Below are 49,219 nucleotides of genomic sequence, written 5' to 3' on the forward strand. Positions count from 1 at the left end.
GGTAAGAACGACTCCACGCCAGTCCTTTCGCTGCTTGAGCGTGTCTGGAACTACACCCTCCTGGACAAAATAGAACGTAAGCAGAGGTGGCTTACTCATGCGCCAGCTCCTCGATGCGCTCCTGAATCTCATGGCTAAAATCGCCACCAAGCGGTCGCAGCCAGGGCTCAGGCAGCATGGTGCGGCCATTCCTGACGTATTCACCCGTAAGAAGCAGCGAGACCACGTCTCCGGTTACGATCCAGGCAGGGTGCGAAGTCGTGTTAAAGAACATGTCCCCATCAAAGGGATACATGTCTTCAGGCTCAACCCTCATAACACACTCGACACTCTTGCCGATGTTTTCAGAAAGGACATCGAACGCGATCCAGGCCGCATCGCCGGGTTTGAACTGGCTCATGACTCGGAGATCCTGGTCATCTGCCCGCAGTGAGTGCACTTGGTTCTGGTGCGCTCGTTCAATCGCTCGATTTCTACCTGATAGCGATCATGCTGGCGCATGAATTCGCCTTGCTTGCGACACAGCTGCAGCAGCGCAAACATGGGATCGATTTTCTCTGAGCAGTCCGCGCACCTGATGTAGGCAAGCCGCTCATCGATGACAAAGCGCTCATGCTTACAACTCTTGTGAGAAGGCATTACCCGGTTGAGGACCTGCTCTACCCGCCCGCCCCGGTACCGAATGGGCAGATCAAGCGGAAGTCGGATTACATTACCTTTGGATTCCTCGCTCATGACACTGCGGCCTCCTCTGCTGAAGCAGCCTCGGTCTTGGTGTCCGGAGCGTAAGCCCCATGAATGACCTGACGCCGGCCTGTCTCGCTTTGTGGAGTCACGACGCCCAGCGCTTCCAGACGGTCCAGGATTGCGGCTCCGCGGTTGTAGCCGATTCCAAACTGGCGCTGGACAGCACTGACCGACGCACGCCCTGATTCGATGACGTACTGTTTGGCTAACTCGAGAAGCGGGTCCTCATCGGAGGGATCTTTTGCCGCTGGAAAGACCTCCGCTTCTGCAGCAGGCTCCATAGGGATCTCCAGCTGGTCAGCATCACCCTTGATGAAATCAACACCTTCGTCGTAGTTATGGGGCGCCAGCACCAGCAGGCATAGCTTGTCAGCAGCGTCAGTAACGGCGTGGCGATGTGGGGTATCACCCTCAACATCTGCAATGATCCGAATGTTTTTCTTGACCTTGATTTCAGCCAGCTTGATAGGCACTGCTAGCGCACCTTTTCCGGCAATGATCCGCACGGCCATGGTTACACCTTGCTCTACTGCCTCTTCCAGGTTCGCAATAGCCTGGTTCTGCTGCGACTCGCTCAACCGCGGCCAAACGTCCGGGAGGTCATGGAACTGCTTGAGGCAGACCTTGATCAGGTCGTGCTGCAAGAGTTCGCTGGCGAGCTCAGATGGATGAAGGCCCATGTCGTGTGCGCGATCGATGATTTTTTTGTGTTCGGCTTTCATCTCTAGTCCTGATGTGAGGGGGGATGTGAGGGCATAAGCTCAGCCTGTTGAGCAATCTGCTCAGCCGTCATGCCTGGCCAATAGCGTTGCGCGATGTACTCGCACAGGCTTCTGTAAAACTGGTTGAAGGCGACCTCATCCATCTCGTCGAAGGCCAAGCTCTGGGGGACGACGCGCTGCAGCTGGCCTACGTTGGGAATGTTGAAGATTTCGGTCTCGCAGCAAGTACCACTCTCGAGCTGCAGGCGCTTGAGGGCTTCGTGATCGGTCAGCAGGACAAAGCCATCGATATGCTGGCGCACGAGCCAGGCCAGCAGATGCGCCTTGCGCCATTGCGCTAGGTTGCGAGGCTTGCTGATGTCTGCCCTGATCTCATCACCAGGTGCAAAGCCACGCTGTCTTAGGAGGTTGAGGTCACTGGCAAAGCGTGGAACTAGCGCCAGCTGGCGCCGGCCAGTCGCCTCATCGATCATGACCTTGGCTTGGGTATAAATCCGATTGCCAAGCTTCTTGCTCTTGCGCTTATGGTCAGTCAAAGCCGACCTCCCTACTGCTGAGACCAGCCTCAACCAACCGCCTCTGAATCGTTACGTTTCGAGCATGGATGAAGCCCTGGGTGTTCAGGTCGTCCGGGGTCAGCCCTATACCCAGCCGACACCCGTCTTCGAAGGTGCGGTAAAGCAGCTCCATCAGCGCTTCGCGCTCTACAGGTTCGGTCATGAGGATGACCTCCTGCCAAGCGCACTGCGGATTTTTTTGATCTCGGCCTTGGCCAACTCTGTGTTGACAGGCCCCCTGGGTCCGCTCAGCCGCTTTGGTCTTCGACTATCAGGCATATCCAAAAGGGGTTTGTCGTGAAGCAGAAGCTTGCAGGCTTCGCGGTAGTGCCGTTTGAAGGCCTCAAGCGTGATAGGAGGACTTCCGTTCTGGAGGGCATCAAAGCCAACCTGTACGGCTGCGTGGTAGATAGCCTTATGGGTCCAGTCCATATCGCTAAGCGGATGTGAGCATTGGATGGCCTGCTTGAAAGCCTGCTCGACACTGGGCAAACCCATTTGCTCAGGGCTTGGCTGGCACAGCGCCAGAAACGTGGCCACGCTGGGTATGTACCCGTTTCCCTTGGCTCTCAGGTTGTCCAGCCCAAAGCGGAGCTGCTCGCAGCTTGTGATGCCTTCCTTGATCAACGCGGCTGCCCACTCTCGACGACAAGTGTCAAAGGTTTCCTGATCCTTCCAGCTGAGCCGATAGTACGGACAGATAGCTCTGAGCTGGCGGAAAAGCTGGCGGATAACATTGGCGGTACCCGCATCGATCTCAACTACAGGAGTAAACAGATCACCTGATGTCGGAGCGGACTGACTTCTGGGCACTCTCTCGACCTGGCCATGAATAACCAGCGGTGCGGGGTAGCGATCCTCAGACTGTGCAGCCACGTCTCAGCCCTCAATGTGCCGCTGCTACTGCAGCAAGATCCTCTCGAGGCCTGGAAGGAGGTTTACAGCCAAGGGCGTCCTCCTCGCGTTCCTTGCTGTCCAGTACCCACCGAACAAACTCTTCTACCCAGGCAGCCCTGGTCTGCGGCACGCTCTGGTTTGTATGGCAGACCACAAATTTCATAAGCATCACTGGGGTGAACCGCTGCAGCTCTACATGCATGGCGGTCGCATAGTGCTTGAGCAGTTCCTGATCCGGCTTCCACTCCGAATACATGCTGATGACATCGCCCGGCTGCTCGCTTTCGACTTGACGAACTACAGCACTAGGACTATCGGGCGCACGCGCTTGCACGCGCACGCCTGCGGGCGCGCTCGAAGAGCTCTTTTCTTTCTCTTTCTCTTTCTCTAGTCCGCATGCAGTCCGCGATTTGTCCGCATCGTTTGCGGACACTTTGCGGACATCTTCGGGACGCACTACGGACTGGCGGACAAGACGCTTGCGCTTGCTGTCCTCTGCTCGGCGCTTTGCTGACTTGCCGTTATGTTCGTGAAACTCAGGCATGACAAGGCCTAGAGCCTCATCATGCATCAGCCAGCCAACATCAATCATGGCCTGGGCAATGCCCTCGTACCCGACAACATAGTCCATCATCTTGGGGGTATAGCCTGGTAGTACGCCGTCATCGGAATGGCGGTCGAACGTAGACCACACCTCATGTAGTCCCCCAATCACCCTGAACTTGTCGGAATCCGTTGCGGACATAATGCGGACAACTTTCGGATGGTCCTTCAGGTCCATTCGCATTTTTATCCAAGCCATTTCAGTTCAACCCTCAACACATCTGGGGCAGCGCCCAACTGGTAGGCCGCTGCTAGTTTTTATAAGTGACGTTCCACACACTTCTCAGCCTGCGCAACAGGCGTCTGGTCGGACGACCTGCCACTATTAATAGCAATCCGCTAGCATCCCCTTCCCTTTATGCGGCCGTGTCATCAGGTTCTCGTGGGGCTATCTGTTTTTTGCTCATGACTTGGTGATACTTCATGAACGCTTCCACAAGATCCGCAGCCACCTTGTCGAATTCGCTGACCTGGCCAGCTGTTGGCTCAGGTGTCTGCAAAGTTTCAAGGTTTAGGTCAGGGTCAATCTGGAGCGCTCCACCACTCAGCCGATGTAAGGCGAGCTGGCGCAGAATCGGGATCCGGTCCTCTTGCCACTGCCTCACGGCCGGAACGGATATGTTCAGCGCCAGCGCTACCCCCTTCACAGATTTGAAATAACGTACTGCTTCGGAGCGCTTCAATGTCCCCCTCCCCTGGTGAACGTAAACCTAATCAGCCTAGGAAGGAAAGCAGAGTTTCCCCTGCCGAGCAAGCTACGACTTCCAGCGAGCTTGTATTGTTCTCGGCTATGGAAATCACAAAACGTCTTCGTCTTCTTTTAGAACATCGAGGCGTACCGCCCGAAAGGCATACGAGGGTACTGGCTGACGCAGCCGGTGTAAGTCTCCCGGCAGTACGAAATTGGTTCTCAGGCGATATTGGAAATATTAGAAATGAAAACTTAATAGCCATCGCAAAAGAGTTCAAAACAACTACAGATTGGCTACTAATGGGTAAGGGTCTGATGAATGATCCTACAGTCCCAATTATTCGGTTTGAAGGTGGAGATCAAGCCGGAAAGAAACAAAAAAGATCAGAAGAAAAAATCCTCATACACATACAAAAATTCGATTTGTCGAACTGTGTCGATACCAAGAGCCGCTGGCTAGACAGTGACCCTGTATCGTTTGAAGGTGTAATAGTCACTCCAGAGTGGCTTAAAAAGAAATGCTCTTTTTATACATCAATTGACAATCTGGCTATCGTTAGTGCATTCGACGAGTCAATGACACCAACATTTACGTCAGGTGATGCACTTTTGATTGATCGTGGTATTACGTCAGTTGAAAGAGATGGGCTGTATTTATTTGTTTTCAATCAAAAGATATATATTAAAAGGCTTCAATTGTTGCCCGATAATAATATAAGAGTAATTAGTGATAACAGGCTGTATCACTATTTTGACGTTATAGAAAATGAGCAATATCGCCTCGAAATCAAGGGCCGCATTGTGCTGATCCTTGGCGTAGGTGAAGTGTGATCCAGTACCCCTAATGCGCAATTTATTGCACACGCTCAGGGGGTAAAACCCGCCTTCTGGCGGGTTTTTTTATGTTCAAACAGTTGTATCACTTGATACTTTCTCGCTAGACAAAAGCTTGCTTTCTCACTACAAACTCCCTCAGGCATTCATGAGTGCAGCAGATGAGAGAGTTTTTGCAGACCGACGCAGGCAAGGCCTGGCTGGATGACAGCCTTAGTCGCCTTCTAAACGGTTTACCCGTCCTACTGGCTCTAGGAGCACCCTCGCAAGATCAGGTCGTATCCAGGTTAACGATTGATCTTGAGATCGCAGCTCAGTTAAGTCCTTCTCGAAAGCTCACTGTTTCCAAGATGCGAGTTAGGGGAAAGCTTACTTTGCCCTTGCTCAAACACGACCAGATCAGGGCCAGAACATTAGCAGGCTATCTGCTCAAGGAACTAGCGCCCTTGGCAGGCTTGCAGGAACGCCCATGAGCAGGGTCAAAAGACGCCGCTGGCTTCTTGTCCGTCAATGCATGGCAGCAGTGTTCTTCTACCTGATCATCCTGGCGTCGATGGCACTCGCCGATCGCCTCACTCATGAGCCTACCAATCAAACGCTCAACCAAAATGGATGACGACATGGCCAGTGGAAGCCCATATCTGTCCTGCACCAGCAGTGACGCCTCAACCTTAATGTCTGGCCAGGCGCCAGACGATCCAATCGTTGCGGAAATCTGCCGCCGCTCCGCAGGCAGCCTCATGAATGTGCGCCGGCTTGAGGACGGCACTATCGTGGCTGTAGGTCCCCGTCTGTACAGCATGGCCATCTATATCGGCATTGATCTCTTTGGCTTTGATTACTGCTACAGCTTTGAGCGCGCCGCAGATGCAATCAAGGCCTACCGCACGCTCAGGACAGGCCGGGATATACCTGCTGGCCATCGCTCCGTTCTGCATCCAGCAAGGAGCCCTTCATGGCAAAGATCTACGGATTCATAAATGGCGGGAGCGCCGGAAACCTTTGGGCAATGGCCTTGGCAGAGGATGGCCATGTTCTGGCCGAGCACGTCAGCAGCACTGTGTACTGGGCTAAGCATGACCTAGGCATTGGCTCCACCTGGAAGCATGAGCTGTATGACCAGCATTACGGCGCCGGAAACTGGGAGCTGGAGTGGATTGAAGACACGAACGTTAATGATGGCTTTCAACAAGCTCTGCTTCGCAACGAGCGGCTGCCCAAGACCTGACATGAAGATTCATATCAAGGAATCACTATGAAAGACTCAAGCTTGATGTACGCAGTCTATAACTCACCCAATCTCTATCCGGGCCAGTATGTTGCAAAGCAGTGGATCTGCGATCTGAGTCCAGTACCCAAGGCTAGCGGCATTGTGCTCGTCGGCGAAAACCTTGAGCAGGTACGCCAGCAGCTGCCCGCAGGTATGAACCGCATAACACTGAGTCCAGGCAACGATCCCTGCTTTGTTGAGCTATGGGTATAGGAGCCGGCATGCCTACCTACTACCACGGCGGCCGTCCCGGCATGATCGTAGGCCAATTCATATTGCCTCCTTCCATCACAGGTGCTCGCTCCGCTGCTGAATGCGGTGCAGCTGAGGTCTGCAGGCGGGACCGCGTCTACATCACGACCAGCTTTGAAGCTGCCTGCCTTTACGCAGGCCTCTATCCAGATAAGCGCGGTGGCCACGTCTATGTAGTCACTCCCCTGACTGAACTTGAACCTGATCCTGACTACGAAGCCGAGGGTATGTCCTACGCCGTCGAACGGGCTCGAATCGATCGGGTACGCAAGCTTTCACCTAATGAGATTGGCCAGATACGGCTGATCATTACGGAGAAATTAGGATGAACGATGCTTCAGCGCTGCCCTGCCCTTTTTGTGGTGGAGAGGTGGATCCAACTGGATGGCTCAACGGCCATGGTGAAAGAGGTCCCGAATGTGATGGCTGCGGCGCGACGGCGCCGTCAATGGAGATCTGGCAGCAGCGCCAGCTCCAGCCAGTACAGCTGCAGTTTCCAACAGTGCTCCGCAAGATGTGGAGTGGTGGCGATGTCCAGGAATGGCTCGAGGCCCAAGGCAACATCTACAGACTAGCCTCCAAACCTGATGAGCCAATGGCGCCAGCACCGGACAGGGACCCGTTAGCCTTACCGTCTGACCTGAAAATGATCCTCTGTGACGATGATGTCCACGTAATCAATCTGGATCCTCGTGTGAGTCATTGCGGCTGGGTCATGCGTCGGCACCCCAATGGCGGACTTGTCTCTGTCAGACAGGCCACGGTTGCCGAGATCATACAGGCCAAGATGAGGCTCAAGTTGAATCTGAACCTATATCGAGAGGAGTTGAGTTGACTGACCTGTCAGTGAAAATGGGAGTGCTGGCGCCAAGTCTGGTTGAACAGCTCAAGCCATACGGGCTAAAGCTCGACCAAGTGCAAAGGCTGCAGGATCTAAATCAGGCCATCACCCGACTGTATCTTGCCGAGGTGCTGACCGAGACCGAAAAAACACGAGCACGCAAGCGACTCATGAAGCGCATCACCGATGCAGTGAAAGAGGTACAAGGCAATGACTTCTGAAGAACGCACCGCCCTGATCGATCGCCTGGACAGATCCTTTCGCGTGATGCCTCTCTGGGCTCAGGCAGCATGTAAACATTCGATGGCTGCGCCAGAGATCAATCCAAAAACAGGCAAGCCGTTCACTAGCTTTCGGGAAGTTATCAGCATGGCCGCGGACGAAACTCTGGAGACGCTAAGGGATGATTTCGAGAGCAATGGGGATTTGCTACCAGAGGAGCAAGGCCTTTCCAGCTGAGCCTGATCAGGCTTAGCACTTAAAGCATCAGCGGGGCTCCAACTGCAGTACATACGTCAGAACTCGATGGTAATGACCAAGAAGCCGAAGCATCCAATCACCCTGATGGAAGTCGTCGCCTGGTTCATTGCGGCTGGACTCATCTATATGTACTACCTGGTATATACCGGGCAGTACTAGGAGATCAGATGCATTTTAAGTGCAGGCTCAGTGTAAGCTATGCACTAGAAATGCATTAAATATACATCGACCATACATCTATCATGATGCTAGTATGCTTCCCACACATCAACCAGATGCCACGGGAGGCGTCCATGATTGTGCAAGTAGCCCACGTCAAAGGTGGGATTGGAAAGTCCACGCTTGCCCTCAACCTTGCGGTGAGTCGAGCGCGGCAAGGGCGCAAAGTCTGGCTGATCGATGCAGACCGACGCCCCTCCTCTATCAAAGCTTTAACCCTGCGTAATGATTCAGGCGTCGAGCCGGGAATCATCGTAGGCCATTACCCAGACGGGAAGGAACTGCGGACTCAGGTCAAGCTCCAGCGCGACATGTTTGATGACATCGTCATCGACTCAGGTGGCCAGGACTCCTCGAGCATTCGTGCAGCGCTCTTGCTTGCTGATGTTCTGCTGATCCCCAACTCGGTTGCTGCAGTCGAGACCTGGGCGCTTGAGGAAATGCATGCGCTGCTCGAGGAGGCTTTGAGTGTCCGTGATGAGGAGTTGCGCGTTCACTGCATCCTCAACAACGCAAAGCCCGGTTTCTCAAACGCTCGAAACCTGAGTGCTCAGCGAGTCGTACAGCATTTCCCACTTTTCCCCCAGGACGACCTGGTCATTGTGAAGCGCGATGCATTTGCTGATGCGTTCGGACTCGGCCTTTGCGTGGATGAGCTGGAGAAGCCTGACCCGAAGGCGAGCGCCGAGCTGAAAGCCCTTATGAATTTGATTTATGGAGATGAAGATGGCCAAACAGCTGCCTAACAACCTACCGCCGAGCATGCGTAACAAGCCAGCCCCAAGCGAGGCAGCTGCCGAAGCATTTGTTGAGGCTGCCCCAGACGCCATGACCAGGAAGCCGGCCAAGAAGAAGCAGCCGGTTACCATGCTCTATCCAATGGAGCTGCTCGAGCAGATCGACAGGTACGCAGAGCGTAGGGGTATGACCCGGACTACGTGGGTACAGCAGGTGCTGCGGGATGAAGTAGAGCGTCTGGCGAAGGCCGACTGAGCGAATCAAAGAAGCTGGCCAGCGCGGTGGTCGAAGACCGCGCTGGCCTGTAACACACAAAGACCCTGCGAGAGGTTTTTATATGTCACATGCGGATCATACCGTAGTACTTAGCACGTCCATAAAAAAAGTTTCTGATATGCCGTACTGGGCACTGACCAACTATCTGGCCAGCCTTTCGCCCAGGTTCAGGCTTGTACTACTGGCTCATTTGGCAAGAGGTCGAGCATGAGCCAGGAGACGATAGCGGAGATGACCCGGTTGCTTGGTGCGGCCAGAGTGTATGTTGAGCTGTATGCCTATCGTACTGACAGTTCAGCGGCTCAGGATCTTGCGGCCAGGATCGCTGCAGTGCTTGCTATAGAAGTCGATGCGGCATGCACTGCTAAAAGTTAGGATGTACCCATAACACATAGTTGATGTATATGTAATGCATGATGCATGCATGGTAGGTTCATTTTATACATTCATCATGCATCAAACATGCACTAAACAGGGGGAACGCATGTCAGAACATAATTCTAAAAATAAGCAGGTGATCCTTGCTGGATGGGAGACTTTCCGTAAGGCATGCATCCATCCCGATGCCTCAGCTGCTCAGGTGTCCGAGGTCCAGAACGCGTTTTATGCTGGATGTACTCTGCTGTTCAGTACCATTATGAATGTGCTTGATCCAGGTGAAGAGATCACAGAGAAGGATCTACAGGTGATGAGTAATATCCGCGAGGAGATTATGGCCTGGGGTCAAAGCTTCAAGCAGCAGGGCCGCCACTAGATGAAAGGATGTAATCATGCCATACGCCCATCGGTACGAAGCAGTTCTGGTAAAGAGGCGTGTCTGCAGTAACGAGTCATTCTGGCCATACCTAAGCGAAGCATTAGCGTTAAAGCTTTATAGAGCTTCCATGTATCAAGGCTTTAATGCTTCTCGTGTAATTGATGAGATTGCGCGTCTCGAGGGAGCTACTCTGTCAAGGCAAACGAACACTAAGCCAGCGTCTCCATTTACAGGCTCTCACCTTGGTAGGTTCTGGCACAAGCACTGGACTGATACAGCCTTTATCAACAAGAACCTAGATGTCCAGTGGTTTAGCCGTGATGCTAAAGAGAACAAAACCCTCAGGAATGAAATCAAAAAGGCCTGCAACGCTCTTGGCAAGAGTTCGTTGGATGATCTATCTGAAGCTGAGTGTTGGGAGATCGCCGGTAAGCTTTCGCATGCTGTTGTACGGGATGGATACGAGAGCCGCAGGAGTAGGAATGCCTTAACGGGTGAGTGGCTTATCTACTACATCCACAACGGTCAGAACTATTACCTGGACATCGCTGTGCATTGCAGACGAAAGGATGAGCCTGCACTTCTGGAGCGGCTGCGTGCCGCTTGTGAATGGGAGTTTCCATTTGCGTTTAGCTGATCTGCTCTATGTTTGTATGTGATACACAAACATCAGTTCTGTGTTTGTGTTTTTTAAGACAAACATCGGAGCCCTTATGCCTTGTTACATACTGTATGACCAGGACCGGAAGCCGGTAGGCCATATCTGCGGGAAGCTCGGTGAGCATTGCGCTGAGTGTGGCAGCGTCAGCACAAACCTCTGTGATTACGTAGTCGGCAAGCGGAGCAAGACCTGCGATAAGGCACTGTGTGATCACCATGCCAACGAGGTAGGCCATGACCGGCACTACTGCATGGAGCACTTTGCTTTGTTTAAGGAGGAAGGTGGCGAGCAGCTCAGGCTAGATGGGTTTTATACATCTGACTAATACATGATCGATATATGAAAGATGTATGTCTAATGCATGCCTTAGGTGTCTGGAAACCAGTAAACCTCGTCCTGGTCCGCATCGTATTGCAGTGAGTGTTGCCGTAAGGCGGGTGGTATTTCCAGGTCCTTGATGTGTAGAGCATTAAGGCCTAGCTTCCTGGCCTCATCCTTCATGTCCACATCATTAGTGAGCAGCAGTCGAGCATTGTTGACCTTGGCAATAGCAATGATCTGCCAGTCAACCTTGACAGCCTGCCGAGCCCTTTTCTGGGTGATTTGTTTCTTGCGCTCGCTTCGGCCTGAACGCGATACCTGCACTGTTTCGAAAGCTGCCCGCTGGTCATAGGGCAGAAACTTAAAAGCGGATGTCCTGAGAACAGCCTGGCTATGTTCAAGCTCCTGCTCGGAGGCTTCGTCCAGGAACTCGGCCCACACCTGAGCAGGTATCCCGATAGGCTCGCGTTTACGCTTGAGTTCGTCGACAAGGCCCTGCATACGAAGCTGATCATCCGGTGAGAGCCGCTGGCCGAAATACACTGCGAGGATATTGGTGTCCCAAATGACCAATTAGTGTCCCTTCCGAATCTCTGCACAGTGCTCCTCAATATCAGGAACCTCACGCCAGCCAGTTGCTAACTGGGTCATTTTCGCAAAGGCGTCATCCCAGTCATTAGAAAGTGTCGTCCAGGACTTCACCAGTAGCTGATCCAGCGTCCACTTACCATCAAAGGAGCGCCTCCACTTGGCTTTGCCGGAGACCGCGATAGGATCGCCAAGGTAGTGCAAGCCTATATCTCTGGCGAGTTCCTCACCTCTGATGGTGCAGTGATACTCAACGCCATCTGAATCGATAAGCAGCATGGGAATCGTGTCATCCTTGCCGCCGATCTTGATAACCCTCCCGGTGACGGTGGACTCATCATCAACAATAATGTCTTTGATCGCCTTGATCTTTTTCCCGCCATGGAATGGGTAGAGCACAGTGTCGTCAGGACTCTTTAACTCAGCTTTCTTGCCATCATGGATCAGTAGTTTGTTGATGTGATCGAGAGCGTATATCGCTTCTTTCGGAGCCTTGGTGCTTTTGGCAATAGCTAGGCTAATGCGCTTGGAGACTGCAGGTGCCACTTCAGGCTCAGCCCAGACTCTCAGGGCAGCGCTTCCCTTGACCACTCGATCAAAATGGATGTGCTCATTCTCACCCATCAGCTTGGCCAGCTCAGCCAGATACAGCGCCAGCCGATCGAGCGGGAGTCTGTTAGGCGATGAGCCAATGATTCTGAAAGTGTAGGTGTGGGGCTTCTTCATAGCCGAGAGTCTAGTCTTGCTCTCGAGGACGGGCCAATGAGCAATATCTATGCTTTTGGACGCCTGCGTAATGAATTCTGCATGGCTGAAGCTCGTTGCGGGTAGGCAAGCATGAATGCTTCGAGGCCGAATCAATACTTAATCGATATATCATTGATGCATGATAAATGCATAGCATGCATCAAATAGATATTTGATAGATATAACCCCGGCGCGGAGGGTGAGAACGCGCCGGGGGTACAGCACATGTAATACCTTTGCCCGGCAACATGTACTGCATAGGCAGTATAGCCTTAGATATCAGATGCCATAATACTTATCTGGGATAGCACTTCATGTTATATCGGGCGTAGCGCAAGACATTGGCAACCCGTTGCTCTTCTTGAATCCAACCTTGTACTAGCTCCTTATCATAAGAGCAGAACACGATGCCTACAGTGGATAGATAAGCGCCCCAGCCATCCTTGAACGCGCGTAGTGATAAGCCCAGCTCTTCCCAGTAAACGCTGCGGCGTATGTCCTTGCGCCTGCGGGCTCGACAAAACCAAGGATCATCCAAGGTAGGTTTTGTGCTCCACTTTTCTAGGCTGTGTGCGATGTTCCAGATAGGCCTTTCTGCTTGGATTACTTGCTTTTCAGCTTCAAATACAGCGGACTTCGACGGGTATTGATCAATCTGCTTTTGGACGATATCTGGCCACCAATAGGTAAACCTTAGATGATGTGCAAAACGCTCCGCAGTGTCTTTAGCAACGCCTACGTATAGCAATTCGCCCCACATCCCATAGTACCTATACAGCTCCATTACTTCTGACTGCATTACTACCTGTCCTTGGCAGATGCCTAATCCTTAATTCTTACGTTTTGTTGGGTAGTTCCGGATGTTTGTCCAGGAGCTTGAACAGCTGCTCCAGCGGCATCGATCTGCTTCTTGAAAGCGACCATGGTTTTACTGAGTCTGATGCCGTCCTCATTGTCCAGGATGCAATCATTGCAGGCATCGCAGTATTCACCTTTGATGTCTTTGATAATTGTCGAGTGGCCCTTGTAGGAATAGGGCGTGTCTCGAGTGTCATGCACCAGTTCGGCCTGGCCACACATTGGGCATCTCATGAATCACCTGACAATACGGCATGCGATAGGCAACGACTCACACGGCCTCACGTAGCTGATCAGCCACGAACTGATTAATGCTGACGCCTTTGAGCTGAGCTTTGATAGCCGCCTTGGCATGCAATTCAGGATCAATACGTAGCGTAAGCTTGCCTGAATAAGGCTTCTGAGGCTCTTTTCCAAACTCTTTGCAGCTGGCCAAGTAGTGATCAACTGCTTCGGTAAAGGCCGCGCGTATCTCAGCAACGGAATCACCGTGAAAGCCTACGATGTCACTGATTCCAGCGATATGGCCTACAAAGCACTCATCTTCGTCACTATATTCAATCCGCGCGGTATAGCCGTTATATGTCATTGGTTTCATGGTTCTACCCCTACTGATTCAAGGAAGGCGCGTGCGTTACGCACTACATAAGGTTTGGCTTCTTTGCCTGGATGAGGCCGATGAAAATCAGCAGTCACACCCTTCAGCTCAAAGGCCACCCGGCTTCCATCACCTTCAAACACCTTGGCTCCAAGGGCCACAAACAGAGCCTCTATCCGTCCCCAGGCCAAGTTCTTCGGCACTGGTTTTTTAAAGATTTCCTGTAGTGTCTGACGGTGTTTCGTGTTCATATTGATCCCTTATCTAGGTGGCATTATATGCCACCACTTTTAGGGATGCCACCAAATATGACACCATAATAGGGGCAAATTCTGACCTCTCGTCCGCTTCACCTGTCCTCGGATTTACAGGCCCATCTGAATAACGATTAATACACCTGATGTAATCTTAATACATAATAGATGTATGATTGATGCATAGGTGATGTACTACATACATCAGATAACTAAGGAAAGATTATGACTCTTACGGATTGGCTGCCCAAGAACTCATCCGAGCTAGCCGCTTGGATTCAGGCAATAGGATCGATTGGAGCTATCTGTGTCGCCGTTGCGATACCTGCTGTTACCAGTGCAAAGCAGCGAAAAGCTTTGGAGAAAGAGCGGGCGGAGCGTGCAAAAAATACACTGATAGTTCTCTTTCCCATGTTGATGGATCTAAGCCGCTCAATGACTTCATTTTGTGAAAGGTATGACCCAGCCAATCCCGCCGGTAAGGTTCTGTTCGGTAATGATCCAGATAACGGGAATTTCCAAAGACATGCTGTTCGAGTAATGAATTCTGCAGCCACGCTCAATGAGCTGCCTAGTAGCGTGGCACATTCCGTAAGAGAGCTTATTGTTGATCTGATTGATCTTGAGCACTCTATGAAAACTGAACCCAGATCAGAACCTGGTGAAATGTTCGGGATGGAAAGGAAACAGCTAGTACATTTACGCCACCAGGTACTAAAAGTCCTAGAGACTATACGCAAGACCAATACAAAAGTAATTGAGGCGTTCGGCGCATAGAAGATACTAGATAGATGTATATTAAATGCATGAACAATGCATCTCATGCATTAGACGTAAATCATCATGGAGCACGCAATGACATTCATGGAGTGGGTAGCAAAGCTTAATCCGTCTGAGCAGGCGGCTTGGGTCCAGGCGATAGGGTCTGTATTGGCCATCGTCGTTGCCATTGCGGTGCCGGCAACCATAAATAAAAACCAACGTCGCGCGCTGGCAGACGATAAGGAAGAGCGGGCCAAGAACGCGGTTCTTATTATCTACCCACCGATAATGGATTTGAGTCGCTCGCTCGATGCCTTTATAGAGCTCCATGCACCGGACTATAACCCTGAGGACCCTGGCATTCAGCTGGATCCGCATGATGGTGAATTCACCAAGCATATTCCTCGTGTTTTAGCTGTTATCCCTGTTTTGAACGAGCTGCCACCCTCGGTAGCGGGGCCAGTCAGGTCACTGCTTGCTGAGCTGGTAGATTTTGATCACTGGCTCCAGTCGATACCAGCAATAGAACGGTCAGGATCCCCTGCGTTTTACAGGAATAATATCGACTACATTCGAGAGCGTGCGGAAGAGCTGGACAAGTACGCATCAACAGCAATGGATGCAGCTTATGAAAAGCTGCATGGAAAGAAACCTTTATCCGGCTGAGCCTGACACGTGGAGAGGTTTGCTTAACATATCTGGCTCAGACGCTTTACGTCCTGTCCATATATGGTGACAAACCGGGTCGCTATCCTGACAACCTTCCGGTTTTGCTGTCTACAAATTTACTGTTGCCCGCGCCAGCTCAGCATCCATGAGGCCTGGCCGGCTGCCCGAGCAGCTCCAACTGTCTACAAATTTACTGTTCTATCCTGACATTTCTGCGGTTGGCTAGGCCTAGCTGGGCTTATATGTGTAGGGAAACCGGGTTCTTTCCTGACAACTTTCCGGTCAACTGTCTACAAATTTACTGTTGCCTGCTCCAGCGTAGGATCCATGCGGCCTAGACAGCCATCGGATCGGCTTTTCCTGTCTACAAATTTACTGTCCTATCCTGACATTTTTGCGGTTGGCCAAGCTCATATGTGGTGAGAAACCGGGTTAATGTGTAGAGAAACCGGGTTCGTCCTTGTAGTCTCTTTCAGCAAATTGTATTGTTCGCCCGTCGCTGCAAAATCAGCGATCGACCTTGGCCGGTCGACAACCTCTAGGCGCATAAGCGCCACCACTCGAATGCAGGCGCTTTTTTTGTGTCTGCAATTTCGTGTTATGGCGGCTGTGCGCGGGACACCTTCGGGTGTGCCGGGTGCCTAGAGACCCGGTCGGCCAACCTGCGTACAGCCGTCACCAGTCTTACTTGGCCGTGAGCGGTGATGGTTCCACCTCTAGGAGCTCCACCTATGATCCAGCCACATTCTGATCAGATTGACCAAAACGCCGATTTAATCCTACATGCAGGCAATGCCTTGCAGACCATCGCTCAGCTAGTTGCGCAGAGCGATATCGCTGAAGAAGGTTATGGTGTAATTACCCAAGACCATAGAGTTAACCTCATGTGGGCTGTCGAGATCATTGGGGAGAGTTTGGTGAGGCGCAGTATGGTCCTTCGTCAGATCGGCCAAGAGAGGTGATTCATGCATGGCTTGCAATCTGGTGAATCGTCTCCTTCAGCCTATGTCTATTTTCTGCGCCACGATACAAACAACAGCATCAAGATCGGCAAGACTATCGACTTACCTAGACGCTGGAGGCAACTTGGAGGAAGCTTCGATCTTACAAGAAGCTTCTATAAAGTCTGCTCTTCTGAGTCAGAGGCCTTAGCTTTAGAACGACGCTTGCACCGAGCCTTTAAGCGCTACCAGTTCTATTGGGACGAGCCATTCGAGGGTTGTACTGAATGGTTCGATGCATCAGTAATGGATGTAGTAATCGAGCTTGTCGACGGTGTCCTGCCGATCGTAGTGACAGTGACGCAGGTCGGACGGCCTAAGCCCAAAAAAGCAAAACCTGCTGAATGGCGAATTCGACCGGGACTTTATATGCACTGGCAATACGAAGTCCGGCTTCTTCTGAAAGACGCACTTCGCGTATGCACCCTAGAGCTCGCAGGCGACAAATTACTCCTAACTGGTGAAGAAGCAGAAAGGTATAGCTATTTGTTGTTTCGGCACTGCGTTGAGTATGAAACAGGTCACGAGTACGGCTGGTTCAAAGTTTTTGGATCGCTAAGCGTTCCACGTCCTCCTGATCTTCAATATAGCCTCACCCTTAACTCATCAGTTCCGCTCTCCACGTTTGCTGGTTTAGTGGTACTCCCTGGTGAACAATTTCAGACATCTTTCTCATATGTGTAGAGATCCCGTGTTGCTGTTAGCTCTTGGATTTTGCTTGAGAAAAAAGAATGATTTTTTATTTTTCTTTTCTTTTTCCTTTTTAAGAGCCGCTACAGCCCAGTAATGGCGCGGCTTTCAGCGCCCATATGTGTAGAGATCCCGTGTTTGATGTGTAGTCAAACCGGGTAATATGTGTAGTCAAACCGGGTAATATGTGTAGCTAAACCGGGTTCGTCTGGAAGGGGTTTTAAGTGGTCAAGAAAAACAAGAAGGACATGGTTGTTCAATCGAACCACTTGGTTGAAGCTGCTTATCAGTTGAGTCTTGGAGAGAAAAGACTGCTTCTGTTTTGCATAGCCCAGATCCGACGCGACAGCGAGCTGACGGATCAAGTCATGTATACAGTTCACGCCTCCGATTATGCCAAGCGCTTCAACATTAAACTAAACGCTGCCTACGAAGAGATGGCGTTAGCTGCTACTAAGCTTGAAAGTGAAAGCCGTGTAACCATCTATAGAGACATCGATGGAAAACCAACAAAGTTGAAGCCTCGATGGGTACAGACGGCTGGATACCTACCTCGAGAAGGAAAGGTCGCTCTTCGATTCAATCACGACGTTGTCCCATATCTTTCTCAACTGCAAACAGAATTTACTCAATATCATTTGGACGATGTCTCACGGATGACGAGTCCTAACGCTATTAGACTCTATGAGCTTCTAGTCAAATGGCGTAATAGTGGTGATATGCATACGTTTGAGATCAACACGCTCAAGTCGTTAATGGGACTCGATGAAAGATATACATTGATGTCCAATTTTAGGAGGTCGGTGCTGGATGTCTGCGTGGCCCAGATCAACACACACTCCCCTTTATTCGTTAGCTATGAGCTAGTTAAATCAGGTCGTAGCGTTTCCCATCTTACCTTTCATTACTCAGATAAATTACTTGAGCCCCTTGAGGCACCTGATCCTGTAGTTAAACCTAATAAGAAAGCCCTTACTCGTGATCTCATAGCCCGTAAGGCTTTGCCTGGAGAAACTTGGGAGCAAGCAGAGGCTCGACTAAAGAAGGCTTTCGCCTCTCTCTAAGTACAGTCGGAATCTTTAGTAGATAGCCGTTTTTCCCAAAGGTCCTAGTCAGCATCTTTCTTTCCGACTACTGTATGCATCCTCAGTATTAGGGATGCATTACAGCATGGAATCAACAGCAGAGTGGTACCGACTGGCCAAGGATCAGCACGCGCTGGTACGTCATCCTGCCTCCCACACGTCCTACATGACTCAGGTCGCGGACCGGCTTCTGAATACTGACCGGATTGACCGGGAGCAGTGGAAGGACATGATGGAGGTGATCTCCTCCGCTAAGCTCTGGGCCGCCGAAGCCTACGACACCTACTCTCCAGGCTGGATGAATGGCGGTATCTACGAAATCCGGGATGCCCAAGGACGCTTGGCCGGTATGGTCGAGCAGAGCACATTCGATTTCTACAACCTCAGCGCAGACCACGGCGTAGTTAGGCGTAATCCTCAAGGTCGGCTGGAGTTTCACCATCGGGGCACCACACTGTATGGATCGGTCGATGGTTTCCAGTTCATCAGGCTGGATGATGGACAGCGATACGACCTGGTGCAGATCGGCCGCGTGCTCAAGGGTGAGCGAATACTGTGCATCACTCACCCATAGTCGGAATCCTTAGTCGATAGCCTCTCCTAACCGAACCAGCGAGTACCCGTCACACCGTTCTCATAGAAGCCGAGCCGGCTTTTGGATGCCGTCAGGTAGACCAGCCCACAGTAAGTGCAACGCTTGCCGCCACCGCGGGTTGAGATCTCCGTCCGGACTGATTCCGGGAATTGCGCCAGCAGGCTTTCGCCTATATCCATCTGTCTATTTGAGTTGCCTCCGGAACATCCGTCAGGACAGTAGCCGGGAGGAAAGTGCTTTGGCATAACGGTCTCTCCTTGATATGGACCTCTATTGAGGCTGAGAGCAAAACGGATCACAAGTACCTGCGAGTAGGACTCATGCCTTCGATGCACTGGATTGAGTTATTACGTACGTCACAATCCCCTGCCTTCTTTTCTCCTCCCGTCCTCATTCCCCTTTCCTCCTGTATTCGCGCTGCTAATATCCCCTAGACCAGCCCCCGCCACGGATTGCCGCCATGCCGTATCGCCGCAAAGACTCGAAGTTCTACTGGATCTCCTACATGGACTCGTCGGGTGAGTACATCCAGCGATCATCCAAGACGACCAAACTGGCGGAAGCCAAGGTGCTCGAGCAGACGGAGCGTGCGCAGGCCTGGCGTGACCGCCAGTTGGGCATCAAGCCTCCCAAAACATTTGAGCAGGTGGTCACCAAGTACTTGCTGCATGCGCGCCAGGTGCAGCGCAGCTATGACACAACGGTGATCCGGATCGAGATCCTGCGCCGGCACTTCGCTGGACAGGTCATCAACAAGCTCACTGCAGCGGACGTACGCCACTACATCGACAAGCGTATGGCAGACGGCATATCCAACAGCTCGATCAACCGCGAGCTCTCTGCCCTGTCTGCAGCGATCAACCACTGCAACAAGGAATATGAATGGGACCTGCCCAACCCAATCAGCGGCCGGCGTACCAAGGAGCCGGAGGGTCGAGTGCGGTGGCTGCGCCGATCAGAAGTCGAGGCGCTGTGTCGAGCTGCTCGAGAACAGCGGCATGGTGAGCTGCTCGATGACTTCATTCGGTTGGCTGTTAATACAGGAATGCGGAAAGAGGAACTGCTTGGACTGGAGTGGTCCCGCGTTGACCTGGCCAACATGCTCATTCACCTGGACAGTGAACATAGCAAGTCAGGCAAACGTCGATCGATCCCGATTAACCAGAAGGCGCTCACCATACTACGGTCCAGGCTGGCCCACCGAGCCGAGCATTGCCCGGATGCGCCGCATGTGTTTGTGCGTGACACAGGCGAGCGCGTTAAAACAGTCCGGACCGGATTTGAGAGTGCATGCAAAGCGGCCGGTATTCAGGATCTGCATATTCATGACCTTCGCCATACCTTTGCCGCTCACCTGGTGAGTGAGGGTGTACCGCTTGCGGAAGTCCGAGATCTGCTTGGCCACTCGACGATCATCATGACTGAACGTTATGCGCACCTTGCGCCGGCGAGAGTGAGAAAGGCAGTCGAAGTACTCGATCTGTTGGGTGAAGAGGAGTTTGAGGAGGACTTACGTTCTGACTACGGCATAAATCCAGTGCATCGAGAAAAAGAGCCGGCGAGACGGCTCAAAGCCATACAGGGTGGAGCCTACAGGGAATAGTCAGGATGACGTAGAAAAGCGAATGCACTGGATACTATATCCAGTGCATCGGGCTATAAACCCCATAAAACCTAAGCTTTACGCGGCAGCCATGGCCTAATGCAGGGCAAAAAGGTGGAAAATGGGTGTTACGTTCGGGCAGCTAAAATGTACGGCTGTCTCGATTGAGTTCAGAAGATGGTCAGGATCATCGATATTGAGGTCATGCCAGCCAATTCGGCGCGGCCCACTCAGGATGATCACCATGACCGTAGTCGTCAAAGCTCCCCGTATTGAATATCGCATTACTCGCCACAACGGTTTCGACATTGGCCGTGTGCGGCCTTGTCTCTCCGGTATGCGCAAGATTACCGCTGCGCATCATCAGACTTATTACTATGGCGAGTACTCGCATCGTGATGTGTGGACGGAAGATGGCTGGCTTGTGATCTCGGTCTTTGGAGACGATGGACTTCAAAGTGGCATCCGTAAAGGCACAGCGGTAGGATTCGTGACCTTCGATCCCGAAACGCCCCTGTACGTGGATATATCCAGAAAATGAACAAGCGACCTGACGCCAGCCAGCACAACGGCGATCCTGCCTATTTGCGATCGCTGATCGAGCGGTCAGGTCTTTCAATACGTCAGACGGCAGATCAGATTGGGATCCGCCGTACTGAACTGCAGGCCTACCTTTACGATGAGGCAGACCAACGCCACCGTACTGTGACGTACCCAGTACAGTTTGCGCTGGAATGCCTAGCCATACCGGAGGAAGCCAATGACTGACTTTATTTTCGAGGCAGATTCAGAAAGGGATGTCGCCTATGTTCTCTACAGAAACAAGAGAACACGGCTCGTCATTCATAAAGAGTTTTGGCCTAGACTCTCTTACATCGTAAAGGCGCATTATCCAGAGGCCGGTAAAGTGGAAGTGGTAGGTGTACGAAAAACCCAAGAAGCGGCGATAGAGCTGGCTGAGAAGTCAGTGCTTGAAAGGTCGGACTATCTCTAGTCCTTAAGGCAGTGTTCCATCCAGGTCCGGTTATGTGCCAGTACCTGGTCAAGCGATCCCTCTGAGAGGGACGCTCGCTCAACGGATGTGATGGACTTTTGGGAAACGCCTTTCTCCCTGAGCTCATCCATGGCCTCGACTGAAACCCCATAGATCTCAGGACTCAATAGGCGGATAGGCTCGACCCATGAGCAGCCCATATCCCTGGGCACGGGTTGCTTACTCTTTACGGGTCCAGTCGCGCTGCAGCTCACTACGCTTATCACGCAAAGGCATTGCAACAATGTCCGCATTGGTTTGCGCCCTCTTCTTTTGATTGGCCTGAATGCACTCATTGATGAGCTCGACCTCTTTAACCTTCTGCTCTGCCTGCTCAGCTCTTTGGTCTGATACGGCAGCCTCGGTCTTGGCCACAGCGATTTCCGCCTTTGCTTTGCGGGTTGCTCGCTGATGGCCCCAGACAATCCCGCCGATGGCTGTCATGAGCGCCAGCAGCACCGGCCAACACTGCGCAATGAGTTCAGTTATCACGTGTCCTGGGCTCCATATTCAAGATTGCCTGCGACACGGTTCACCCAGCCTGCACCGTATCGCTCAAACTTTTGGAGTTTGGTGATAAACCTGAGTCGCTGGGAGTTGAATTGCATGACTAGGTCAGTCACCGAAATTTCGCGTACAGCAGCCAACGTCTTAGGACCTACATCGCCATCGTCAACGACCTTCACCGCCCGCTGCAGAAACCGGATGCCATTTCCGGGGCCGTGATTTACCTGCGCATCAAATATCTGGTACGCCACGCCAGGGTCGTACTGGTCGAGCCGCGCGCGATCCCAGAAGTCTTCCTTGTAGATCCGCTTGGCCTGAGCGAGGGTAAGGTTCTTGATATCAAGCTTTGGGTACGTCATCGCGGAGATGCCAAATTTCGTTCCTTTGAGCTGGCCCTCCCCGATAATGCCCGTGGTCCAATTACCGCGGTCATTCGGGTCGTCCTGAAAATTCCCTTCATGACCCACTACCCGCTCGAACGCCATTTCAAAGTTCATGGCCAGTTTCTCCAGGCATAAAAAAACCCGCATACGCGGGTGGGGTCTGGTCCTTAGTGGTCATTGATCGAACGTCCACGTTATGGCGTAGATATCCTGGGGCGTGTTCTCTTGCAGAATGCGCGCTTCGGTGATTTGGCGAACAGCTGTAAGGTGAGCCATCACGGGCGTGATTTCCGCGTCTTGACTAATAATGAAGCTCACCAGCTCCGCCAGCGTGATGCTATCCCCCATGGCCAAGCGCGCCGCGTGAATAGCAGTGATGAAGGGAGTTTCGGGCTTTGCGTCATCGGGTGCCCTTAGCCACGCCCTGGCCTCATGACGCATCAGTGGCCACGTAGCCGGATCATAGCCGGTGAACCGGTTTTCCAGGTTGTCTCGCAGCTGGCTGTACTCTAGGCGCAACTGATCTTTCACACCGAGTCGGGCATCACTGATTGCCTGTTGTATCTCTTCAGGCGAAAGGTCAATGACGTTCCACGTTTGCCGGACGCTGTTGCCCTCTATTACGTAGCCCCCTTTTTCAAAGCGCTGCTTCCAGTCTATAGCTGGGTAGGGATCAATTGAGACGTAGGTATAACCAAACTGTTGAACGTCATAAATGGTGGGGTTTACCGGAAAACTTACGTTAGGATGGCGACGGCGGATTTCATCCATCGTAAACACTTGGAATGGGTCAAGGATTGCAAACAACATAACAAATACCTCTAGGCGGCAACGGGTAGCGGCTCAAGCCACAATGCGGCGTTGGTAGGGTTTGATGTGGTGGAAGCCACCGGCACTTCGGGCAGGCTGACAAGTGCGGTTTTGCTGGGTTTGAAAAAATCCATGTAGGGTGTGGTTAGATGCCAAACCAGAAGTAAATCACCTTCTGCCGACATATCCTGCGCCTGTGCCGTGCCGATGGCCTTATCGGGTGTACCTATCAGACTAAAATTGTCCGCGCCGTCGTTGGCGTACAGCCTGAGCGTGATTCCATCCGGGGTAGCGGCTGATCCGGTTGTGACAAGCGCTGCGTTTTTGCTCAGTGCGCAGCCATAGGTAAATGATGCAGTTTGGTCAGGAAAGCCGGTCACGCGGGTGAGGTTTGCCCCGGTGCGTTTCCATAAAACCTGTCGCATTGATGAACCCGTGCTGTGGACTGAAACAAGGTAATCGCCTGATGCGTCCAACTTCATCTGTCTTAGCGCTGCTACTGGGTTGATGTCGAGCGTTCCCGTCCGCGTGTAAGTGTCGCCACTGCGTTGCACAATGGCTATAAAAGGTGAAACGCTTATACCTACAAAAGCAAAGTCGCCGTTGGCACTAATAGCTACCGAAATTGCAGCTGAGCTGGAACCCAAACTAGGAACGGACAGCTTTTGCGACGGCACGCCATCAGTCAGGCGGTATATGGCGTAATAGGGTGATGTAGAGATACCCATTATTAAATAAGCACCGTCTGATGACACACTGACGGCGTTTCCTTGGCCTCCGGCCCCTGTAATCGTATCGGTTCGTTTAGTGAAGGTGTCTCCTGAGCGTTCATAAAAATGCAGAAACGGTGACACTGAGGTTGCGATGTACAAGAACCGCCCGGATGGGTGCCACGCCACCCCCACGGGGTTGCCTAAACCCGTATGGTTAAAGGGAAGTGCGGTAATGGTTGACCCGGAAATTTTGCGCATCTGCAGACCGTTTGTAGTGTTGCAGGCGAAGGCCGCATAACCATTGCGCGCATTACTGGCGGCGGTTATGGGCTGTATGCCCATCAGACGGCGGCTGACGTTCATCGTGAATCCTTAGCGGCAAGCACGCCACGCAGAGTCGTTCCATCATGCGTAAACACCAGCACATCAATTCCCGTCACACTTAATGCAGGTGCAGCGCCCCCCGGCCACTTGATCCCACTTGGCCAGGAATGCGAACCGCTGCCGCCGTTGGTGATTTCTACCGAAAAAGCTGTGATGTAGCCCGCTTCTGGTGTCACGTTCACCGTCCATGTGATAGCACCGGCGGTAGTGAGTTTGAAATATGAACCCTTGGCAACATCAAGCGTGACTGCTCCGCTCACGTTGCCAAGATTTTGGACCTTTTCCCTGTACCAGTTCGAAAACCCCACCAAGGCGGCTATTCTGGTCAGAACCCATGAGGTAGGCGCGGCCTTTGTTGAGTTGTCATCGTTTGCGGGAGTAGGCACGTTCACAACAGTGGTAAACGTGGGCGAGTCGAGAGGGGCAAAACCCTTGATTCGTCCGGCAAGGGTTTTGATATCCGCCGCTATCGACTGCGCAAGGCTTGAAGCGCGGTCGGCTAATGGCATTAGATTGTACCTCTTGCGGTGGTGTAGGCAGCCACAAGGTCAGCTTCAGGATCACCTATACCGATGTTTTGACAGGCTTGTAGTTTTTGCGCAGCGGTAAGGGTTTGCGACTGGTCGAACCTCACCCGGTTGGCCAGCTCTGCCGTGATCGTTGTTGCAAAGTTGGGATCACTGCCAAGGGCAGTAGCCAGTTCTTGCAGCGTGTCGAACGCGGCGCCAGCACCTCCCAAAATGGAATCGCGCAACGTATTCATAGCCGACTGAATAGAATCAAAAATCTTATCTGCCGACCATGTGACGGTGGTGTTGCCATCTCCTGCCATGTCGTCAATAGCAGCGCCTGCTGTGCCGCCTGCGGAGCCTTGGGCCATTTGATAAATTTCGGCAATAGCCGCAACGAACGTTGTTTTATTGGCTGTCGGCAGGTCGGCCAAATTGCCGTCCCGCGCAGCTAACGTTGCGATGTCTTGACCCAAGAGAGTGGCTAGGGCAATCAAACGGGATTCTGTAGTCATAGTGTGGTGCCTCGTGCGGTTAGGTAAGCGTTGACCAGGTCAGATTCGGTATCGCCTGGGGGAAGCGGCACCGCCTGGCCAGCCTTGGCCTTGTTGTAGTAGTCCGTTAAATCCACATCGACAGATTCTGACGTCGTAGGCACGTACAGTCCTTGATCCGAGCCCCAACGCAATGCATTTCCTGGATCAGTGCTTACTGCAGCTCCGCCTCCACCTGGTGGTCCTTGCACAGCAAAGGCAATCACCATCGGTCCTGGGTCCTGGTTATCAGTTGTGTCGGTAGTCATGGGTCCCTCGGCTATGCGGTAAACAGCGCCAGCAGGAAAGCGCAGCGTCATCTCGTAGTGGCCATGCTCTGGAATAACAGCATCGGCTTCGATGATTCGACGGATACGACCAGGTCCCTCGATCACCAGGCCTCCGGTAATGGTGTTCAGGACAAAGGGCTCGTCATCCTCTTCGCACCCGGTGATGGTGAGCGTGGCCACAACGCTCGTGAGATCGATCGGTGGGTGATATACAAGGCGCCCGCCGAGAGGCTTCGTGCCTGCCGCGTCGAAGTCGCTTATCTCAAGTGTGTTCTCATCAATGAGACGTGCTATGTGCGGCCAGGTCTTGCCTGCCTGACGATTTAGCGCTGGAAGGTTTCGGACATCGTGGATCCAGACAGGCCAGTCATAGGTGAGGCCATGATCTGGCACGGTGAGCCTGATCGGCGCTTCTGCTTGGATGGATGTAATAGGTTTGTAGATCCACCGTTCCTGCATCAGGAGCATGGACTGATTAGAGGTAACACCTGGAATTAGGCGTAGGGGTATCTGTGCGGGCTGCATAAAATGGCCGCCTTAACGTTATAGAGGGTGGGGTGCTGTAAGCGTCAGCGCGTGAAGCTGACGCTATGAATGTCAGGGGTCAGCGGGTTCGTAGGTGCCGGTATTTCCACGCCGCTTTCAGGCCCGCCGGGTAAACCGATGTAATAGCCATCCGTTACGTTGAACGTCTGGCCATCAATTGTGATGTGTTGAAAAGGGAAGGCATCTAGGCTTTGATAGGTGCCCCTGAATCTGATTCTGAGCGCCCCGGACTCGTACCAAAGCAGGTATAACAATTCGCCGTCTTGTCCCTGGGCTGGCGCTGCGCCCGGAATCACGCTAGCGCCAGCCGGGGCAATATAGCCTTGCCCCCCGGATGACGTGGCCCCCTCCATGGCATAGCCGAACACGTCTGACTGATATCGCGATAGTTCAGAAACCACTAGGATGCCCCCCGTTCGCGCCTGCTCAAGCGTTGCAACCATGCCTTGTGTGCGGGTTACGCGGGCGTTGGTATCGCGTAGAGCGTTGTAAAGCTCGCCCAACGTTCCTGCTGTGAGGCTGCAATAAACCTGGCTTCCAGCGGGCCAGTTCTGGGCGGTTGTTCCTTCCATGCCCCGTGATAAATAGCCGGTGCCGCTATAGACGGATGCGCTGACGATCTCCCAGCGTTTGGCGGTTGCGCCTATGCCGTCAGATAGCGTCAACAGGTATTTCCCATCCGGTAAATCTAACGGGCACTCTGTCGCGTCTGCGCTGAGCGTAATGGTGCGCAGCCAGTTGTTTACAAAATCCATTGATTAACCTCAGACCCAATAAACAGGATCAGTGCTGATTAATGCTTGTTTGGTTTGCGGGTTCCATGAACCGTAGATGGTGGAATAGACGTCTGCGGCAACGCCCTCATTCCTGAGCGGTGGTATCGGTGGGGTGCCGGTGGGTACGCCATTGACCGTAAATTCAACCGTACTGCCCTTGCGAACAAAGAGGCCATAAAGGCGATTACTAAAACGCCGGGGCGCAACTTCCAGCTTTCCAGGGTTAGGGCTAAACGGCCATTCGCTAGCGGATATGGCAGGGATCAAAACCCGCATGCCGTCAACTCTAACGGCCCCTGCCCTTAGCACGTCGAATTCCCAAAACAGCGTTCCTGTCACGTTTGTGGGCTTCGACTCGCTGCTATAGGTTCCGCCGTTTGTGTACGTATTTTTGCTGCTGTAGACGGTCAGGGCCTCATCAATTTGAAACCGTCCTTTTGTGCCTTTGAACGTGTGTTCAACGGTTACGGACTGGGTGACAACTTCCTCATGACTGTCTATGACCTCCCCGTCTCTCATCAGCTCAAGGCGCATGGTCTCCTTTGATTTGGCCTCACGTTTGAGCGCTACCTCAGAATAACTGGGCACAGTCACCACAACGTTGCATCGATCACCAGCGGCCCCCTGGTTTTCGGTGATTACAACATGCCTGCTATTAATTGAGGCCGATGGTGTAGGGGCGTCTACTTCGGCGGTATAGGTCAAATTGACGGTGACGACTGAAGCTGTGTCATCCTCGTTGTAATACATGCCGATCACCCGCCCTGTAATGCTTTTGCGTAGTGTCCCGGTGTAGATAAACGCGCCACCCAAGGCGGTGAAATCCTCAGACCCTGCGGCCGGAATCTCACCGACTAGAAAATTTGCAGTTGTGGTCTGGGTCATCCTTCCGGTACAGGTCGGAAAAGGTGCGCGGGTGTCTACCGTCTGGGTGTCATGCTTGAACGCTATTTGCACCGGTTCAGGCGTTGACCCGCTGTCGGTCAAACTGCCTAAGGTCTGCGCCCGGCTTCTCAGAATGGTTACGCCTATTTTTGCTTCGGCTCCCTCACCGCTTATGGTGATTTCAAGCCAGCCCAACGGACAATCACCAAACGCAGCGTTATCGGCTGGTACATACGAATCACCAAAACGCGGGGTAACGAGCCTGTAAACGCCAATGTTGAAAATAGAGCGGCTTCCGGTTTTGTTGGTATCAAAGCGCCGGAAGATCAGCGAACCAAGCGACTCAAAGCCATTTGGATCGGTCACCGCTGGGGTGCTTTGCCCCAACATGTTATCGGGCAGCGCTACGGTGTAGCTGTAGCTTTTGGGCTTTCCCGATAACACACCAAAGCGCGTCAGGATCACTTCAACGTTTTTTATTGGAAGGGCCACGGCCCCTTCGAAACCGGTACGCACCAGCCAGGTGTGACCCTTAGGGTCAATATATAGCCAGTTTCCATCACCTAGGTTCCTGCCGTGAAGAATGCCCACGCCCGCCAAAATGGCGGTATTTTTCCACTCACGCCCGGCCTTTTCGTCCGTCGCCTTTTGTTCGGCGGTGCGCTCATCCTTGGGGGCGTTGGGGTGCGCTATCAGTGAGTTTGACCCACACCGCCAGACCTCGCCAGGGTTCACCCTTCCGGGATAATCCATCACCTTGCCACTGGCGGTGGTCAGCTTGTAATCGGTAACGAGTCCATGCCATGGGCAGCCCCAAGGTGGAATCGGGTTCATTCCACGACCGCCGTGCCCACTGGATCAGCAAGCTTGATCACAACTTCTGCACCATTAGCGTCAGTCAGATTCAAGGTCTTGATTGCAGGCAATACGAACAGCCCATCACTGGACAGATAGCCATTTGGATACCACTCCCGGTCTGGAATGTTCTTTTTCTTAATCGTTCCGTACTCGTCCGTTCCTTCCCCTACCTTCGTTTTTTCAGTTAACGGGCTAGCTATGCCTGCAGTCGCAGTTTTTGCCGGTGGTTTATAAGTACCTACGCCGGACAGAGGGGCCATCGCACCGCGCTTTTCGATAGCTGGTAATTGTTTGCCCTGATTAGTAGCTGGATTGACCAGACGGTTGAGATCTTCAACAGTACTGCCGGTACGCTCGGCAATTATTCTGGCTCCAATGGCGCGCCGTTCGGCTTCGTTGTTTGTCCCAATAGCGCGGCGGGCAGCTTCATTGTTAGTGCCTATAGCGCGGCGTGCGGCCTCATTAGCTGCGCCAATGGCGCGGCGGTCTGCTTCGCTCATGGATTACAGCTCCAACGTATCATTAGGAATGGAGATTCTGATAAGAGCAGGCACTTCGTTTACGTGCTCGTTTCGCCTGGCTTCGTCGATCTCTGGAGCGGTCACCTTGACGCGTCTTGGGTATCGCTCGGGCGTTCCGGGGTCGTAACTGTCAAAACTTCCGGAAAAGCCGTCCAGGTCTTCATCAAATGGCGGATCTGAGGATCTACCGGAAAGTTGAGTAGATAGGCCGGCATAGGTGTTGCCTGTCGGCGGGTCTACCAACGGCGTGAGCGGCGGCATTACCAGCGGATCATTTACCGCTATAGAATCGCCGCCCCTTTGAACGGACAGTGTGATCTGGGTAACGGCCTCTCCTGAGGTCATATCAAACGTATCTTCAATATGACTACATTTGCCAACAGCCTTAATACCGGCGTCATCAACGCGCAGCGTATGGATGAGATCGACATCAACAACCATCGGTGCTGGCACTTCAATCCGTACCTTCGTATCTCTATGCGCTCCCAGAATGGTGGTGCGGGCTTTATTCATCAGCACATTAATAGCCGCTTCTCGTCGCACTTCATCTACAAGATCATGCGCGCCGCCAGGTTTTGCTTCGGTGATAGGGTCACTCTCCCATGCCTCGGCCTGGTCGTTTTCTATTTGCAGTGCTAGGCGTTCGCGAGTGATCTGCTCGCCCGCCTGCGCAACGCTTGCCGTTGCCTCGATACGGATGCTGTACTGCTCAGTAACTTGCTGCGTCCAGCGACGGGCTGCATTAACCGTGAAGCCTAGTAACAGTTCTGGATAGAACGTATTTATCCAGGGTGCACCTGTGTCGCATGGGTCAGGGTGACTATCAGGAAGAGGTAACCAATCCGCCCCAATCAACGTTTGACCAGAACCAGTAAGTGCTTCAGATACCATCGCTTTGGTAGGCAGTTCGGTAGAGTTCGTGCGCCACTCACAAAACCCAGGACCAATCATGGTATGCCCACCCATTTGCGGGCTAGTCCATGAATAGGTGTTGTTTTCTTGCCAAAGTCGAGGGAATCGATAGCCACCTTCGATAACAACGACATTCGTCAGATTATCTAGCTGAGCGAGCTCGACTGATGTGGAACCGTATATTGTTGAGCCAGCCCCAAAAATAAATGCTGGGGCTGCAGCTGCCCATTCAGTGACCCGCAGCTCTCCATATGGTGAAGCATCAAGGCTCACGGGACGTGTGCTCAAACGCTCACTGGCGTAATCCCAGTGGGATCTTCCTTCGGTAACTTCAAATACATCCGAAGACCATAACCCTCCTACCAGAGCATCTATATCTGCAATGCTCATAGCCTCAACCCGTTTTTGTAGGCTGTCCGTACATTCAAACGAAATCACCCGAGTGAACGGATCAAAGGTTGGGTCTGATATCTGCCCTGTGTAGCGCCTAGCGCTGCGAGTCTCATCGCCACGCCAGAACAGGAAGTCGATCTCAACATTACGCCCAATCCAGTCAGTGGGAACGACAGGGCCAGAGCTGAGCTGTATGGAAAACGTGGCGAGCCCTGCCGCACCTTCTTCGCGATCGATAGTGATCTGTCCCGTTAGCCGGCTCGTGACATCTTCCCCATTAATCCTGACTGCCACTGTCCAGACAAAAGAGTTACCCGGCTCGATAGGTGTAGGCGGCGTGGGCTGCTCAGGACTCTCCGGAGGAATACTGGATCCGCTCTGGTCTGTACCATTGAGAGGCTGGCTGTTTAGCGCAAATCCATTAATCATATTTCTTGTGCCGTCATGGTCCAGTTAAACGTCGCGTTACTTGGGTCCATGGATTCGTCAGGCGCGTCGGTGTATACCGTAAAGACAGGCATCCACAGGACGCGATAGAGATCGGCTCCAGATACCGCGTCAACAGTTGCCACTAGATCCTGAACAGCGACCTCTGCTGGCAACCACACTCCGTCAACGTAGGCTTCCGCCCATGGAGCGACATCAGGCCTGGGTACTGATAGCAGGGAAACGGTAGTTTGCCGGCTGGTTATGGCTATCGGCTTGGTACACCGGAGCTCAAGTGGAAGATCAAAATCCAACCCATCAAAACCTGGCCCCATCCATCCTGTACCGCTCAGCGTAATGGTGGTCTTTGACCAGTGCCGCATACTCACCAATGCGCCTTTGCTTAGTCGGATTAACGAGCGGCCCTCTGCGCCCCGTACATAGCGTTGCGTAACCGTCCCGGCCTGCATGACAATCGGCAGATCTTCGAGCATGACTTGAGGTTTTGACATCGATTTCCTTTCCTAAGAATGGGTGCGCCCGAACTTCTTACGCAGCCGCCTCAGCTGATCTCCCTGACTGGCTGGTACTGACACCGTCAGCGAGTCCCCACCCGGAAAGCTCATATCCATCGTTCCGAGATACTTATCTTGTGCGGGTTGCATAAGCGAAGGCGCCAATGGCGGGATGTTAGGTACTGGTCCCGATCCCACCGGCCCCCCCGTTGCAAACTTGGGAAAACGGCGCGCATTAATCGCCCGCAGAAAGTCATCACCCCAATACTCAGAAGCCTGAGCATTGATGATCCATTCCTTGTTCGAAAGACGGGCAATGATGCTGTCTGAGGTTGTGGTGCCCGGTCCCTGGACCTTGCCGCCCCCTGCAAACTTAGGCGTACTTGATGAGGAAGGATTAGCTGTCGAGGCCCCGCCTGATTTAATAAGGTTTGCTGCCTCATCCAGGTTGCTATCGGGAGCAGTCAGCGTGACCGGTATCGTCATGTACTTGGCATAGGCCTGCGCCAACGCCTGGAGCCTTGCCGTAGTCTGTTGCTCGGATGTCTCGTTGGGCTCATATCCGATCTGGATCCTCTGCAGCGCCGAAGCATATGCCACAAGGTCATCGACCTGTTTCTTGGCAGCATCCACGCCTTTTTGGGCATTGGCTTCGTCCAATTGCGCCGCTGAGTTGGCGATCTGCTGCAGCTCTTTGGCGATACCGGAAAAGCCATAGGTATTCTCTCCCGCTTGTTTAAGGTCCTGGAGGATTTTGGCTGCTCGTTCTGCCTCGCGAATTGCTCCTGCTGTGTCCCCAGCCTGGAGCGCATTACGCGCAGCCACCTTGGCGCTGGAAACATCATTGATGGTGCTGCCTGCACCGCCGCTCTGCATGTCTGTGACCAGAGAGGCAAAGTCCTTGGCGATATCCTTTCTACGGTCCTGCGATTTCTTCAGAGCAGCATTGGCTTTCTCGTAGGCAGTGAGCTGCGCGGCCAGATTAGCCTGAACGGTCCGTAACTCGTTGCTCTTAATTGTCTTGAGGGAGGTATTAAAGGCGGTTTCCTTCGCCTGCCTGTCCGAGAGCGCTTGAGCAATGGCATCACTTGCTTTCCGATACGCGCTGGCCTGTTTTGCAGCGGCAAGCGCTTCAGGAGATACGGCTGCAGTCGGACCGTTCTTCTCAAAGTCGTTGCGGCTGATCTGTTCTGAAAGCTTGGAGTAATACGTCTGAGCAGCCTTGAGCCGCTCGGCATAGGCCGCTTTCTCTGTAACTGTTAGCGCCTGCTGTTCCTGGGCTGTCAGGATTAGGGTATTACGGTAGGGCTCGTTAGCCTGGACGGTTGCTGCCAGGCTCTTACGGTAATCCTCTTGGGACTGAACAAGCTCCTGATTCTGCTGGTATAGGTCATAGAGTTCGGCCAGTTGGCCCGCGATGATTCCATACCCACCTAGCCTGGTTAGGTTGCCCACTTTGGACAGCGCACCAAACGCTGTGCTTAATTTGCCCGCCTTGCCAGTTAGTACATCTAAAGAAGTACCCGCGGCTGCAGCTGCGGCAGGAGTGGCCACCAGCTGCGAGAGGAACATGGCAAAGGGTGCTCTTAGGGCTCGAATCAGCAGAGCAGCTGCGGCTGCGCTGGCTCCCAGTGCCACGATGCCAGTGATGGTTGCACGAACGGGCTGAGGCAGCTGATTAAACGCATTCAGCATATCGGTCAGCATGTTGATAATCGGGAGCCCTGCCGCCACTGCCTGACCTAAGGCGAGCTGCAGCTCACCCACGGCGGCCTTGAACGCCTCCATCTGATGCTGAGGCGTATCTTTCATGATGTTGTAGGCGCGTTCAGTTGCGCCGGCCGCATTGGCCATCTTGCCTACTTCAGCCTGCAAGCCCCCGATATCCTTGGTCAGGGCAGCAACAGCTGTACGCGCTTCAACGTCAGGAATGATGGACTGAAGCGCTGCGTAGCCAAGCTTGGCATTGGCAATCTGCTGCAGCGTATTAGTTAGCCCCTTCCATTCAATGCCCAGCGCCTGCATGGCCTTTTTGGCCTCTGGTGCCGGCGCGGCCAGTGCCGTGATCGCTCCTCGCAAGGCGTTGGTCGCTATCGGTGTGCGGATGCCCTGCACCGTCATCCGGGCAATGGCTGCAGCCACCTCATCAAACTTGACGCCCGCTGCAGCTGCAATAGGTAGGATTTGCCCAAGGCCATCGGCCAGCTCAGGAAAGGTCGTCACACCGTCCTGAATAGCGAGGAAAAGCTGGTCATATCGTAGGCCCAGCTTATCAACACTCTCCCCGTACGCATTGATAACCGTCACGCCCGTTGAGGCAGCCGTCTTGGTCTCCGTCATCCCTGCGATGGCGGCTTTGGTAGCCAGCGTCAGCACCGACATGGCGTTCTGATCCGAAACGCCAGAGCCCAAAATATCGAGCAGAGCAGAAGCACTGTTAACCGCATCCGTACCCATGCTCAGGCTCAACTGGCGAACCTGCTGGCCCATCTGATCCAGCTGATCGCCGGTCAGGTTTGTAATGGTCTGCACACCAGCCATTTGCTGGCTAAAGGCTGCAAACTTATCGAAACCTCTGGAGGCTGCGACGGTTAATGTACCGAACGACGCAGCACCGGCGAGGATTTCAGCCTTGACCAATGAGAGGCTGCGCGTCCAGTCGCCATTAGCGCGGGTCAAGCTCTGCGTTTGACGCTCTGTCTCCGCAATGCGCTGCTTTAGGGTGTTCTGTGCCAGCGCCAGCTCGTTGGCTGTTGCTGATCCGGAGCGTCTGAGCAGCTCATATTGGCGCTGCAGCTGAGCGATCTCAGCCCGTGCCTCGCGTGCCTGAGCAACTCCCAGACCCTTTAAGGCGTTCTGAATTTGGCTATCCTGCCCGCCTCTGGCCGTACTTGCAGCGAGCTCCCGCTGAAGGCGCGCTTGTTCTGCTGCCAGGTTACGAGTGTCTACGCCTGCAGCCTGAAGCTCCTGTCGTTGCGCCTTCAGCGCGGCCGTTTGCTGATCCAGCCTGCGCTTTGATGACTCCATTGTGCGCTCAGCGGCTGCGAGTTCTCGCTGTAATGCACGAGCTGGCTGGGTACTGGCAGACATGGCCTTTTGCAGGTCATCCACTTTGCGCTTGGCTGCAAAAAACTCGGCAGCCGTACCCTTGGCCTGAGTCTGAAGCTCAACGAGCGTACCCACCTGACGCAGCGGTTTCTCCACGGTCTTGACCAGCTCGACATACTCTTTGCGAAAGCCAGCCACGCCGCTCTTGGCTGACTCCACATCAGCGCGCAGTTTGAACTCTAAATCGCTCATAGAAGCGTCAGGCCTTTAATGCTTGCAGGAATAAACGCCAGGGGTAGTCCAGGACCTGGTGATGACCGATCCGGATCAGAGTGCAGATGGTTTTTTCCAGCTGGCTCAAGGCGTGCTCTCTGGTTTCGCCAGACGAGCCAGCATCGCGAAAAAATGGGTATTCATTTCTTTAATCTTGCCGCGTACTTTCTCAAGCTGACTGGGCGTCATGTCTTCTATTTCAGCGGCGCTCAGGCTGGTGAAAGCAGCTATATCACTAATACGCAGATCATCGAAAAGCCTGACGCTCAGGAGGTCATAGTCCTCTCTTGCAACACTTTCCCGGATCTCTTTAACGGTTAGCTCGCGAACAATGATGTCTTTGCCATCGAGCGTTAAAACAGTACGGGTTGATGCCTCGACCATAGGATCTCCAGCCAATAAAAAACCCCGCAGGCCTGAGCCATGCGGGGCTGATAGGATCAAGTGTCAGCGGTTAGGCGACATCCTTGATAACCATGTATTGAGAGAGCCCAGTACCCTTGCGGGTCGGGTCCTTCTCAACCTTCGCGGTAAACTCCATACCCTGGAAGTCATCACCAATGAAGTTAAGCGTGGCTGGCGAGTGATTCACTCGGAAGACCTCGATTACTACCGGCTTACCTGACCGTGCTTCGTTCAGGCCTACGAACACATGGCGATAGCGTTTGCCGGAGTTGACCAGCGCCTGAACAGTGGCATGCAGGGCATAGCTGTAGCTGGCCACGACATCAAGCCCTTCTGCCGGCACGGTTCCATCCTCGATTTCCTCGATGAAGGGGAAGCCTGCAGGATCCAGTGTGTAGTCGGTGTCCAGGATCAAAGGAGCACCGCCTGCTGCTGGGGTAAGCACCAGGTTAGTAACGCCAGGGTTCGCAAGCATGATCAAGGAGCCAGGAAACGCTCGATGGGCTTCACCGGTAACCGTACCTGCCGGCACGTCAGTTGCCGATCCATAAAGGGCACGAGCCATGTTGGCCGCTTTGTAGTGTCTGGCCTCATAGTTCAGCGTGAGTGAGCTGATGCGCTGCACGGAGTTATCCAGACCACCGCCTGGCGTGGTGTAGTCACGCTCCTCGATATCATCTGTTGCCGCCTCATAACTCAAGCTTCTACAATTGCCGATGAAAATCAGGCCACGAGGGTTATCCAGATCCTCTAGGTACTGTTTGCCTACACCCAGAAAGGCGCCACGAAGATCAGCCATTGCTCTGTGCTCCCATCTCAGTTGAGGTATCTGGCTCAGGGGCGTTGGCCTTCGCGCCAATCACGCCGAACTTAGTCAGCCATTCTTTTTCGGCCTCGGTGACCTTGATCTTGTCTCCGGCCTGGTATTGAACACCGGCATGCTTATGCGGATTTTTCAAGGTCACCTGGACCAGGTCGGCCGCATCGGCCGCGCGTGATTTAGCGGTCATCTGGATATACTCCGTTAATGACGATATGAAGTTGAACAGGGATCAAAACGGTTGCGACATTGGCACCATTACCCGGTGGATAGGGCTCTGGCGCACCGAGAGTGAAGTTCGAGACAAGCCTAGGCGCCCATGAGACGGGCATTCCTTGTGAAGGCAACAAGGCTTTGAGCAGGTCCAGCTCAATCTGATCGAGCGCATCCTGATAATCATCCAGCTGAGTCGAGACCGCTCCTACCACGTTAAAGGCCCGAAAGACCTTAATGGCCTCCGCGCCCTGAAGTGGTACCTGCGGCCTGGTAGGCTGGACAACGATTAGCGGATACCCCACCTGGTCATCCTGAATCACCTCATTGAGCCATCCAGTCCGGACGTTGGTACCGGCTGATGTTTCGTAGCCGTTCTCCGGAAGGATGGTTTCAAGGTGAGATACAAAGGCTCGCCGGGCCTCCGTCAGTGGATTCATGTCAAACCCTCAGCAGCGAGAAGCGATTGACCAGGCCGTCCGAGCCCAGGTGGTCATCAAGGCGATACAGACGATCCCCAAACCGCAGCGTGCATCCTCGGTAGGCCTTAGGTACTTCCTTGATCCGCAAGTCTGCAGCGAGCTCAATGACCACAACCATGCCATCCGCGCCAGCGGCGCTGATGTTTCGCATGAGAACAACGGTCACATTGCGCTGGGGTTCGCCCTGGTCTCCGATGAATACAGCGTCTTCGCCAAATTCATCGAAAAGCCCTTCATCGGCGTCCTCAAAGGCATCCTCGAAATCACTGCTCATCTGGCTTACTTCGTAAGCTTGATGATGGCGCGAGGCATGGTGCAGAGGTTCAGCGGGTTGCTCTGAGCCTCCAGGTCAACACCTTTGTTATGGCGCAGCATCTCCTGGCTTGAGTAGTACGGCAGGCCAAGAGTGTTCACCGTCTCCATATAGTTCGCAGGAGCAAAGCGGGTGATAAATAGGCCATCCACAATCGGCACCAGGTAGGCAACATTGGTATCGATAAACTCGACAGGGCCTACCTTGCCGTAGAACTCTTCCCAGTACACACCGCCGTAAAGAAAGCCGGCGGCACGGGGGTCAGTACGCAGGAAGATACCTTCCTGGAAGCGATCAAAGGCCTGTGCAACCGCGCCATGACTCGCGAAGTCGTCAAAGAAACTACGGCCGCAAATAGCTAACCAACCGGTAACCAGGCCACTTCCACCCAACACGTCCTCGGCGCGTCGCTTGGCGTCCGATACCTTGGCCAGCACTTTGGTTGTGGCGGTACCCAAGCCCATAGCAACAGTGATCTGCTGCACTTGGAAACGGTCATACACGTCCAACAGAACACGCTGTCCGTCCGCGTCATAGACCTTGCCCGTTACCGCTCCTACTCTGTGATAGCGAATGGTCGCATCAAGACGCTTGCGCATCTTGAGCAAACGCTTGTTGACCATGTTTTCAACGCTTTCCAACTCCGACTCGCTACCAAAGGCGCGGATGCCCTGTACCTCATCGGCCATGATCGTGCCGCGGGTAGGCAGGTGAATGGTCGAAAAAGGAATCATGTCGCGCTTGTCTGCAATAGTCGGATCCGCTGGACCTCCTCGCTCTGCGGCCGGAACCAGGTACAACTGGTCAGCTTCACGCTCGATAAAGACTGCAGTGGTAGTGATGCCTTCCTCTTCAAACAGGGAGTCAAGGCGTGTCGAGGTGGCCTGACCCTCAATGGGCTGGTTGATGGCCGCTGTAAGACCAGTGACGCTAAAGGCGTCATCATTAAAAATATCTAAGCTGGGCATTTCGCTCTCCAGAAACGAAAAAACCGCCTGCTGGCGGTTCGAGATTCAAAGTCAGGTATGGATTATTTAGCGGGTCGAAGGATGATCTTTTGGGCAATCAAGGCTGCGCGAGAGGCGTCAGTCAGACCAGTCAGGAGATCGGCTGCCACTTCCGCATCGCGAACAATAGCTGCGCCTCGCCTATCAGCATCTGGATCCGCTGGACGATCCTCCCAGAGAATGGCCACCTCCACGCTTGCGCCTGCAGCCGGTGCCTGAAACGCCACATACATACCTGCAGCATTCTTGGACATGATCTGGCCTGCAACATAGCTGGTAGTGCTCTTAGGAATCATGATGTGCTCACGAGAGCGTTCACCAGCGGCCTCACTCAAGAGGAACGCACCCATACGCCCGCCTTCGGTAATGATTCGACTAACCATTATGCTTTTACTCCTTTACGGCCTGCCCAGATGGACTGTGTATTGATAGTGCGTTTCTCGCTACGCTCACCCTTGGGCGCAGCAGCGCCTGCACGTGTGGCATCATTTTTAATGCCAGCCAGAGTTACACCGCGATCCTGAGCTGCCTTGTAAAGAGCAAGGCCTGCAGCCTCTACACTCAAGCCTTCAGTGATTGCAGTTTTGATCTCGGCATCAAAGCCTGGTTGGGCAAGCGCCTGGATTCCTGCAATTCGCTCACGCTCAGCAGCAGCGCCAGCTTCCAGGCCTTCCTTACGGCCTTCCAGATGCGCATTTGCCTTGATGGCTTCAACATCAACTCGCTCTGCTGCAATTGTGATGGTTTGCGGATCGGTACCGGCCGCAAGTGCAGCCTGCAGTTCCGCTGTAGTTTTTACAGTGGTCACGATGAGTTTCCTCGGTTGTGTTGGGGCTGACACCGCCAGCTTTCGGATTACCGACTCGAGCGAGTCGACGCGATGGGCCAGGCCGCTTTCTACAGCCTGGGCACCAATCAGGAGCCCGCCATGGTCACCCATAGCCGGCACATCTTCTTTTTTGACGCCAAGGTTACGTGCAACCCTGGCCGTAAATACTTCACCCAGCGCATCAATCGTCTTGCCAACAAGCGCCCGACCTTCCTCGGTTTCTATGTCAGGCCGCTTATTGGGAGCGTTGCTGCTGGTGATGACGTAGCGTTTCTCGCCTTCAGCAGCTTTTCGGGTAACAACCTCCAGGACAACCCCGATACTGCCCAATACGGCAGTTGCATCGACGACAATTTCCGAGGCAGCGCTGGCGATCCAGTAGGCGGCGCTAGCGCCAGTACCGCCTACGTACGCCACGATCTTCTTCTGTGCGCGAGCGGCATACACAAGATCAGCAAGCTCGTTGATACCATTCGCCTCTCCACCAGGGCTGTCGATGTTGAGCACGATGCTCTTCACCTTTGGATCATCGAGTGCAGTCTGGATGTCGGTGGCCAGCACTTGCGTGCTTGTAGCTCCAGAGATCCTGGTGAAAAGATTTGCGTAGCGGAAGATTGGTCCAGTCACGGGAATGATGGCTACGCCATCGCGCATGGTGACCGTGCGGGTGTTATCCAGTGACTTGCCCAGGCGGGTCTCGAGAGCGTCCGGATCCAGCTTGCGCTCAGCTATCGCCAGAAGATTCTCAAGCGCGTTGGGAAGCATGAGCCAGGGCTGTGCCGTGGCCAGCTCAAATGCGCTATGCATGGCTATTCCTCATTTTTAGGAGCCGGCTCTTCAACCGGCAGATCCTGGGTCGTAGGCGACATGACCAACGTCCCGTCGCGGCGGCGCTCATCGATCTCACGCTTGCGCTGTCGGTAGATCTGCTGACGGCTCTCGCCGGACATGGCTGCCGCCTCCATGGTCTCGTTGGAAATACCAATTTCGATGCGCTTGCCGGCTGCGTTTGCCTCTTTGAGCTCATCAATAGCGCCACGAGCTGGCCCAATCCAGATAGCGCGGGTGTATGCGCGACGCTTGCCGGGATCTGAGTAGCCAGGAGCCTTGATACGGCCACTGGCCACTGCCTCATCGAAAAACAGTTCATAGCTGGGCTGGCAGAAGTCACACACCAGCCACCAACGGCGCATGGAGTAAAAGCGCCAGGCCTGCAGCATGGCTGCTCGAGCGGCGCTGTAGCTTGAGCTGTAGTGCAGCATGAGCTCGTCCGCAGGAAGCTCAAGCGCGGCGCCAATCTCTTTCACAATCGCGGTAAAGAAAGGATCGAATTGCGCGTTTGGTCTTGCCGGGTTGGCAATGACAGGCTCTTCGCCCACGGCCAGATCCACCACAGCGCCCTCACCGAGCTCTACTGGGGCTAACTCAGGTGAGTCATATTCAGCTTCGTTACCGAAAGCCGGTACCAGTGCATTGCCCTGGTTGAAGTCATCTGTCTTCTTCAAAAAAACGGTGAACATGGCACTGATTACAGCAGCCATCAGTTCAGCGCTGGCATAGCGCTCGAGCTTCTGCAGTGGTTCAAGAATGGGTGCCAGATAAGGTGCTCCACGCTTGAGGCCTGGACGCTCCTTGTCGCACCAAACCTGAAGCACTCGGCGCCGACCGGTTTCACGGCCAAAGACCTCTACTCGCTCCCACTTGAGCGGTTTTACCAGTGTCTTGTCGTTTGGGTAGCCATTGCAGATGTGGAAGGCTACCGGCGCTCCATACTCGTCAAACTCAACCCCCTCAACAAGGGTATCTGTATCAGGCCGCTGATTGGGATTGGTCACCCGGTCGGTTTCAATGAGCTGCAAGCGGGTGTTGTAGACCGTACCCGGCCGCTCTATCCAGGGCGTAGTTGCAAAGCAGTCGCCGCCTGTCATAGCAGAGACCAGCGCTAACGCCTGCAGCTGGTAATGGTTGAGGGTCGCTTCAGCATCACATTCGCGAGGATCATCAGCCCATAACGTCCACTCGCGCTCAATCAGTTGATTGAAGGCCTCGGCTTCATTTTCGGTCAGGCCAAGCGCATCGGCATCCACCTGCGGCCGGCAGATTAGCCCGGTACCGACTACGTTGGTGCGGGTCCGGACTATGGCGCCACGTGCGATGAGATGATTGCGCATTGCATCGCGTGAGCGAGCCACCAGGGTCTTGCGTTCAGGCGTAGAGAGATCGCGGTTAGGGCTACCCAAAAAAGGTAACCAGCTGGCCATCGAGCGCAGTACGCGAGAGGCACCGCGCCAGCGCGTCTCGCTACCGCCTCCACCGCCTTGTGCTCGAGGTTGCGCGCCTACAAGATCGCCTGCAGCTTTGGTAACGGCCTTGACCATGCGCTCTTCAGGCGTGCTCCTGTTAAACCAAGCCATAGTCAGATCCTGAAGTAACCGATGCGGTTACGGCCGCGAGGGGGTTTGGCGTTGTTTTCCGCCTCAGCTGCGTATTGCGCCTCCAGCTCACGGAGGAGCTTTAGGTCAGCACGGGTTACCTGGCGCTCGCCGTAACGTACGATCTGGCCGCCTTTGACGATCTTGTCTATCGCTTTGCGGACCTCGGAAAGCCGCGTTTCTACTGTGTTTGTATGCATATCACCTTACCCGGCTTCGAGTTCCGCGTTGCGCTACTGGGCGCTTGGCACCCATTAGCAGTTCAAGATCAAGACCAAAGCGTTGCTGGCTGATGCGCAGCGCTGCCAGGGCATATACGGCGCAGTCCAGGCCTTCGTTTCGGCGGCCGCCTGCTTCCCAGACGTAAATTCGCTTTCCCCGTGAGATGCGCAGGACCTTCTTTTCCGCTGTGAGCTGCTTGAGCTCATCCTCGCCACAGATATCGTCATTGGCCGGCAAGTGAACGCACCCTGGCGTTGGCTTCCAGGGCTGCGAGGGCTGTATCTTTAGCCGGCTGTAAAAGAGTTCTTTGGCGTTTTCGGTACCAACCTCGACGAGGTAGACCTTCTTGGCATTGCGTGCCTTGGGCCAGTTGGCAATGGGCTTGCCAGACTTGTTCGCACCCTTGACCGGGATCACCCATGTATCGCCGTGACGCCGGCACTCTTCGTAAACCTCATCGGTGTAGTGACCGCCTGAGTCCCAGCACCAACGTTCGACACGCATCTTGTGAGCGTCCACGCGCGTATAGAGCTGATGAATCCTCATCCCAACCTTGCGCCTGAGCTCTACGCTGGCCGGATCTCCCATCAACACCCACTTGTCGACAAGCCAGGACTCTTCTCCAGCGCCAAAAGCCCAGACCCGGCCCTCATAGCGGTCATCCTGGGTATCGATCGAGCCCATGAGAACAAGACCCGGTGCAGGAACCTCCTGGTAAACCTCTCGCCGGCCATACAGGATTTCCCAGTCGAGCTGCTCGCCCTGCTCCTCTTCCCAGGTCTCCCCAAGGGTCGTGTTGACGAAGGTCTTGAGCTTGATCGGGTCCTTGTACGACTTGAGGAAGTCGAGAACCATCCGCCCCCAGGTAGTGAGCGGGCTATAAGCTGCCCATATATGCATGCTCACACTTTCAGGCGTTGGATTGGGGTGATCATCCTCATCAAAGAAGTCCAGCCCGTCTCGCGTCCAGATGCCTGTCAGCTCGCAGATCCAGCGACCCCTGTCCTGGGCTGCCTGCATCTCGTGGTGACGTACGACGCATCCCGTATGCTCACAGACATACCACGCATCCAGAGGTGCTTCCGGATCCCACTTGATGCCATAGTCGCAGTCCTTTCCACCCCATTTGAGGTATTGCTCCTTGCCGCAACAGGGACAAGGGACATGAAACCGGAAGTAGTGCGGCGACTCCTCAACACTGGACTCAATCTGGCTGGTACCGCGGATCTTGGGTGTCGATCCCCTGATGCTCTTGGGAAATGTCGAACCCTCATTACGCTTGTCACCCAGCGATGTTGGCGAGCCTTCCTTTTCAACATCAGGCTCAAAGCCGTCCAATTCGTCATAGACGACAGTGTCGACCGACTTTTCCCGGTAGTTCTTTGCAGAGGCGCCACCCAGGCACCAGATCTGTTTGTTGTTGGTGAACAGCTTATATTCGAGGGTGTTATTTCGATGCTTGATTCCATACCAAGGCGCCAGGGCCTTTAATGGCGCCACATCTCGGATAGTGGGCTCGATCTGAGACTTCATGAAGCCTTCAGCAGCCCCATCGGTAGGCAGGAATATCAGCAGATGGCGACGCTTGTGCTCAACCTGGTAAGACATTGTGGCCTTGAGCATCTGGGTGTAACCGACGCGAGCGCTCTTTTGCAGGTTAAGCGTTCTTACTTCGTCATTCCCCATGATGTTCAGGATGGCTACCTGAAACGGCAGAGTTTCCCAGCGCCCTTCCTGATAGGAGGACTCCGACGATAGATAGAAATTTTCGTTAGCGTATTCGACAGGGGTTTGCGGTGCCGGCTTGGCAAGTGTCTGCAGTCCCTTCTTGATCGACCCCTGAAACTCAGTCAGTTGCGTCAGCGAGATATTCATCAATAAACCCAGGCAACAGCTCATCAAGGCCTGCTGCGCGGTTACGTGCTCGCGCCAGTTCACGCTGGATGCTGTCCAGGTGGCGGACCTCAAGATCTGGGTGTTTGCGTTTAAGGGTCAGCGGTAGCGTGTCCAGAATCGATGCGATTTCCGACGCCAGTCTGGACAGAGCAAAGGTCGCGAACTCGACCGGTATGCTACGTCTGCGGGCCACCTCGTTCTTGAGCTCCTGGGCATCGGCCTGCGCTGATGTCAGTCTGAGGCGCTCTTTGGCGTATTCACGTTCCAGCGAGAATGATCCGGAAGAATCCCCTTCCTCATCGGCAGGGACTTCCGCTTTCACCCTTCCGTCAGCGCGGTTACGCAAATAACGGATGTAAGCAATCCGGCATTCATCGTAATCCAGGCCGCCTCGACCTCTGGAGCCAGACAGAATGCCGCTTTCAAGCAGAGACCTGACCTGTCTGTCAGTGATATCCAGGTGATCTGCTATCTCTTGCTGCGTTGCCATGGCCTACGACTCGGAACCGGAAGTGCCCTTCCCCAAAAAATTTCATATCTAGCGAAGGATGGAGCCTCGAATTACCCGCAATGGGTAGGGGGGCCTAAAAAGGACCCGTGATCTATCAAAAATCATCGATCAATAGAAAAACCCTATAACCCCATTTCGAGTCCCTTTTCATCATTTCCGCCGCGTCTGTAGCGCCTCAGTCATGGCCAGCTCGAAGTTTGGTCCTATGCGCTCATCAATGACACGCTGCCCGACACCAAAGAAGTCCAGGCGCTTGCCATAGCGTGGCTTGTCAACAAAGGCCAAGAGGATGGAGATCTGATCTTTCTTGCGGCCTGTACGTTGAGCAATCCCAATCGGGACCTTGCCATTGCGCATCACGAAGAAGCGCTTGGCGTTACCCTTGCGCCGGCTCTGGCTGCTGTCTGTTGCATTGGCGCTATAGCCAACCTCAGTAAACCCGCCGATACCTGACAGCGCCTTGGTGAGCTGGCCACGCTTCATGTTGCCGAACTGATCCAGCTGTGCGCCTTTACCAGGTACAACGTACTTGCCTTGAGGCAGGATGCCTCGAGCCTTGAGCATGGCCTCACTGCGCTTGTCCGGACGAGATCCGCCATACACCTCAGGGGTCAGCCACTTGGTAGCAGGCGCGGCCTTGTCAGCCTCATCCTTTACCCAGACTCGAGCCTCGAGCCGGTTCTTCTTGGCTGGGATAAGGCGCAGGCTATTCATCGTGTACCGAGTTGGCCGGTCAAACACGCTCTGCATCTCTTGCTCGATAGCAGCCTTTGCTTCCTGAGCTGTCCTAGTCAATGCCAGGGCCATCGCATACGGCAGTTGGTTCTGTTCAAGGTCGGTCAGAAAAGCTAACTGGCTACCCAGGTTGCTCGACTCGACCTTGATCATGTTTCCGTATCCGCCAGCGCTTCCTGGGGTTGTCCATCTACCAACTCGAAGGATTGCTCAAACAGGTCTGCTTTACAGGGGAAGAGCATTCCTCTGGACAGGACAATGTAATCTCCAGGCTTTGCAGTCCATTGTCCCTCAATAGTGAGTTCTACCACCTCTGTCCGCTCCCGATTCATCACAATATGAATCTTGGCTTTTTGGGCAGGATCAAAGGCATCCATCGCTGCCCGGATCTTTTCGGCGCACGCCAGTGATCCGTCCCACTGCGCCGCCTTAATAGTGGTAGTGACCTTGCGACGGTAGGACTTGGGCATTGTTAGTCATCCGAGTTGATGGCTTCGAATTGTGCTGCCAACAAACGCTCGAGCTGCGCTTGTAGCATTGGCTTAGTGAAGTGATCAGCCCCTACCTCTCTGAGTTGAAAAACCAAAATCTCAATTGCAGAGTTGATCTTGTCGAGGCGCGAATAGGTAACGTGTATTGGCTCACCTATAACAACTTGTGCGCCTTGTTTTGCTGCGTGCTCCACTGCTTCACTCATAGCAACTCTCCAGCTCATGTAGTCAGCGTTTAGGTTTGTTATCTGGTCCGAAGCCGTCGGCAAAGATACCTGCCGTGATCCAGGTCAATGCCTTCTCGATCTCGCGGATCGCCAGCTCATAGGCGCGGAAAGCATCCTCATGGGAATTTTTTGCGCCAGTCTGCGCTAACCTCAGAAGCAACATGGTGTCGAGCAGCTGTACTCTGGCCAATGTTGCTGGATGAGGCCGATAGTCAGCCATTGGTGACTCGGTCTCCCTGCCTGCGTTCTCCTCCTCGGCGGTTGCGGCCTCGGATCATGCAGTCCACCCGATGGTAGGCATAAACACCTTGATAGATCGGATAGGCCAAAAGCAGCGAGCCGATAAGGGAATTGGACTCAAAACGCCATGGTTCGAATATCCATGCTGCCAACATGGTAAGCATGAAGATGACGCAACCTACCAGGTTGCAGGTAACTTCAAGGCGGTCATCGACCCGAAAGCGCTTGTTATGCCTGATCCAGTTCAACATGCGCCCTGTGGCCAAGGTGAATACCAGTAACGCAATGATCCCTAGGCTGGCCATTAGCTCAGTCCTCCTGGAAATAAGCGCTCAACCAGCGCCATAACTTTCTTTTCAATCAGCTTGAGGATCGGAAACGCAAAGAAGCCGAACAACATAAGTAATGCAGGTCGTGTCACGCTGCCTGGATCAAGGAACGGGGCCAGCACGACTGCAACAAAAAACGCCGCAAGCACTTTGGCCATCAGCATTTTGGCGGTGAACTTGATGGAAGAGCTTGCAAGGCCCATCAGAAACGCAATGATCCCGCCGAAAGCCCCTAGAAACCCCGGCAGAGCCCATGCCAGCAGGTCAGTCAGTAGCTGCTCAATTTGCATGGCGGCCTCATAGCGCACAAAAAGACAACGAATTAAGGCCCCGCCAAAGCACAAGCGGGACAACCCCAGCATGGGGAAACCACAAGATTCGTAAGCCAGATGAGCGGCTGTTTTTCACGGATAAATATAAGTCTTTTACTTGCAAAGACTTATAAAAGGCTTATAATAAGCCACATGAACAAGATTAACTGGACCAAGAAAGCCGTTAAGCAACTTCTGAAGATCCACTCAAAACATCAAGTTCAGATACGCGATGCGGTTACCGAACTGGAAAGGATGCCCGACATAGTCAACGTCAAGGCCCTAACCAACCATGAACACCAATACAGACTGAGGGTTGGCAACTACAGAGTCTTCTTCAACTGGGAAGAGACCATCAAGATAGTCAGCATCCAAGAGGTTAAGAAACGCGATGAACGCACCTACTAACGTACAGATAATCAACGGGCCGGATGGGAAACCGGCCTTTGTTGTCATTCCTTATGAGCAGTACGTGGCTCAGATAGAGGATGACCTGATCCCACACGAGGTAGTGAGCCGCATGGTCGACGGCGCCACTGCTATTCGTGCATGGCGTGAGCATCTCAACCTTACCCAGGAAGAGATGGCCAGACGCCTGGAGATTTCCCAGCCGGCCTATGCGCAGCAAGAAGCAGTCGCCAAGCCTCGTAAGGCCACACGCGAGAAGATTGCTGCAGCATTTGGCATTAAGCCTGACCTGTTGGAGCTCTAAACGAAAAACCCCGCTCAATGGCGGGGTTCGAGTGGGTGCGGCCCCGTGGAATGCAGTTTCCGCAAAATACCAGAAAATATTGCTATCTATTGATACGCGTTGTCAACCTTTTATGTTTTAAAGACTGCATGCGAAGCATCATTGTCCTAAATCCTTGCTCCGTACCGGCTTGGATGACGTCGAGCAGGTCTTCTGTTGCATGGAACCAGTCACCATGCGAGCGGGTTGCCGCAAACAGACTCTGGAGTCGATCCTGGATGTCTTGGTGAACTCTCACCGCTCCCATCAGGCGGATCTCAACAGGTGACTGAGTCTGTACGGTCCGTAGGCTTTTCTTTACGTCCCGTCCCTTGGCAATCTTGATTAGCATCGAGTCTGGCGCAATTAGGAAGTACAGATAGGTCGAGGTCAAAACAGCCTCCGCTAGCCGATAGCGGTCCTGCCTGCTGACGTTTAGCAACTCGCCTCGGTCCATCCTGGCCTCGCATGCCTCCAGTAGCTCTATATCTGAGACCATTGCCTCAAGCTCTTGATCGAAAACTGGCGCAGGACGAGGCTCTTTAGGGTCAGGCCTACTCACCGCTGTAGCTCCTGTCGAACTCTTCCAGGTAGACGTTCAGTACCAGGGGAGTAATGGATATGTTGCGATAGAGATATACCCGCTTGATCATCTTGCGGGTAGGCGCCTCACAACGTGCTATTGCCTGATCGACAGCAATACCGGTGTCATCATCCAAAACGGGTTTGAGGCCAGCGGGACTGCGGGACACGCTGACGCCAATATATTCTGATCTCACCCATCGTCCCCACTCGGTGAGAAGCCATTCGTAATAAGCAAACTTGGGTAACTGTGGCGATGCGAAGCCTGTAACCTTTCGATTACGCCTTGTCTGTCTTGCTTTGGGATTTGCTGCAGCAGCCATCCAAATACTCCTGGATAATCAGTCGTGCAGCATCAAACCCGCCGCATATCTCAGCCCGGTATCCGTGCTCCCGTGCTCGCTTAATGAACTTGCGTTGCTCCTCGCCTACATCGCTTGGGGTAAAGCGCTGGCGCTTCATTTCGATGAACAGGCCGGAATACGGTGGTCTCACGACCATTAAGAAAAGATCTCCTACGCCAGGAGTGAGGCCTTCGGCTTTCAGAAAGGCCATCTTCATACCGCGTTGCTTTTGATTCCCAGCCAGGTGTGTGCCATTGGGAATAGCAAACAGGCAGCCTTTGAGTGCCGGATAGCTGAGATTGAACCAAGTGACTACGTTGGCCTGTTCGTCATGTTCGCTGGGTCTATCAGAACTAACTGAGCGAGTGCGCGGCCTTTTCGCCAATGTTGGTAATGAAGGCAGGCGTAACGACATCAGAGCTTCACCTTTAGTCCTGCCTCTTTCAGGGAAGCTAGGAATAGAGTTCGAACCTCTCGCCCGCCTAGCGTGTTCACGTCCTCATAGGACGGAACCATGATCTTTATGTAGTCGCGTGAAGCGCGCCAGTCAGCCCAGCGCTCAATTGTGCGAGGAGCAACATACCTGCCTCGCTCATCTTTCCTGAGCCAGATATCACGGATGAGCCGCTCGAGTGTCTCCCCCTTGAGGCCAAGCTTTCTTAGGGGTTTGCTTTCAGCCTCAATGATCCATTGCTCAAACTCTTCCTGGCTCGTCATTTGGAAGTACCCTTGCCTAACTCACGAAGGATCCACTCTCGAGAATCAATTACCTCCAATACTTGTCCATCAAACGTACGCACGATGCTGCTGGTGCCATGCCACTGTGAGCTGACAGCTGCCTCTGTGATTGAGGAGATATTGTCAGGGTGAAGGCTCACGACAGTACGGTCATGGTTACTCCGGGTAAGAGTGATCACTTACAGGCCTCCTTTGCGTCTTTTGCTGCCCACCCATTGGCTGCAGACTGGACTAGGCACATGGTGAAGCTCTTACGCGCATACATCTCACTGACTAGGCCAATACAAACCATTCCAACAATGCTGATCCAAACCATGAGGAAGGCTTTTACAACGGGGCTCATCACGGAATGCTCCCCTTGCCCATCATCTCCAGGATCCTGGTCTCGATATCCTCAATAGAGCAGGTATGAGGTAGGCCATGCACTTCGGCTGCCCGGTGATGAAACCAGCCTCGCTCTCGTATCCAGCGGTAAATTAGCGCGTCACTCTTTTGAGGATCAGCAGTCTCTTTGCCGAGCCGGGCCAGTTGTGCAGTCAACTCGCTGACTTGCTGCTGAGCCTGTAGCAATTCTCCGCTCAGACGCTCGGCTTTTGCATCGACCTTGGCCAGCAGCGTCTCCAGATAGCCTTTGGCTTCGTTGAAGTCCTCCAAGGTAAGAACGACTCCACGCCAGTCCTTTCGCTGCTTGAGCGTGTCTGGAACTACACCCTCCTGGACAAAATAGAACG

The 49,219-nt window shown here is 53.5% G+C and carries 79 protein-coding genes; 27 read left to right on the top strand and 52 right to left on the bottom strand.

The features are described from left to right. Positions 1–91 precede the first annotated feature (91 nt). The 8 genes from GM154_RS23685 to GM154_RS23720 all read right to left on the bottom strand — a co-directional run bounded on the left by GM154_RS23685 (position 92) and on the right by GM154_RS23720 (position 4,209). Positions 92–400: a hypothetical protein gene (locus tag GM154_RS23685; protein ID WP_219653581.1), complete on the bottom strand. Its 309-nt coding sequence runs from the start codon at positions 398–400 to the stop codon at positions 92–94. Then, on the bottom strand, positions 397–735 hold the full coding sequence (locus tag GM154_RS23690) for a hypothetical protein (protein WP_219653583.1): 339 nt from the start codon (positions 733–735) through the stop codon (positions 397–399). The genes GM154_RS23685 and GM154_RS23690 overlap by 4 nt, the downstream gene beginning before the upstream one ends. Next, entirely contained in the window at positions 732–1,469 is a 738-nt protein-coding gene (locus GM154_RS23695) for a DNA translocase FtsK (RefSeq protein WP_219653584.1), read from the bottom strand. Before GM154_RS23695 ends, GM154_RS23690 begins: the two co-directional genes overlap by 4 nt. A gap of 2 nt (positions 1,470–1,471) precedes the next feature. After that, complete coding sequence (locus GM154_RS23700; protein ID WP_219653585.1) at positions 1,472–2,005, bottom strand: hypothetical protein; 534 nt, start codon at positions 2,003–2,005, stop codon at positions 1,472–1,474. Next, the gene (locus tag GM154_RS23705; RefSeq protein WP_219653586.1) at positions 1,998–2,189 is read right to left on the bottom strand and encodes a hypothetical protein; all 192 of its coding nucleotides are present in this window, start codon (positions 2,187–2,189) and stop codon (positions 1,998–2,000) included. Before GM154_RS23705 ends, GM154_RS23700 begins: the two co-directional genes overlap by 8 nt. Beyond that, entirely contained in the window at positions 2,186–2,902 is a 717-nt protein-coding gene (locus GM154_RS23710) for a replication protein P (RefSeq protein WP_219653588.1), read from the bottom strand. Before GM154_RS23710 ends, GM154_RS23705 begins: the two co-directional genes overlap by 4 nt. A 10-nt stretch (positions 2,903–2,912) precedes the next feature. After that, entirely contained in the window at positions 2,913–3,668 is a 756-nt protein-coding gene (locus tag GM154_RS23715; protein WP_219653589.1) for a DnaT-like ssDNA-binding domain-containing protein, read from the bottom strand. A gap of 214 nt (positions 3,669–3,882) precedes the next feature. Then, positions 3,883–4,209, bottom strand: coding sequence for a Cro/CI family transcriptional regulator (locus GM154_RS23720; protein ID WP_219653591.1), 327 nt, complete (start codon positions 4,207–4,209; stop codon positions 3,883–3,885). Here GM154_RS23720 and GM154_RS23725 point away from each other — a divergent pair. From GM154_RS23725 to GM154_RS23795, 15 genes are all read left to right on the top strand, one after another. Next, entirely contained in the window at positions 4,209–5,048 is an 840-nt protein-coding gene (locus tag GM154_RS23725; protein ID WP_219653592.1) for an XRE family transcriptional regulator, read from the top strand. The genes GM154_RS23720 and GM154_RS23725 overlap by 1 nt on opposite strands. A gap of 472 nt (positions 5,049–5,520) precedes the next feature. Beyond that, on the top strand, positions 5,521–5,667 hold the full coding sequence (locus tag GM154_RS23730; protein WP_219653594.1) for a hypothetical protein: 147 nt from the start codon (positions 5,521–5,523) through the stop codon (positions 5,665–5,667). A gap of 4 nt (positions 5,668–5,671) precedes the next feature. Further along, a complete protein-coding gene (locus GM154_RS23735; protein ID WP_219653596.1) occupies positions 5,672–6,031 on the top strand; it encodes a hypothetical protein in 360 nt (119 codons plus the stop codon). After that, positions 6,007–6,279 carry a hypothetical protein gene (locus GM154_RS23740; RefSeq protein WP_219653597.1) on the top strand — a complete coding sequence of 91 codons (273 nt, stop codon included), beginning with the start codon at positions 6,007–6,009 and terminating at the stop codon, positions 6,277–6,279. Before GM154_RS23735 ends, GM154_RS23740 begins: the two co-directional genes overlap by 25 nt. A 27-nt stretch (positions 6,280–6,306) precedes the next feature. Beyond that, complete coding sequence (locus tag GM154_RS23745; RefSeq protein ID WP_219653598.1) at positions 6,307–6,534, top strand: hypothetical protein; 228 nt, start codon at positions 6,307–6,309, stop codon at positions 6,532–6,534. 8 nt (positions 6,535–6,542) lie between these two features. Then, complete coding sequence (locus GM154_RS23750; protein WP_219653599.1) at positions 6,543–6,902, top strand: NAD(+)--rifampin ADP-ribosyltransferase; 360 nt, start codon at positions 6,543–6,545, stop codon at positions 6,900–6,902. After that, complete coding sequence (locus tag GM154_RS23755; protein WP_219653600.1) at positions 6,899–7,408, top strand: hypothetical protein; 510 nt, start codon at positions 6,899–6,901, stop codon at positions 7,406–7,408. Before GM154_RS23750 ends, GM154_RS23755 begins: the two co-directional genes overlap by 4 nt. Then, positions 7,405–7,635, top strand: coding sequence for a hypothetical protein (locus tag GM154_RS23760; RefSeq protein ID WP_219653601.1), 231 nt, complete (start codon positions 7,405–7,407; stop codon positions 7,633–7,635). Before GM154_RS23755 ends, GM154_RS23760 begins: the two co-directional genes overlap by 4 nt. After that, positions 7,625–7,873 carry a hypothetical protein gene (locus tag GM154_RS23765; RefSeq protein WP_219653602.1) on the top strand — a complete coding sequence of 83 codons (249 nt, stop codon included), beginning with the start codon at positions 7,625–7,627 and terminating at the stop codon, positions 7,871–7,873. Before GM154_RS23760 ends, GM154_RS23765 begins: the two co-directional genes overlap by 11 nt. Positions 7,874–8,187: 314 nt before the next feature. Further along, positions 8,188–8,859, top strand: a complete 672-nt coding sequence (locus GM154_RS23770) for an AAA family ATPase (RefSeq protein ID WP_074828850.1) — start codon at positions 8,188–8,190, stop codon at positions 8,857–8,859. Then, positions 8,840–9,106, top strand: a complete 267-nt coding sequence (locus tag GM154_RS23775; RefSeq protein WP_219653606.1) for a type II toxin-antitoxin system HicB family antitoxin — start codon at positions 8,840–8,842, stop codon at positions 9,104–9,106. Before GM154_RS23770 ends, GM154_RS23775 begins: the two co-directional genes overlap by 20 nt. Before the next feature lie 228 nt (positions 9,107–9,334). Beyond that, positions 9,335–9,502 (top strand): hypothetical protein, encoded by a 168-nt coding sequence (locus tag GM154_RS23780; RefSeq protein ID WP_219653608.1) that lies wholly within the window; start codon positions 9,335–9,337, stop codon positions 9,500–9,502. A gap of 109 nt (positions 9,503–9,611) precedes the next feature. Then, positions 9,612–9,881: a hypothetical protein gene (locus GM154_RS23785; protein WP_219653609.1), complete on the top strand. Its 270-nt coding sequence runs from the start codon at positions 9,612–9,614 to the stop codon at positions 9,879–9,881. A 130-nt stretch (positions 9,882–10,011) separates the two neighbouring features. Further along, positions 10,012–10,521 (top strand): hypothetical protein, encoded by a 510-nt coding sequence (locus GM154_RS23790; protein ID WP_219653611.1) that lies wholly within the window; start codon positions 10,012–10,014, stop codon positions 10,519–10,521. Positions 10,522–10,597: 76 nt separating this feature from the next. Beyond that, positions 10,598–10,870 (top strand): hypothetical protein, encoded by a 273-nt coding sequence (locus GM154_RS23795; RefSeq protein WP_219653613.1) that lies wholly within the window; start codon positions 10,598–10,600, stop codon positions 10,868–10,870. A gap of 41 nt (positions 10,871–10,911) precedes the next feature. Here GM154_RS23795 and GM154_RS23800 read toward each other — a convergent pair whose 3' ends face one another. From GM154_RS23800 to GM154_RS23825, 6 genes are all read right to left on the bottom strand, one after another. Then, complete coding sequence (locus GM154_RS23800; protein ID WP_219653615.1) at positions 10,912–11,439, bottom strand: nuclease; 528 nt, start codon at positions 11,437–11,439, stop codon at positions 10,912–10,914. Continuing rightward, on the bottom strand, positions 11,440–12,180 hold the full coding sequence (locus tag GM154_RS23805; RefSeq protein ID WP_219653617.1) for a hypothetical protein: 741 nt from the start codon (positions 12,178–12,180) through the stop codon (positions 11,440–11,442). A gap of 316 nt (positions 12,181–12,496) precedes the next feature. Then, the gene (locus GM154_RS23810; protein WP_219653618.1) at positions 12,497–13,000 is read right to left on the bottom strand and encodes a hypothetical protein; all 504 of its coding nucleotides are present in this window, start codon (positions 12,998–13,000) and stop codon (positions 12,497–12,499) included. Positions 13,001–13,023: 23 nt separating this feature from the next. Then, positions 13,024–13,281 carry a type II toxin-antitoxin system MqsA family antitoxin gene (locus GM154_RS23815; RefSeq protein ID WP_258020018.1) on the bottom strand — a complete coding sequence of 86 codons (258 nt, stop codon included), beginning with the start codon at positions 13,279–13,281 and terminating at the stop codon, positions 13,024–13,026. A gap of 49 nt (positions 13,282–13,330) precedes the next feature. Next, positions 13,331–13,657: a type II toxin-antitoxin system HicB family antitoxin gene (locus GM154_RS23820; RefSeq protein WP_219653622.1), complete on the bottom strand. Its 327-nt coding sequence runs from the start codon at positions 13,655–13,657 to the stop codon at positions 13,331–13,333. Further along, entirely contained in the window at positions 13,654–13,908 is a 255-nt protein-coding gene (locus tag GM154_RS23825) for a type II toxin-antitoxin system HicA family toxin (protein WP_219653623.1), read from the bottom strand. The genes GM154_RS23820 and GM154_RS23825 overlap by 4 nt, the downstream gene beginning before the upstream one ends. A 228-nt stretch (positions 13,909–14,136) precedes the next feature. On the opposite strand from GM154_RS23825, the gene GM154_RS23830 reads away from it, so the two are divergent. The 6 genes from GM154_RS23830 to GM154_RS23855 all read left to right on the top strand — a co-directional run bounded on the left by GM154_RS23830 (position 14,137) and on the right by GM154_RS23855 (position 18,692). Continuing rightward, positions 14,137–14,688 carry a hypothetical protein gene (locus GM154_RS23830; RefSeq protein WP_219653625.1) on the top strand — a complete coding sequence of 184 codons (552 nt, stop codon included), beginning with the start codon at positions 14,137–14,139 and terminating at the stop codon, positions 14,686–14,688. 78 nt (positions 14,689–14,766) lie between these two features. Further along, positions 14,767–15,339, top strand: a complete 573-nt coding sequence (locus GM154_RS23835) for a hypothetical protein (RefSeq protein ID WP_219653626.1) — start codon at positions 14,767–14,769, stop codon at positions 15,337–15,339. 734 nt (positions 15,340–16,073) lie between these two features. Beyond that, the gene (locus tag GM154_RS23840; RefSeq protein ID WP_219653628.1) at positions 16,074–16,304 is read left to right on the top strand and encodes a hypothetical protein; all 231 of its coding nucleotides are present in this window, start codon (positions 16,074–16,076) and stop codon (positions 16,302–16,304) included. 3 nt (positions 16,305–16,307) lie between these two features. Beyond that, positions 16,308–17,027, top strand: a complete 720-nt coding sequence (locus tag GM154_RS23845) for a GIY-YIG nuclease family protein (RefSeq protein ID WP_219653632.1) — start codon at positions 16,308–16,310, stop codon at positions 17,025–17,027. Between the two features lie 230 nt (positions 17,028–17,257). Then, a complete protein-coding gene (locus tag GM154_RS23850; protein ID WP_219653633.1) occupies positions 17,258–18,097 on the top strand; it encodes a RepB family plasmid replication initiator protein in 840 nt (279 codons plus the stop codon). Between the two features lie 106 nt (positions 18,098–18,203). Beyond that, on the top strand, positions 18,204–18,692 hold the full coding sequence (locus GM154_RS23855; protein WP_219653634.1) for a hypothetical protein: 489 nt from the start codon (positions 18,204–18,206) through the stop codon (positions 18,690–18,692). A gap of 26 nt (positions 18,693–18,718) precedes the next feature. Here the strand turns inward: GM154_RS23855 and GM154_RS23860 are convergent, their stop codons facing one another. After that, a complete protein-coding gene (locus tag GM154_RS23860; protein ID WP_219653642.1) occupies positions 18,719–18,958 on the bottom strand; it encodes a hypothetical protein in 240 nt (79 codons plus the stop codon). Positions 18,959–19,173: 215 nt separating this feature from the next. Here GM154_RS23860 and GM154_RS23865 point away from each other — a divergent pair, with 215 nt between their 5' ends. The 4 genes from GM154_RS23865 to GM154_RS23880 all read left to right on the top strand — a co-directional run bounded on the left by GM154_RS23865 (position 19,174) and on the right by GM154_RS23880 (position 21,310). Beyond that, entirely contained in the window at positions 19,174–20,316 is a 1,143-nt protein-coding gene (locus GM154_RS23865) for a site-specific integrase (protein ID WP_219653643.1), read from the top strand. Positions 20,317–20,560: 244 nt separating this feature from the next. After that, positions 20,561–20,857 carry a hypothetical protein gene (locus GM154_RS23870; protein ID WP_219653645.1) on the top strand — a complete coding sequence of 99 codons (297 nt, stop codon included), beginning with the start codon at positions 20,561–20,563 and terminating at the stop codon, positions 20,855–20,857. Further along, positions 20,854–21,084, top strand: coding sequence for a helix-turn-helix domain-containing protein (locus tag GM154_RS23875; RefSeq protein ID WP_219653647.1), 231 nt, complete (start codon positions 20,854–20,856; stop codon positions 21,082–21,084). The genes GM154_RS23870 and GM154_RS23875 overlap by 4 nt, the downstream gene beginning before the upstream one ends. Continuing rightward, positions 21,077–21,310, top strand: coding sequence for a hypothetical protein (locus tag GM154_RS23880; protein ID WP_219653648.1), 234 nt, complete (start codon positions 21,077–21,079; stop codon positions 21,308–21,310). Before GM154_RS23875 ends, GM154_RS23880 begins: the two co-directional genes overlap by 8 nt. A 219-nt stretch (positions 21,311–21,529) precedes the next feature. Here the strand turns inward: GM154_RS23880 and GM154_RS23885 are convergent, their stop codons facing one another. The 31 genes from GM154_RS23885 to GM154_RS24035 all read right to left on the bottom strand — a co-directional run bounded on the left by GM154_RS23885 (position 21,530) and on the right by GM154_RS24035 (position 46,073). After that, positions 21,530–21,841, bottom strand: a complete 312-nt coding sequence (locus tag GM154_RS23885) for a hypothetical protein (RefSeq protein ID WP_219653649.1) — start codon at positions 21,839–21,841, stop codon at positions 21,530–21,532. Beyond that, positions 21,838–22,353: a glycoside hydrolase family 108 protein gene (locus GM154_RS23890; protein WP_219653650.1), complete on the bottom strand. Its 516-nt coding sequence runs from the start codon at positions 22,351–22,353 to the stop codon at positions 21,838–21,840. The genes GM154_RS23885 and GM154_RS23890 overlap by 4 nt, the downstream gene beginning before the upstream one ends. Before the next feature lie 60 nt (positions 22,354–22,413). Next, entirely contained in the window at positions 22,414–23,049 is a 636-nt protein-coding gene (locus tag GM154_RS23895) for a hypothetical protein (RefSeq protein WP_219653651.1), read from the bottom strand. Positions 23,050–23,060: 11 nt separating this feature from the next. Continuing rightward, positions 23,061–24,125: a hypothetical protein gene (locus GM154_RS23900; protein ID WP_219653653.1), complete on the bottom strand. Its 1,065-nt coding sequence runs from the start codon at positions 24,123–24,125 to the stop codon at positions 23,061–23,063. Continuing rightward, the gene (locus GM154_RS23905) at positions 24,122–24,655 is read right to left on the bottom strand and encodes a hypothetical protein (RefSeq protein ID WP_219653655.1); all 534 of its coding nucleotides are present in this window, start codon (positions 24,653–24,655) and stop codon (positions 24,122–24,124) included. The genes GM154_RS23900 and GM154_RS23905 overlap by 4 nt, the downstream gene beginning before the upstream one ends. Then, a complete protein-coding gene (locus tag GM154_RS23910; protein WP_219653657.1) occupies positions 24,655–25,170 on the bottom strand; it encodes a hypothetical protein in 516 nt (171 codons plus the stop codon). Before GM154_RS23910 ends, GM154_RS23905 begins: the two co-directional genes overlap by 1 nt. Further along, positions 25,167–26,003: a hypothetical protein gene (locus GM154_RS23915; protein ID WP_219653659.1), complete on the bottom strand. Its 837-nt coding sequence runs from the start codon at positions 26,001–26,003 to the stop codon at positions 25,167–25,169. The genes GM154_RS23910 and GM154_RS23915 overlap by 4 nt, the downstream gene beginning before the upstream one ends. A 44-nt stretch (positions 26,004–26,047) precedes the next feature. Next, positions 26,048–26,779, bottom strand: coding sequence for a hypothetical protein (locus GM154_RS23920; protein WP_219653660.1), 732 nt, complete (start codon positions 26,777–26,779; stop codon positions 26,048–26,050). A 9-nt stretch (positions 26,780–26,788) separates the two neighbouring features. After that, positions 26,789–28,519: a hypothetical protein gene (locus GM154_RS23925; protein WP_219653662.1), complete on the bottom strand. Its 1,731-nt coding sequence runs from the start codon at positions 28,517–28,519 to the stop codon at positions 26,789–26,791. Further along, positions 28,516–29,043 carry a hypothetical protein gene (locus tag GM154_RS23930; protein WP_219653664.1) on the bottom strand — a complete coding sequence of 176 codons (528 nt, stop codon included), beginning with the start codon at positions 29,041–29,043 and terminating at the stop codon, positions 28,516–28,518. The genes GM154_RS23925 and GM154_RS23930 overlap by 4 nt, the downstream gene beginning before the upstream one ends. Positions 29,044–29,046: 3 nt before the next feature. Continuing rightward, a complete protein-coding gene (locus GM154_RS23935) occupies positions 29,047–30,798 on the bottom strand; it encodes a hypothetical protein (RefSeq protein ID WP_219653666.1) in 1,752 nt (583 codons plus the stop codon). Continuing rightward, the gene (locus GM154_RS23940; RefSeq protein WP_219653667.1) at positions 30,795–31,307 is read right to left on the bottom strand and encodes a hypothetical protein; all 513 of its coding nucleotides are present in this window, start codon (positions 31,305–31,307) and stop codon (positions 30,795–30,797) included. The genes GM154_RS23935 and GM154_RS23940 overlap by 4 nt, the downstream gene beginning before the upstream one ends. A 12-nt stretch (positions 31,308–31,319) precedes the next feature. Next, positions 31,320–34,610 (bottom strand): phage tail tape measure protein, encoded by a 3,291-nt coding sequence (locus GM154_RS23945; protein WP_219653669.1) that lies wholly within the window; start codon positions 34,608–34,610, stop codon positions 31,320–31,322. Between the two features lie 105 nt (positions 34,611–34,715). Continuing rightward, a complete protein-coding gene (locus GM154_RS23950) occupies positions 34,716–35,015 on the bottom strand; it encodes a hypothetical protein (protein WP_219653670.1) in 300 nt (99 codons plus the stop codon). Between the two features lie 70 nt (positions 35,016–35,085). Next, positions 35,086–35,835, bottom strand: a complete 750-nt coding sequence (locus GM154_RS23955; protein ID WP_219653672.1) for a hypothetical protein — start codon at positions 35,833–35,835, stop codon at positions 35,086–35,088. Next, positions 35,828–36,046: a hypothetical protein gene (locus tag GM154_RS23960; RefSeq protein ID WP_219653674.1), complete on the bottom strand. Its 219-nt coding sequence runs from the start codon at positions 36,044–36,046 to the stop codon at positions 35,828–35,830. Before GM154_RS23960 ends, GM154_RS23955 begins: the two co-directional genes overlap by 8 nt. Beyond that, positions 36,036–36,509 (bottom strand): hypothetical protein, encoded by a 474-nt coding sequence (locus tag GM154_RS23965; protein ID WP_219653676.1) that lies wholly within the window; start codon positions 36,507–36,509, stop codon positions 36,036–36,038. The genes GM154_RS23960 and GM154_RS23965 overlap by 11 nt, the downstream gene beginning before the upstream one ends. 1 nt (position 36,510) lies before the next feature. After that, positions 36,511–36,825: a hypothetical protein gene (locus GM154_RS23970; RefSeq protein ID WP_219653677.1), complete on the bottom strand. Its 315-nt coding sequence runs from the start codon at positions 36,823–36,825 to the stop codon at positions 36,511–36,513. A 5-nt stretch (positions 36,826–36,830) separates the two neighbouring features. Then, complete coding sequence (locus GM154_RS23975) at positions 36,831–37,832, bottom strand: major capsid protein (protein ID WP_219653681.1); 1,002 nt, start codon at positions 37,830–37,832, stop codon at positions 36,831–36,833. Positions 37,833–37,894: 62 nt separating this feature from the next. After that, positions 37,895–38,254 (bottom strand): head decoration protein, encoded by a 360-nt coding sequence (locus GM154_RS23980; protein WP_219653682.1) that lies wholly within the window; start codon positions 38,252–38,254, stop codon positions 37,895–37,897. Continuing rightward, a complete protein-coding gene (locus GM154_RS23985) occupies positions 38,254–39,507 on the bottom strand; it encodes a S49 family peptidase (RefSeq protein ID WP_219653683.1) in 1,254 nt (417 codons plus the stop codon). Before GM154_RS23985 ends, GM154_RS23980 begins: the two co-directional genes overlap by 1 nt. Before the next feature lie 2 nt (positions 39,508–39,509). Continuing rightward, positions 39,510–41,114, bottom strand: a complete 1,605-nt coding sequence (locus GM154_RS23990; RefSeq protein ID WP_219653685.1) for a phage portal protein — start codon at positions 41,112–41,114, stop codon at positions 39,510–39,512. 2 nt (positions 41,115–41,116) lie between these two features. Next, on the bottom strand, positions 41,117–41,332 hold the full coding sequence (locus tag GM154_RS23995) for a hypothetical protein (protein WP_219653687.1): 216 nt from the start codon (positions 41,330–41,332) through the stop codon (positions 41,117–41,119). 1 nt (position 41,333) lies between these two features. Then, complete coding sequence (locus GM154_RS24000) at positions 41,334–43,229, bottom strand: phage terminase large subunit family protein (protein ID WP_219653692.1); 1,896 nt, start codon at positions 43,227–43,229, stop codon at positions 41,334–41,336. Continuing rightward, positions 43,201–43,740 carry a terminase small subunit gene (locus tag GM154_RS24005; protein WP_219653693.1) on the bottom strand — a complete coding sequence of 180 codons (540 nt, stop codon included), beginning with the start codon at positions 43,738–43,740 and terminating at the stop codon, positions 43,201–43,203. Before GM154_RS24005 ends, GM154_RS24000 begins: the two co-directional genes overlap by 29 nt. A 171-nt stretch (positions 43,741–43,911) precedes the next feature. Further along, on the bottom strand, positions 43,912–44,649 hold the full coding sequence (locus tag GM154_RS24010; RefSeq protein ID WP_219653694.1) for a hypothetical protein: 738 nt from the start codon (positions 44,647–44,649) through the stop codon (positions 43,912–43,914). Then, positions 44,646–44,966, bottom strand: coding sequence for a hypothetical protein (locus tag GM154_RS24015; RefSeq protein WP_219653695.1), 321 nt, complete (start codon positions 44,964–44,966; stop codon positions 44,646–44,648). The genes GM154_RS24010 and GM154_RS24015 overlap by 4 nt, the downstream gene beginning before the upstream one ends. Before the next feature lie 2 nt (positions 44,967–44,968). After that, a complete protein-coding gene (locus GM154_RS24020; protein WP_219653697.1) occupies positions 44,969–45,193 on the bottom strand; it encodes a hypothetical protein in 225 nt (74 codons plus the stop codon). A 22-nt stretch (positions 45,194–45,215) separates the two neighbouring features. Next, the gene (locus GM154_RS24025; RefSeq protein ID WP_219653699.1) at positions 45,216–45,434 is read right to left on the bottom strand and encodes a hypothetical protein; all 219 of its coding nucleotides are present in this window, start codon (positions 45,432–45,434) and stop codon (positions 45,216–45,218) included. Beyond that, positions 45,427–45,759, bottom strand: a complete 333-nt coding sequence (locus tag GM154_RS24030; protein ID WP_219653700.1) for a hypothetical protein — start codon at positions 45,757–45,759, stop codon at positions 45,427–45,429. Before GM154_RS24030 ends, GM154_RS24025 begins: the two co-directional genes overlap by 8 nt. Next, on the bottom strand, positions 45,759–46,073 hold the full coding sequence (locus tag GM154_RS24035) for a hypothetical protein (RefSeq protein WP_219653702.1): 315 nt from the start codon (positions 46,071–46,073) through the stop codon (positions 45,759–45,761). Before GM154_RS24035 ends, GM154_RS24030 begins: the two co-directional genes overlap by 1 nt. A 174-nt stretch (positions 46,074–46,247) precedes the next feature. On the opposite strand from GM154_RS24035, the gene GM154_RS24040 reads away from it, so the two are divergent. Continuing rightward, positions 46,248–46,502 carry a type II toxin-antitoxin system RelE/ParE family toxin gene (locus GM154_RS24040; RefSeq protein ID WP_219653704.1) on the top strand — a complete coding sequence of 85 codons (255 nt, stop codon included), beginning with the start codon at positions 46,248–46,250 and terminating at the stop codon, positions 46,500–46,502. After that, positions 46,486–46,806 (top strand): helix-turn-helix domain-containing protein, encoded by a 321-nt coding sequence (locus GM154_RS24045; RefSeq protein WP_219653705.1) that lies wholly within the window; start codon positions 46,486–46,488, stop codon positions 46,804–46,806. Before GM154_RS24040 ends, GM154_RS24045 begins: the two co-directional genes overlap by 17 nt. A gap of 82 nt (positions 46,807–46,888) precedes the next feature. On the opposite strand, the gene GM154_RS24050 is transcribed toward GM154_RS24045, so the two are convergent. The 6 genes from GM154_RS24050 to GM154_RS24075 all read right to left on the bottom strand — a co-directional run. After that, positions 46,889–47,386, bottom strand: coding sequence for a hypothetical protein (locus GM154_RS24050; protein ID WP_219653706.1), 498 nt, complete (start codon positions 47,384–47,386; stop codon positions 46,889–46,891). Then, complete coding sequence (locus tag GM154_RS24055) at positions 47,379–47,576, bottom strand: hypothetical protein (RefSeq protein WP_219653707.1); 198 nt, start codon at positions 47,574–47,576, stop codon at positions 47,379–47,381. Before GM154_RS24055 ends, GM154_RS24050 begins: the two co-directional genes overlap by 8 nt. A 109-nt stretch (positions 47,577–47,685) precedes the next feature. Then, entirely contained in the window at positions 47,686–48,165 is a 480-nt protein-coding gene (locus tag GM154_RS24060) for a VRR-NUC domain-containing protein (protein ID WP_219653708.1), read from the bottom strand. Continuing rightward, entirely contained in the window at positions 48,165–48,467 is a 303-nt protein-coding gene (locus GM154_RS24065) for a hypothetical protein (protein WP_219653709.1), read from the bottom strand. Before GM154_RS24065 ends, GM154_RS24060 begins: the two co-directional genes overlap by 1 nt. Then, positions 48,464–48,667 (bottom strand): hypothetical protein, encoded by a 204-nt coding sequence (locus GM154_RS24070; protein ID WP_219653725.1) that lies wholly within the window; start codon positions 48,665–48,667, stop codon positions 48,464–48,466. Before GM154_RS24070 ends, GM154_RS24065 begins: the two co-directional genes overlap by 4 nt. 163 nt (positions 48,668–48,830) lie before the next feature. Then, positions 48,831–49,219 (bottom strand): hypothetical protein (locus tag GM154_RS24075; RefSeq protein WP_219653712.1); only part of this gene is annotated, 389 nt, incomplete at its 5' end.

It is taken from the genome of Pseudomonas sp. MAG002Y (assembly GCF_019400845.1).
Classification (GTDB): domain Bacteria; phylum Pseudomonadota; class Gammaproteobacteria; order Pseudomonadales; family Pseudomonadaceae; genus Chryseomonas; species Chryseomonas luteola.

Bases quoted from the DNA above. Each gene is read 5' to 3' on its own strand.
- GM154_RS24035 (WP_219653702.1), bottom strand. From the start codon at position 46,073: ATGCAAATTGAGCAGCTACTGACTGACCTGCTGGCATGGGCTCTGCCG.
- GM154_RS23945 (WP_219653669.1), bottom strand. From the start codon at position 34,610: ATGAGCGATTTAGAGTTCAAACTGCGCGCTGATGTGGAGTCAGCCAAG.
- GM154_RS23915 (WP_219653659.1), bottom strand. From the start codon at position 26,003: ATGCAGCCCGCACAGATACCCCTACGCCTAATTCCAGGTGTTACCTCT.
- GM154_RS24025 (WP_219653699.1), bottom strand. From the start codon at position 45,434: ATGGCTGACTATCGGCCTCATCCAGCAACATTGGCCAGAGTACAGCTG.
- GM154_RS23985 (WP_219653683.1), bottom strand. From the start codon at position 39,507: ATGCATAGCGCATTTGAGCTGGCCACGGCACAGCCCTGGCTCATGCTT.
- GM154_RS24010 (WP_219653694.1), bottom strand. From the start codon at position 44,649: ATGATCAAGGTCGAGTCGAGCAACCTGGGTAGCCAGTTAGCTTTTCTG.
- GM154_RS23810 (WP_219653618.1), bottom strand. From the start codon at position 13,000: ATGCAGTCAGAAGTAATGGAGCTGTATAGGTACTATGGGATGTGGGGC.
- GM154_RS23770 (WP_074828850.1), top strand. From the start codon at position 8,188: ATGATTGTGCAAGTAGCCCACGTCAAAGGTGGGATTGGAAAGTCCACG.
- GM154_RS24040 (WP_219653704.1), top strand. From the start codon at position 46,248: ATGAACAAGATTAACTGGACCAAGAAAGCCGTTAAGCAACTTCTGAAG.
- GM154_RS23740 (WP_219653597.1), top strand. From the start codon at position 6,007: ATGGCAAAGATCTACGGATTCATAAATGGCGGGAGCGCCGGAAACCTT.
- GM154_RS23875 (WP_219653647.1), top strand. From the start codon at position 20,854: ATGAACAAGCGACCTGACGCCAGCCAGCACAACGGCGATCCTGCCTAT.
- GM154_RS23820 (WP_219653622.1), bottom strand. From the start codon at position 13,657: ATGAAACCAATGACATATAACGGCTATACCGCGCGGATTGAATATAGT.
- GM154_RS23830 (WP_219653625.1), top strand. From the start codon at position 14,137: ATGACTCTTACGGATTGGCTGCCCAAGAACTCATCCGAGCTAGCCGCT.
- GM154_RS23690 (WP_219653583.1), bottom strand. From the start codon at position 735: ATGAGCGAGGAATCCAAAGGTAATGTAATCCGACTTCCGCTTGATCTG.
- GM154_RS23975 (WP_219653681.1), bottom strand. From the start codon at position 37,832: ATGCCCAGCTTAGATATTTTTAATGATGACGCCTTTAGCGTCACTGGT.
- GM154_RS23950 (WP_219653670.1), bottom strand. From the start codon at position 35,015: ATGGTCGAGGCATCAACCCGTACTGTTTTAACGCTCGATGGCAAAGAC.
- GM154_RS23990 (WP_219653685.1), bottom strand. From the start codon at position 41,114: ATGGCTTGGTTTAACAGGAGCACGCCTGAAGAGCGCATGGTCAAGGCC.
- GM154_RS23790 (WP_219653611.1), top strand. From the start codon at position 10,012: ATGTATCAAGGCTTTAATGCTTCTCGTGTAATTGATGAGATTGCGCGT.
- GM154_RS23895 (WP_219653651.1), bottom strand. From the start codon at position 23,049: ATGTTGTTTGCAATCCTTGACCCATTCCAAGTGTTTACGATGGATGAA.
- GM154_RS23795 (WP_219653613.1), top strand. From the start codon at position 10,598: ATGCCTTGTTACATACTGTATGACCAGGACCGGAAGCCGGTAGGCCAT.
- GM154_RS24000 (WP_219653692.1), bottom strand. From the start codon at position 43,229: ATGAATATCTCGCTGACGCAACTGACTGAGTTTCAGGGGTCGATCAAG.
- GM154_RS23835 (WP_219653626.1), top strand. From the start codon at position 14,767: ATGACATTCATGGAGTGGGTAGCAAAGCTTAATCCGTCTGAGCAGGCG.
- GM154_RS23840 (WP_219653628.1), top strand. From the start codon at position 16,074: ATGATCCAGCCACATTCTGATCAGATTGACCAAAACGCCGATTTAATC.
- GM154_RS23815 (WP_258020018.1), bottom strand. From the start codon at position 13,281: ATGTGTGGCCAGGCCGAACTGGTGCATGACACTCGAGACACGCCCTAT.
- GM154_RS23870 (WP_219653645.1), top strand. From the start codon at position 20,561: ATGACCGTAGTCGTCAAAGCTCCCCGTATTGAATATCGCATTACTCGC.
- GM154_RS23825 (WP_219653623.1), bottom strand. From the start codon at position 13,908: ATGAACACGAAACACCGTCAGACACTACAGGAAATCTTTAAAAAACCA.
- GM154_RS23930 (WP_219653664.1), bottom strand. From the start codon at position 29,043: ATGAGCGAAGCAGACCGCCGCGCCATTGGCGCAGCTAATGAGGCCGCA.
- GM154_RS23785 (WP_219653609.1), top strand. From the start codon at position 9,612: ATGTCAGAACATAATTCTAAAAATAAGCAGGTGATCCTTGCTGGATGG.
- GM154_RS24065 (WP_219653709.1), bottom strand. From the start codon at position 48,467: ATGACGAGCCAGGAAGAGTTTGAGCAATGGATCATTGAGGCTGAAAGC.
- GM154_RS23920 (WP_219653660.1), bottom strand. From the start codon at position 26,779: ATGGATTTTGTAAACAACTGGCTGCGCACCATTACGCTCAGCGCAGAC.
- GM154_RS23855 (WP_219653634.1), top strand. From the start codon at position 18,204: ATGGAATCAACAGCAGAGTGGTACCGACTGGCCAAGGATCAGCACGCG.
- GM154_RS23880 (WP_219653648.1), top strand. From the start codon at position 21,077: ATGACTGACTTTATTTTCGAGGCAGATTCAGAAAGGGATGTCGCCTAT.
- GM154_RS24045 (WP_219653705.1), top strand. From the start codon at position 46,486: ATGAACGCACCTACTAACGTACAGATAATCAACGGGCCGGATGGGAAA.
- GM154_RS23905 (WP_219653655.1), bottom strand. From the start codon at position 24,655: ATGCCATTAGCCGACCGCGCTTCAAGCCTTGCGCAGTCGATAGCGGCG.
- GM154_RS23845 (WP_219653632.1), top strand. From the start codon at position 16,308: ATGCATGGCTTGCAATCTGGTGAATCGTCTCCTTCAGCCTATGTCTAT.
- GM154_RS23970 (WP_219653677.1), bottom strand. From the start codon at position 36,825: ATGAGCAGTGATTTCGAGGATGCCTTTGAGGACGCCGATGAAGGGCTT.
- GM154_RS23900 (WP_219653653.1), bottom strand. From the start codon at position 24,125: ATGAACGTCAGCCGCCGTCTGATGGGCATACAGCCCATAACCGCCGCC.
- GM154_RS23730 (WP_219653594.1), top strand. From the start codon at position 5,521: ATGAGCAGGGTCAAAAGACGCCGCTGGCTTCTTGTCCGTCAATGCATG.
- GM154_RS23685 (WP_219653581.1), bottom strand. From the start codon at position 400: ATGAGCCAGTTCAAACCCGGCGATGCGGCCTGGATCGCGTTCGATGTC.
- GM154_RS23955 (WP_219653672.1), bottom strand. From the start codon at position 35,835: ATGGCTGATCTTCGTGGCGCCTTTCTGGGTGTAGGCAAACAGTACCTA.
- GM154_RS23890 (WP_219653650.1), bottom strand. From the start codon at position 22,353: ATGAACTTTGAAATGGCGTTCGAGCGGGTAGTGGGTCATGAAGGGAAT.
- GM154_RS23715 (WP_219653589.1), bottom strand. From the start codon at position 3,668: ATGTCCGCAACGGATTCCGACAAGTTCAGGGTGATTGGGGGACTACAT.
- GM154_RS23980 (WP_219653682.1), bottom strand. From the start codon at position 38,254: ATGGTTAGTCGAATCATTACCGAAGGCGGGCGTATGGGTGCGTTCCTC.
- GM154_RS24030 (WP_219653700.1), bottom strand. From the start codon at position 45,759: ATGGCCAGCCTAGGGATCATTGCGTTACTGGTATTCACCTTGGCCACA.
- GM154_RS23965 (WP_219653676.1), bottom strand. From the start codon at position 36,509: ATGAATCCACTGACGGAGGCCCGGCGAGCCTTTGTATCTCACCTTGAA.
- GM154_RS23695 (WP_219653584.1), bottom strand. From the start codon at position 1,469: ATGAAAGCCGAACACAAAAAAATCATCGATCGCGCACACGACATGGGC.
- GM154_RS23755 (WP_219653600.1), top strand. From the start codon at position 6,899: ATGAACGATGCTTCAGCGCTGCCCTGCCCTTTTTGTGGTGGAGAGGTG.
- GM154_RS23765 (WP_219653602.1), top strand. From the start codon at position 7,625: ATGACTTCTGAAGAACGCACCGCCCTGATCGATCGCCTGGACAGATCC.
- GM154_RS24060 (WP_219653708.1), bottom strand. From the start codon at position 48,165: ATGTCGTTACGCCTGCCTTCATTACCAACATTGGCGAAAAGGCCGCGC.
- GM154_RS23935 (WP_219653666.1), bottom strand. From the start codon at position 30,798: ATGATTAATGGATTTGCGCTAAACAGCCAGCCTCTCAATGGTACAGAC.
- GM154_RS23780 (WP_219653608.1), top strand. From the start codon at position 9,335: ATGAGCCAGGAGACGATAGCGGAGATGACCCGGTTGCTTGGTGCGGCC.
- GM154_RS24015 (WP_219653695.1), bottom strand. From the start codon at position 44,966: ATGCCCAAGTCCTACCGTCGCAAGGTCACTACCACTATTAAGGCGGCG.
- GM154_RS23960 (WP_219653674.1), bottom strand. From the start codon at position 36,046: ATGACCGCTAAATCACGCGCGGCCGATGCGGCCGACCTGGTCCAGGTG.
- GM154_RS23925 (WP_219653662.1), bottom strand. From the start codon at position 28,519: ATGAACCCGATTCCACCTTGGGGCTGCCCATGGCATGGACTCGTTACC.
- GM154_RS23940 (WP_219653667.1), bottom strand. From the start codon at position 31,307: ATGTCAAAACCTCAAGTCATGCTCGAAGATCTGCCGATTGTCATGCAG.
- GM154_RS23750 (WP_219653599.1), top strand. From the start codon at position 6,543: ATGCCTACCTACTACCACGGCGGCCGTCCCGGCATGATCGTAGGCCAA.
- GM154_RS23865 (WP_219653643.1), top strand. From the start codon at position 19,174: ATGCCGTATCGCCGCAAAGACTCGAAGTTCTACTGGATCTCCTACATG.
- GM154_RS23805 (WP_219653617.1), bottom strand. From the start codon at position 12,180: ATGAAGAAGCCCCACACCTACACTTTCAGAATCATTGGCTCATCGCCT.
- GM154_RS23745 (WP_219653598.1), top strand. From the start codon at position 6,307: ATGAAAGACTCAAGCTTGATGTACGCAGTCTATAACTCACCCAATCTC.
- GM154_RS23735 (WP_219653596.1), top strand. From the start codon at position 5,672: ATGGCCAGTGGAAGCCCATATCTGTCCTGCACCAGCAGTGACGCCTCA.
- GM154_RS23705 (WP_219653586.1), bottom strand. From the start codon at position 2,189: ATGACCGAACCTGTAGAGCGCGAAGCGCTGATGGAGCTGCTTTACCGC.
- GM154_RS23995 (WP_219653687.1), bottom strand. From the start codon at position 41,332: ATGCATACAAACACAGTAGAAACGCGGCTTTCCGAGGTCCGCAAAGCG.
- GM154_RS24020 (WP_219653697.1), bottom strand. From the start codon at position 45,193: ATGAGTGAAGCAGTGGAGCACGCAGCAAAACAAGGCGCACAAGTTGTT.
- GM154_RS23910 (WP_219653657.1), bottom strand. From the start codon at position 25,170: ATGACTACAGAATCCCGTTTGATTGCCCTAGCCACTCTCTTGGGTCAA.
- GM154_RS24005 (WP_219653693.1), bottom strand. From the start codon at position 43,740: ATGGCAACGCAGCAAGAGATAGCAGATCACCTGGATATCACTGACAGA.
- GM154_RS23775 (WP_219653606.1), top strand. From the start codon at position 8,840: ATGGCCAAACAGCTGCCTAACAACCTACCGCCGAGCATGCGTAACAAG.
- GM154_RS23725 (WP_219653592.1), top strand. From the start codon at position 4,209: ATGTCCCCCTCCCCTGGTGAACGTAAACCTAATCAGCCTAGGAAGGAA.
- GM154_RS23860 (WP_219653642.1), bottom strand. From the start codon at position 18,958: ATGCCAAAGCACTTTCCTCCCGGCTACTGTCCTGACGGATGTTCCGGA.